The sequence below is a fragment of the Kitasatospora sp. NPDC088783 genome, assembly GCF_044750705.1.
Lineage (GTDB): Bacteria > Actinomycetota > Actinomycetes > Streptomycetales > Streptomycetaceae > Kitasatospora > Kitasatospora fiedleri.
This window is the reverse complement of record NZ_JBIVKJ010000013.1, coordinates 1-57,671: the sequence shown is the minus strand read 5'-3', so window position 1 is coordinate 57,671 and position 57,671 is coordinate 1. Positions and strand designations below refer to the sequence as shown.

Sequence of the window (57,671 nt, the reverse complement as noted above, 5' to 3'; positions counted from 1 at the left end):
TTGAGCGCGCGGACGTAGGCGAGGTCGACGTCCCGCTTGCCCTGGAAGGCGACCGACTCGGGCTCCTTGTAGGCGCCCTTGCAGAGGCGCACCCGGGAGCCCGCGTGGGCGAGGTCGCGGCAGTCGGCCTCGGTGCGGCGCAGGTAGGCCTGGAGGACGACGCCCAGCCAGGGGAAGTCGGCGCGCAGTTCGCGGGCGATGGCCAGGGTGGAGTCGGTGGTGGTGTGGTCCTCCATGTCGAGCGTCACGGTGGTGCCCGCGTCGGCGGCGGCCTGGCAGATGCGGCGGGCGTTCTCCAGGGCGATCTTCTCGCCGTCCACGGGGAGGAACTGGCCGACGGCGGAGAGCTTGACGGAGACCTCGGCGTCCGCGGCGAGGCCGGTCTCCTTGAGGGCGGTCAGCAGGTGCTCGTAGGCGAGGGCGGTGCCGGCGGCCTGGTCGGCGTCCTTGGTGTCCTCGCCGAGGTGGTCGAGGGTGACCTTGCGGCCGCTGGCGACCAGCGCCTCGGTGGCGCTCACGCCCTGGTCGAGCCGGTCGCCGGCGACGAAGCGCTCGACGATCGCGTGGGTGGGCGGGAACTTCTCGACCATGGTGCGCACCTGCGGGGAGCGCGAGGCGGCGAGGAGGGCGGAACGGAGCATCGTGGACTCCCGGCGAAGCGGATCAGCTGGTGGAGAAGGGGGGTGCGGGGCGGCCGGGGTGCGGCCGCCCCGCGGGACACGGGCCCGGTCAGCCCATGTGCGGGTAGCGGTAGTCCGTCGGCGGGACGAACGTCTCCTTGATGGAGCGGCTGGAGGTCCAGCGCATCAGGTTCTGCTTGGCGCCGGCCTTGTCGTTGGTGCCGGAGGCCCGGCCGCCGCCGAAGGGCTGCTGGCCGACGACGGCGCCGGTGGGCTTGTCGTTGATGTAGAAGTTGCCGGCGGCGTTGCGCAGCACGTGCATCGCGTGCTGCACGGCTTCGCGGTCCTGGGCGATGATCGAGCCGGTCAGGCCGTACGCGGACACCGACTCCATCTGCGCGAGCATCTCGTCGTACTGGTCGTCCTGGTAGACGTGCACCGAGAGGATCGGGCCGAAGTACTCGTCCCGGAAGTACTCGGCGGCCGGGTCCTGGCAGACCAGCACGGTCGGGCGGACGAACCAGCCGACCGAGTCGTCGTACGTGCCGCCGGCCAGCACCTCGACCTGCGGGTCGGCCTTGGCGCGGTCGATCGCGGCCTTGTTCTTGGCGAAGGAGCGCTCGTCGATGACCGCGCCCATGAAGTTGCTCAGGTCGGCGACGTCGCCCATGGTGAGCCACTCGACCTCGTCGCGGAAGTCGTCCTTGATCTCGGCCCAGACCGAGGCCGGGACGTACGCGCGGGAGAGCGCCGAGCACTTCTGGCCCTGGTACTCGAAGGCGCCGCGGGTCATCGCGGTCTTCAGCACGGCCTTGTCGGCGGACGGGTGGGCGACCAGGAAGTCCTTGCCGCCGGTCTCGCCGACGATCCGCGGGTAGGTGCGGTAGCCGGAGATGTTCTCGCCGACGGTGCGCCACAGGTGCTGGAAGGTCGGGGTGGAGCCGGTGAAGTGGATGCCGGCCAGCGCGGGGTGCTTGAGGGCGACCTCGGAGACGTCCAGGCCGTCGCCGGTGACCATGTTGATGACGCCCTTGGGCAGGCCGGCGGCCTCCAGCAGCCGCATCAGGTAGTGCGCGGCGAACTGCTGGGTGGGGGACGGCTTCCAGATCACCACGTTGCCCATCAGCGCGGGCGCGGTCGGCAGGTTGCCGGCGATCGCGGTGAAGTTGAACGGGGTGATCGCGTAGACGAAGCCCTCCAGCGGGCGGTGGTCGGTGCGGTTCCACACGCCGTCCGAGGAGATCGGCTGCTCGGCCAGGATCTGCCGGGCGAAGTGCACGTTGAAGCGCAGGAAGTCGACCAGCTCGCAGGGGGTGTCGATCTCCGCCTGCTGGGCGGTCTTCGACTGGCCCAGCATGGTGGCCGCGGCGAGGGTCTCCCGCCACGGGCCGGCCAGCAGGTCCGCGGCGCGCAGGAAGATCGCGGCGCGGGAGTCGAAGGAGAGCGCCTGCCAGGCCGGCGCGGCGGCCAGGGCGGTGTCGATGGCCTCGCGCGCGTCGTCCTGGGTGGCGTTGCGCAGCGTGCCGAGCCGGGCCGCGTGGTGGTGCGGCTGCACGACGTGGATCTCGGAGCCGCCGCCGAGGCGCTGCTCCCCGTTGATCGTCATGGTCAGCTGGATCGGCCCCTGGCCGCCCAGCTCCTTCAGCTTGGCCTCCAGCCGGACCCGCTCGGGGCTGCCGGGGGCGTAGCTGTGGACCGGCTCGTTCACCGGCGCGGGGACCTGGGTCACAGCATCCATGGCGCACGCTCTCCTTCTCGTCATGGGAAGCCGGCGAGGGTCGCACACCGGCCATGGAGGAACGCTATTCCCCGTCCCGGCCCGGGACTGTTGGCCGCGCCGCCAAATTCCCCCGCTCGCCGTTGTCCGCCCGGACGAACACCGTCACACTCCGGTCACGGCGACCGCACCCTGTCCGGCTCACTAAACTCGGACCCCGGATCTTGTCCGCCCCGACGAACGCCCGACGAACGCCCGAGAGACGCCCGAGAGACGCCCGCCGGACGCCCCGACGGACGCGCCCCGACAGGCGCGCCCCGACAGGCGCGCCCCGACAGGCGCGCCCCGACGAACACCGCCCGCTCCGAACCGAGGACCCCGCCGATGACCGGCCTGCCCCTGCGCCAGCTGCTGATGTCGCTCGGCGAACCCCTGGTCGAGCTCCAGGCCGCGCCCGCCGGACTGGACGTCCCGGTCCGGCACGTGGCCATCCTCGACCCGGAGGACCCGCCCACCGCCGCGCCGGGCGAACTCGTGCTGGCCATCGGCGCCCGCGGCCGGGCCGCCCTCCCCGCGCTGCGCGCCGCCGGCCGGGCCCGGGCCGCCGCCGTCGCGGTCAAGCTGGACGGGCCGGGCCAGGCGGACGCGCTGCGCGAGGCCGCCACCGAGGCGGGCGTCGCACTGCTCTCGGTGCGCCGCGAGACCCGCTGGGAGCACCTCGACTCGCTGGCCCGCACCCTGCTGTCCGGCTCCGACGGCCCGGACGGCCCGGAGCCCGGCGGGGCCGCCACCGGCGACCTGTTCTCGCTCGCCCAGACCGTCGCCGTGCTGACCGGCGGCATCGTCTCGATCGAGGACACCTCCAGCCGGGTGCTCGCCTACTCCCGCACCTCCGAGACCGACGAGGTCGACGACCTGCGCCGGCTGTCCATCCTGGGCCGCCAGGGCCCGGAGCCGTACCTGGCCAAGCTGCGCGAGTGGGGCGTCTTCTCGCACCTGCGCGGCTCCGAGGGCGCGATCGAGATCGCCGCCCACCCCGAGCTGGGCATCCGCCGCCGGCTGGCGATCGCGATCCGCTCCGGCGCGCAGCCGCTGGGCACCATCTGGGTGCAGGAGGGCTCCCGCCCGCTGACCGACACCGCCGAGCAGGCGCTGGTCGGCGCCGCCCGGGTCGCGGCCGGCCAACTGGTGCGCCGCCGACGGGAGTTGTCGGCCGACACCCGGCTCACCCAGACCCTGCTGACCGGCCTGCTGGAGGGCTCCACCGGCCCGCAGTCGCTGGCCACCCACCTGGGCCTGGACGTCCGCCGCGCGGCCACCGTGCTGGCCTACGCCCCCGCCGCCACCGACGGCCGGGACGCCGAGCTCTCCCGCGACGAGGTGATCGGCCTGATCTCGGTGCACACCGCCGCCCGCCACCGCGGCGCCCTGCTCGCCCCGGTCGACTCCCGGGTCTACGTCCTGCTGCCCGAACTCCCGCCCGGCGTCCCGCCCGGCACCCTGCGCGACTGGACCCAGGAGACCGTCGACGCGGCCCGCGACCACCTGTCCATCCCGCTGCGGGCCGCGATCGGCCCCACCGTCCCCGGCCTCGCCGACGTCCCGGCCTCCCGGGCCCAGGCCGACCGGATCCTGGACGCGATGGGCCGCGGCGGGGTCGTCCCGGACGTGGCCGCGCTCCAGGACGTCCAGGCCGAGGTGCTGGTCTCCGAGGTGCTGGCCCTGCTCCAGGACCGCCCCGAGCTGCGCGACCCCCGCCTCACCGCCCTCAGCGCGTACGACGGCCGCCACCACACCCGGCTCGCCGAGTCCGTCCTCGCCTACCTCGACGCCCTCGGCGAGGTCCGCACCGCGGCCGACGCCCTGCACATCCACCCCAACACCCTGCGCTACCGGGTGCGGAGGGCCGAGCAGCTCACCGGCCTGGACCTCGCCCAGCCCCAGCAGCGCCTGCTCGCCATGCTCCAACTCCGCCTGCCCGACTGACGGTTCGCCAGACCGGCCGCTCGCCCGACCGGCGATCCGCCCGGCCGGCGGTCCGCCCGGCCGGCGGTCCGCCCGACGCCCGGGGAGTCGGCGCTCCCCGGGCGGGCCTCAGGGCCGACGGGCCGTCACATCCGGTGCCACGGGCCGGTGATCGCCAGCATGATGCCCGGCTCCTGGATGTTCGCGAACAGCGTCCGCCCGTCAGGCGAGAAGGTCACGCCGGTGAACTCGCTGAACTCCGGCTCCTCGGCCGTCCCGAGGTTGAGCTCGTTGCGCGCCAGCGCGTACGTCCGGCCGTCGGCGGTGGTGCCGAACAGGTGCTGGAGGCCGCTGCCGTCCTCGGCGATGATCAGGCCGCCGTGGGGCGAGACGGTGATGTTGTCGGGGCCGTCGAAGTTGCCCCGGTCGGTCCAGACCTCGTCGTTGACGCCGAGGATGACCTTCAGGGTCAGCGTCCGCCGGGTCGGGCTGTAGAACCAGACCTGGCCGTCGTGCTGGAGCGGCGACTCCTCGCGGGCGAAGGAGGAGACGAAGTAGATGCCGCCGTCGCCCCACCACATGCCCTCCAGCTTGCGGGCCCGGGTGATCTCGCCGTCCTCGAACTGCTTGCGGATCGAGGTGGTGCGGGCGTCGCGGTCCTGGACCTTGACCCAGTCGGCGCCGTACGTGGTGCCGGGCTTGGTGGCCCGGGACAGGTCGTCGACCAGCTTGCCGCGCGCGTCGAACGCCTTCAGCGCCTCCAGCACGCCCGCGTCGGCGGCCAGGGTGCGCAGCCGGCCCCTGCCGTGCCGGAAGCCGGCCGGCGGGGTCCAGCGGTAGAACAGGCCGTTCGGCTTGGCCGCGTCCTCGGTCAGGTAGGCGTGGCCGCGCCGCTCGTCGATGACGACGGCCTCGTGCGCGAACCGGCCGAACGCCTTGATCGGCTGCGGGTCCCGGTTGGCGTCCTGGTCGTGCGGGTCGACCTCGAAGACGTAGCCGTGGTCCTTGGTGAAGCCGTTGGTGCCGGCCTTGTCCTCGGTCTCCTCGCAGGTCAGCCAGGTGTTCCACGGGGTGGCGCCACCGGCGCAGTTGGTGGCGGTGCCGGCGATGCCGACCCACTCGCGGACCCGGCGCCCGCCCTGCCCGCGGCCCTTGCCGTGCCCGTGCGCGTCACCGTGCCCGGAGACCTCGACGACGGTGCAGCCGCCCGCCGCGGCCGGGTCGTAGACGTGGCCCGCCAGCAGCGGCACCGGGTGCGGCCAGTTCGCCCGCGGCCCGGCCAGCTCGTGGTTGTTCACCAGCAGGACGGCCCCGCCCCGCCCCTCGAACGCGGCGGTGCCGTCGTGGTTGCTCGGGGTGGACTCGCCGGTGACCAGGGTGGTCTCGCCGGTGCGCGTGACGACCTCGTACGAGAAGCCCTTCGGCAGCGCCAGCACCCCCTTCGGGTCGGACACCAGCGCGCCGTAGCCGACCGCGGTGTGCCCGCCCTTCGCGAGGGCGGCCTCCCCGCCCGCGGGGGCGGCGATCGCCCCGGGCGCGGTGGCCAGCACCTCGGCGCTGCCGGCGATCAGGACGCCGGCCCCGAGCACGGTCGAACGGTTGACGAAGTCCCGACGGGACAGCGGCATGGCGGTCACTCCTGGAGGAGAGGGCGAAGTTCGGTGACCGACAGGCTCCGGGCCGGACGTGAACCGGGCGTGAATCCGACACGGCGTCGATGTGCCGATTTACCGACCACATACCGGCCGATGACCCCGCCTTTACCTTCTCCCCGCCCGTCCCGCCCGTCCCGCCCGTCCCGCCCGCCGATCCCGCCGATTCGGCCCCGTCCGCCTCTCCCGCCTCTCCCGCCTCTCCCGCCCCTCCCGCCGGTCCGGCCCCGCAGGCCCCGCTAGCGCCGCGCCCCGTGCTGGGTCCGCTCGACCCGCCACTGCTCCCACGCCGTCAGCCAGGCGTCCTCGGTGCCCGACGGCAGCTCGGGCGTCCCGCCCGCCCACAGCCGCTCCCAGGCCCGCTGCGCGGGCAGGCTCGGCACCTCGCTGGCGAACGCCGTGTACCGGACGACCTCCTCCACGGCCGCCGCGCCCTCGACCGTCCCGCTCACCCAGTCCGCGTGGTGGGCGAGCCGGCTCAGGTGGTTGACCATCGAGGTGACCGCCTCGTCGGCCTCCTCGCGGGTCTCCGAGGCCAGCCGCATCTGCTGCCGCACCGCCGCCTCCCAGCGCAGCTGCCGGTCCTCGCCGCGCAGGTGGCGCGGCAGCCGGGCCGATCGCCCGGCGCGCAGCTGCGCGACCACCGCCGAGGCCCGCGCGATCGCCTGGACCACCAGGTCCCGGTGCGCCTGGAGGCCCAACTCGGCGGACTCCGGGCCGGGTTCGGGGGAGCGCCGGTCCGCCCGGAGCGCGGCGAGCTGCCGCAGCATCTCGGTCCGGCCCACGATGTACCGCTCGAAGTCGCCGATCCGGCGCAGCTCCACCGACCCCGGCGGGACGCCGCGCCCGGTGACCGTCACCGTCGCCCCGTGCACCCGCAGCCGGCCCGCCCACACCGTGCCGTGGCCGGCACCCGTCCGGGAGTCCTCGTGGACCTGCACCGCGTGCGGCTCGCCGTCCACCGTGATCCACTCGCGCAGCGCCCGCAGCCGCCCGGCGGTGTCGCCCTCGTCCACCCCGAGGTGCTCGTAGACCCGGTCGCGCTCGTCCTCGACCACGTCCTCCAGGTCGGGCAGCGACCCGCTCGGCTCGGCCCCGGGCCGGTACGTCCGCACCGTCACGTACGGCCCCGGCGCGGAGCGCCAGTCCCCGGAGCGGATCTCCACCGCCTCCAGTTCCCCGTTGTAGACCTCGTACTCGGCCAGCACGTCCCACCCGGGCGCCGCCGCCCCGTGCACCCACCCGAACACCGGAAACCCCGCGCCCGCCAACACCTGCCGGCCGTACGCCTCCTGGTCCGAGTACATCGCCTCGATGTCCACGGGCCCGCTCGTGTGCTGCCTCTTCATCCCTCGCCGCACCCCCGGCCGCTCGCCACTCCAACGCCGACTTACCTTACGGCCCGGGGAACCTGTCGAGCCATCAGACGGACGTGGAGGGCTCGCGGAGAACTCGGCGGGGCCCGCCGGGGAGGGACCCCGCCGGAGAAGAGCCCCGCCACCCGCCACCCGCTACCCGGTCTGCCCGCGCAGCGACCGCGCCCGGACCGCCGCCCGCCGGGCCTCCTTGGCGACCTTGCGGTCGAGGTGCAGCTCGCCGACCGCCTCCAGCACCTCCGCCGTCATCGGGTGCGGCACCCGCCAGACCTCGCCGAAGTAGCTGGCGGGGTTGTCGGTGACGGGCAGGTCGGCCACCAGCGCCTGGAGCCGGCCGCCCTCGCCGGCGGTCAGCAGCATGACGGCGGCCATCGAGTCGATCACCCGCCAGAGCGCGACCTCGCGGTCCGCCGCCGCGACGTCCGCGCCGCGGGCGCGCAGCCACTCGCGGGCCAGCCCGCCCAGCTCGGGGTCGTCGACCGCCTCCCGCACCAGCGGGGCCGCGTCCTCGCCGAGCTCGCCGAGGCCGAGCACGCAGTAGTAGCGGCGGACGGGCGACTGCGCGTCGCGTCCGCGCGCGCCGGCCAGCAGTTCGCGGGCGGCGTCGCGCGGGTCGCGGGCGGCCAGCCAGGCCTTGAGCTCGGGTTCGGCGAAGAGCTGCCCGTTCTCGGCGAGGGCGCGCAGGAAGGCCGGGCCGTCCTGGTCGGCGAGGTCGCCGACCAGCGGGGCGTCGTAGCCGTCGGCGAGCAGCCACTCGCGCACCGCGTACTGCCCGAGCGGGGTGAGCCGGACGGTGCCGAAGCGGGCCGCGTCCTCCTCGGTCAGCGGCCGGTCGGTGTCGACCACCTCGGCGGCCTCCGCCGGTGCCCCCGTCTCCCCCTCCTCGAACAGGTCGGGGTCGATCGGCCGGTGCTCGACCAGCCCGAGTTCGGCGAGGTCGCCGAGCATCGGGTCGAGGACGACCATCAGGTCGGTGATCTCGCCGAGCATCTCCTCGTCGGGCTCCTGCCCGTCGGGGACGACCAGCAGCGCGGCGAGCACGCCCAGCGGGACGGTCTCGGCGCCGGGCTCGGCGAACGCGGTGGTCTCGTACAGCACGTGCAGCGCCTCGTCGAGGATCTCGGCGGCCTGCTCCCGGGCGTCCTCGACCTCCGCCAGGGCCTCGCCGTCGTCGTCCGGGCCGCCCTCGACCACCTCGGGGTCGACCGACTCGGCCTCCGCGGCGAGTTCCCGGACCAGTTCGGCGGCCTCGAACCAGAGGCCGAGGACGGCGGCGGGCTCGCCGGCCTCGACGGCCTCCAGGTCGGGGCCGGGGATGGCGACGTGGGTGCCCTCGTCGGTGGTGCCGGTCTCGACCAGGTCGAGGTCGCAGGCCAGGGCCCAGGCCCGCATCGCCTCGACCACGTCGTCCTCGTCCGGGTCCTCGGCGCCGAGCATCCGGGCGGCCCGGACCCGGTCGGCCTCGCCGAGGTCGCCGTGCTCGTCGACCTCGCGGTGCGGGGCGATCCAGCGGGCCAGCGCGACGACCCGGGAGATCAGCGGGACGGCCAGCGCGGCGGCGGCCAGCTCGGCGTCCGGTGGGAGGGCGATCGGCGGGATCAGGACGGCCGTGTCGTCGGGGTCCTCGTCGCCGCTCTGCGCGCCGTACAGGTCGGCGAGGTCGTAGTCGGCGGGCAGCAGCCCTTCGGCCTCGGACGGCTGCTGGTCAGGGGTGTTACGGCTACGTCCGGCCATCGCGCGCGTTCTCCCGGGTGCGTCGCAGGGCACCGCCGTCCGGTGGGCGGCCCGCCCGGGGGGCGGCGGACGCGGGGAGCGGCGGCGCGGGCCGTGCGTGTCGGCCCGTCAACCCAGCGTATCGGCCGCCACGACCGAACGCCTGAGCTGCGCGGGCGTCCGCCCGAACGAGTGGGGCGGTGCGTCCGAACGAGTGCCCGCCGGCACGTATCCTTCGGTGGGCGACGCGCACCACCCCCGCGCGCACGCCCCGGGACCCGGAGCGACGGCGCTCCGCACTCCACGTACCACGTGCACACCCGCACCGTCCGACCCGTGCCGCCACACCCCGGCCCGGCCGTGCCCGACGGTGCCCGGCCACTCCAGGAGACCCCTGCCATGGCGGACCTCTCCCCCGCCGGCCCCGGCCTGAGCACCGCTCAGTACGCCGACCGCCGACTGTCGGAGGCCCTGCTTCCGCTGGAACTCGCGCCCCGCAAGCAGCTCCAGCTCGCCGCGATCAGCCGCTGGAACGCGCTGCGCGGCATCCGCGTCGGCCTGGTGGCCGCCGCCCTGCTGCTGATGCTGATCGGCGCGAACCTCGCCACCCCGCTCTACCCGGTGCTCCAGCAGCGCCTGGGCCTGAGCCCGCTGGACACCACGGTCCTGTTCACCGTCTACGTGTTCGCGCTCGTCCCGGTGCTGGCCGCGGTCGGCCACTGGTCGGACCACCTGGGGCGGCGCGCCCTGATCCTGCCCGCGGTGGCACTGGCCGCCGCCGGGGACGCGGTGTTCGCCACCGCCGGCTCGTTCTGGCAGCTGGCCGCCGGACGGGCCGTCCAGGGCGTCGCGGTCGGGCTGTCCACGGGCGCGGCGGGCGCCGCCCTCGGCGACCTGCTGCCGGACCGGCCCACCCTGGCCGCCAAGCTCACCCTGGCCTGCTCGGCGGGCGGCGTCGCGCTCGGCCCGCTGGTCGGCGCCGCGCTCACCGACGACGCGAAGCCGCTGCTCGGCCCGTTCCTGCCGCACGCGGTCGCGCTGCTGGCGCTGTGCGTGCCGCTCGCCCTGGTGCACCCGCGGATGCCCGGCCCGTTCCGGCCCCCGGCCTCCCCGCCGCGCGTCACCACCCCGGCCCACCTGCGGCCCCGGCGGCTGCGGCTGCCGCGCGCCGGACGCCGCGAGTTCCTGCTGGCCGCCGCCGCGGGCTTCGTCTCCTACGCGGTCTTCGGGGTCTACCTGGCGCTCGCCCCGGCCTTCTCCGCGACCCTGCTGCACACCCGCTCCCCGCTGGCGGGCGCGGCCGTCGCCGCGCTGCTGCTCGGCTCCTCGGCCGCCGCCCAGCTGCTCGTCCCGCCCACCTCCGACCGGGTGGTCGTGGCGGCCGGCCTGACCGGCCTGGCCGCCGGGCTCGGCCTGCTCACCACGGCCGCCGCGACCGGCACCCCGGCGCTGCTGTTCGTCGGCAGCGTGCTGGCCGGCGCCTGCCAGGGCGTGGCGTTCCGCTCCCTGTTCACCGCCGCGGTCGCCGCCCTCGACCCGGCCCGCCGCGGCAGCGAGCTCTCCGCCCTCTGGGTGATCGTCTACCTGGGCTCCTCCGCCCCGATCATCGCCGTCGGCGCCCTCACCCGCGCCTACGGCCTGCTCCCCGCCGTCACCGTCTTCGCCCTCACCGCCGCCACCGCCGCCCTCGCCCTGGCGGGCGCGGTGCTGCGCCGCCGGGGCTGACCGCGGCGGCCCGGGCCGCCCGGGCGTCAGCGCCGCAGCGCGTCGCCCGCAGCGCGGTCGGGTGCGAGGAGCAGGCCCATCGCGGAGTCGGCGATCTCCAGGGCCGTGCCGCCGTCCGCGTCCAGGACGCCGTCGCGCAGGCCGGCGAGCGGGTCCGGGCTCGCGGCAGCGGCAGGCCGGTCGGCGGGGCGGGCGGCGGCGGGGCGGGCGGCGGCGGTGACGGTCGCGACCGGACGGGGGCCGGTCCGCTTCCCGGCCGAGGCGGAGGCGGAGACCGAGGCGGAGGCGGAGACCGACCTCGAAGCCGGCCCCGGAACAGCGGGAGAGGCAGCGGGAGAGGCAGCGGCCTCCGGAGCGGGCAGCACCTCCGGCGCGGCGGAGCCGGTGGCCGCCGGAGCCCCGGTCGCGGCGACCGCCACCGCCGGATCGCCGTCCTTCCCGCCGCCCGCGAGGCCGAGCACGGCCGCGCCGCCCCCGCCGACCAGGGCGAGCGCCCCGGCCGCCGCCCCGGCGATCCGCAGCCGCCTGCGCCGCCGCTGCTCCCGCTCGTGCCGCTCGGCCATCGCGGCCCAGTCCGGCTGCCCGTGCCCGCCACCCGACCCGAAACTCATGGTCCGGCAGTTTAGTTCGGCCCGGGGCCCCGGAATTCCCGGAACGGAACGGAACAGAACGGAACAGAACGGAGAGGGGCGGGGACCGAAGTCCCCGCCCCTCTCCGGTGCCGATTGCCGGTGCCGACCGCTCAGACGTTGAAGCCGAGCGCGCGCAGCTGGTCGCGGCCCTCGTCGGTGATCTTGTCGGGGCCCCACGGCGGCATCCAGACCCAGTTGATCCGCAGGTCCTTGACCAGGCCGTCGGTGGCGGTGCGGGCCTGGTCCTCGATCACGTCGGTGAGCGGGCAGGCCGCGGAGGTCAGCGTCATGTCGACGGTGGCGGTGTCGTCCGCGTCGATGTGCAGGCCGTAGATCAGGCCCAGGTTGACGACGTCGATGCCCAGCTCGGGGTCGACGACGTCCATCAGGGCCTCCATGAGGTCCTCGGTGGAGACCGTCCCGGCGCTGGTGAACGCCCCCGGGGTCTCGGACTCCGCGGCCGCGGCGTCGGCCGCGGGGGCCTCGGCCTCGGTGGTGGTGTCGTTCTCGCTCATGAATCCAGTGTCCTAACGGGCGTCAGTCGGTGAGGGGGGGCTGGCCGCCGAGCGCCTTGGCGGTGGCGTCCTTCCAGGCCATCCAGCTGAGCAGGGCGCACTTGACCCGGGCCGGGTACTTGGAGACCCCGGCGAAGGCGACCGCGTCCTCCAGCACCTCCTCGTCGCCCTCGGACTGGCCCTTGCTCTGCATCAGTTCGAGGAAGGCCTCCTGGATCTGCTGCGCCTCGCCGACCGGCTTGCCGACCACCAGGTCGTTGAGCACGGAGGCGGAGGCCTGGCTGATCGAGCAGCCCTGCGACTCGTAGGAGACGTCGGCGACGACCGCGCCGTCGAGCCGCACCCGCAGGGTGATCTCGTCGCCGCAGGTCGGGTTGACGTGGTGCACCTCGGCGTCGCCGTCCCGCAGCCCCTTGCCGTGGGGGTTGCGGTAGTGGTCCAGGATGATCTCCTGGTACATCGAGTCGAGTTTCATGGCAGCCGCCTCAGCCGAAGAAGTTGCGGACGTGGTGGAGACCGTCGATCAGCGCGTCCACCTCGCCGGGCGTGGAGTACAGGTAGAACGACGCCCTGGTGGTCGCCGGAATTCCGTACCGCAGGCAGACCGGCCGCGCGCAGTGGTGGCCGACCCGGACCGCGATGCCCTGCTCGTCCAGCACCTGGCCGACGTCGTGCGGGTGGATGTCGCCGAGCGTGAAGGAGATCGCCGCGCCGCGGTCGACGGCCGTGCGGGGGCCGATGATCCGCAGGTCGGGCACCTCGTTCAGGCGCTCGATGGCGTACGCGGTGATCGCGTGCTCGTGGGCGGCGATCCGGTCCATGCCGATCTCGGACAGGTAGTCGATGGCCGCGCCGAGCCCGACCGCCTGGGCGATCGGCGGGGTGCCGGCCTCGAACTTGTGCGGGGCGGGCGCGTAGGTGGACGAGCCCATCGTCACGGTCTCGATCATCTCGCCGCCGCCGAGGAACGGCGGGAGGTCCTCCAGCAGCTCCTGGCGCCCCCAGAGCACGCCGATGCCGGTGGGGCCGACCATCTTGTGCCCGGTGAAGGCGACGAAGTCGGCCTCCAGCGCCTGCACGTCCAGCACCATGTGCGGGGCGGCCTGCGAGGCGTCGATGGCGACCAGTGCGCCGACCGACTGCGCCTTGCGGACGATCGCGTCGACCGGGTTGACGGTGCCCAGCAGGTTGGAGACCAGCGTGAAGGAGACGATCTTCGTCTTCTCGGTGATCAGCTCGTCGATGTTCGACAGGTCGAGCCGGCCGTCGTCGGTGAGCGAGAACCACTTCAGCTTCGCGCCGGTGCGCTGCGCGAGCAGCTGCCACGGCACGATGTTGGAGTGGTGCTCCATCTCGGTGATCACGATCTCCGAGTCGGCGTCGACCTTGTACGGCTCGTCGGCCCAACCCAGCATGTTGGCCACGAGGTTGAGCGACTCGGAGGCGTTCTTGGTGAAGATCACCTCGTTGCGGCTGGGCGCGTTGACGAAGGCCGCGACCTTGTCCCGGGCGCCCTCGTACAGCGCGGTGGCCTCCTCGGCCAGCACGTGCACGCCGCGGTGGACGTTGGCGTTGTGCTGCTCGTAGTAGGCGTTCAGCGCCTCCAGCACCTGGCGCGGCTTCTGCGAGGTCGCCGCGTTGTCCAGGTAGACCAGGGGCCGGCCGTCGTGCAGCTGCCGGGACAGGATCGGGAAGTCCTTGCGGATCGCGTCCGTGTCGAGGAGTCCGGTCAGATGGGAATGGGTCACTCTGAAGCGCCGCCCTTCACGTAGCTCTCGTAGCCCTCTTCCTCCAGCTTGTCGGCGAGCTCGGCGCCGCCGGACTCGACGATCCTGCCGCCTGCGAAGACGTGCACGTGGTCGGGCTTGATGTAGCGCAGGATGCGGGTGTAGTGGGTGACCAGCAGGGTGCCGACCTCGCCGGTCGAGCGGACCCGGTTGATGCCCTCGGAGACGACCCGCAGCGCGTCGACGTCCAGACCGGAGTCGGTCTCGTCGAGGATGGCGATCTTCGGCTTGAGCAGCTCCAGCTGGAGGATCTCGTGGCGCTTCTTCTCGCCGCCGGAGAAGCCCTCGTTGACGTTGCGCTCGGCGAACGCCTGGTCCATGTGCAGGGCGGCCATCGCCTCCTTGACCTCCTTGACCCACAGCCGCAGCTTGGGGGCCTCGCCGCGGACGGCGGTGGCGGCGGTGCGCAGGAAGTTGGAGACCGAGACGCCGGGGACCTCGACCGGGTACTGCATGGCCAGGAAGACGCCGGCCCGGGCGCGCTCGTCGACGGACATCTCCAGCACGTCCTCGCCGTCCAGCAGCACCTGGCCGCCGGTGACGGTGTACTTGGGGTGGCCGGCCAGCGAGTAGGCCAGGGTCGACTTGCCGGAGCCGTTCGGACCCATGATCGCGTGGGTCTCGCCCTGCTTGACCGTCAGGTCGACGCCCTTGAGGATCTCGCGGGGACCGCCCTCGGCCTCGACGGTGACGTGCAGGTCGCGGATTTCAAGCGTTGCCATGGGTACTCAGTTCTCCTGGTTGACGGAGACGAGCACATCGTCCCCTTCGATCTTTACGGGGTAGACGGCGACCGGCCTGGTCGCGGGCAGCCCGGACGGCTTGCCGGTGCGCAGGTCGAAGCTGGAGCCGTGCAGCCAGCACTCGATCATGCAGTCCTCGACCTCGCCCTCGGACAGCGAGACGTTGGCGTGCGAGCAGGTGTCGTTGATCGCGAACACGCCCTCGTCGGTGCGGACGACCGCCACCGGGACGCCGTTCAGCTCGACCTTCTTGGGCACGTCCTCCTGCAGGACGCTCAGCGCGCAGGCCCGGACGTAGCTCATGCCACGGCCGCTTCCAGCTCGGCCTCGATCTTCTCCAGCAGCCGGTCCTGGATCTCGGCGACGCCGATCTGCTGGACCAGCTCGGCGAAGAAGCCGCGCACCACCAGGCGGCGGGCCTCGTCGGCCGGGATGCCGCGGGACTGCAGGTAGAACAGCTGCTCGTCGTCGAAGCGGCCGGTCGCGGAGGCGTGGCCGGCGCCGACGATCTCGCCGGTCTCGATCTCCAGGTTCGGCACCGAGTCGACCCGGGCGCCGTCGGTGAGCACCAGGTTGCGGTTGAGCTCGTAGGTGTCGGTGCCCAGCGCGGCGGCCCGGATCAGCACGTCGCCGATCCACACCGCGTGCGCGTCCTGGCCCTGGAGCGCGCCCTTGTAGGCGACGTTGGAGCGGCAGTGCGGGGTGTCGTGGTCGACGACCAGGCGGTGCTCCAGGTGCTGCCCGGCGTCCGCGAAGTACAGGCCGAACAGCTCGGCCTCGCCGCCGGGGGCGGCGTAGTTGACCCGCGGGTGCAGGCGCACCACGTCGCCGCCGAAGGTGACGACCACCGACTTGAACGAGGCGTCCCGGCCGACCAGCGCGTTCTGCTGGGCGACGTGCACCGCGTCGCGGTCCCAGTCCTGGACCGAGACGAAGGTCAGCTTGGCGCCGTCGCCGACCAGCAGGTCGACGTTGGCGGCCCGGGTGCCGGTGCCGGTGTGGTTGAGCACCACGACGGCCTCGGCGAACGGCTTGACCTCGACCACCAGGTGGGCGAAGCGGACGCCGCCCTCGCCGTGCACGTCGATCCGGACTGGCTCGGTGAGCGCGGTCTCCTTCGGGACGGTCACCACCAGGGCCTGCTCGAAGGCGCTGAACGCCTGCGCGGCGACCCGGTCCACCGGGGTGCCGGCCCTGCCGACCCGGGCGTCGTCCCGGCCGACCAGCTCGGAGGTGACGCCCTCCGGCAGGCCCAGCTCGATCTTGTCCTCGCCGGCGGCCGCCTCGGCGGCCTTGCCGTCGTGCAGCCCGCCGAGGCGGTGCAGCGGGGTGAACCGCCAGTCCTCCTCGCGGCCGGTGGGCACCGGGAAGTCGTTGACGTCGAAGGACGGCTTGACCGCGACCCGGGCGTCGATCGGCTGCCGGACGGTGTCGCGCCCGGTGCCCGGGCCGGCGAGCTGCGCGCCGGCGCCGGCGGTTCCGACCTCGATCGAGCCGGCGGTGGTGGAGCCGGGGGTGTTCTGCTCAGCCATGGCTGTTCGTGTTGCTCTCTTTCGGGAATGGTCGACGGACGGGCGGGGGCTGACGGCGCGTCAGCCGACCGCGCCCTCCATCTGCAGCTCGATCAGCCGGTTCAGCTCCAGCGCGTACTCCATCGGCAGCTCGCGGGCGATCGGCTCGACGAAGCCGCGGACGATCATCGCCATCGCCTCGAATTCGGTCATGCCCCGGCTCATCAGGTAGAACAGCTGGTCCTCGGAGACCTTGGAGACGGTCGCCTCGTGGCCCATCGACACGTCGTCCTCGCGGACGTCCACGTACGGGTAGGTGTCCGAGCGGGAGACGGTGTCCACCAGCAGCGCGTCGCACAGCACGTTGGACTTGGCGCCCTTGGAGCCCTCGCCGATCTCGATCAGGCCGCGGTAGGAGGTCCGGCCGCCGCCGCGCGCCACCGACTTGGAGACGATGTTGGAGGAGGTGTTCGGCGCCATGTGGACCATCTTCGCGCCGGCGTCCTGGTGCTGGCCCTCGCCCGCGAAGGCGATCGACAGCGTCTCGCCCTTGGCGTGCTCGCCCATCAGGTAGACGGCCGGGTACTTCATGGTGACCTTGGAGCCGATGTTGCCGTCGATCCACTCCATGGTCGCGCCCTCGTACGCCACGGCGCGCTTGGTGACCAGGTTGTAGACGTTGTTCGACCAGTTCTGGATGGTCGTGTAGCGGCAGCGGCCGCCCTTCTTGACGATGATCTCGACCACCGCGGAGTGCAGCGAGTCCGAGGAGTAGATCGGCGCGGTGCAGCCCTCGACGTAGTGGACGTAGGCGTCCTCGTCGACGATGATCAGCGTCCGCTCGAACTGGCCCATGTTCTCGGTGTTGATCCGGAAGTAGGCCTGGAGCGGGATGTCCACGTGCACGCCCTTCGGCACGTAGATGAACGAGCCGCCGGACCACACCGCGGTGTTCAGCGCGGCGAACTTGTTGTCGCCGGCCGGGATGACGGTGCCGAAGTACTCCTTGAAGAGCTCCGGGTGCTGCTTGAGCGCGGTGTCGGTGTCCAGGAAGATGACGCCCTGCTCCTCCAGGTCCTCGCGGATCTGGTGGTAGACGACCTCGGACTCGTACTGGGCGGCCACGCCGGCGACCAGGCGCTGCTTCTCCGCCTCCGGGATGCCCAGCTTGTCGTAGGTGGCCTTGATGTCGGCGGGCAGGTCCTCCCAGGACTCGGCCTGCTTCTCGGTGGAGCGCACGAAGTACTTGATGTTGTCGAAGTCGATGCCCGACAGGTCGGAGCCCCAGGTCGGCATGGGCTTCTTGCCGAACAGCTTGAGGCCCTTGAGGCGGAGGTCGAGCATCCACTCGGTCTCGTTCTTCTTCGCCGAGATGTCGCGGACCACGTCCTCGCTCAGGCCGCGCTTGGCGGCGGCGCCGGCGGTGTCCGAGTCGGCCCAGCCGTACTCGTACGTGCCCAGGCCTTCGAGCTCGGGGTGTGCGATGTCAGTCATGCGAGGTTCCTCCGCGCGGACGAGCCGTTCTCGATGGGGGACGTACCGGCAGTCGGCGCGGCACCGGGCGTCCGGGGGGACGACGGTGCGGCACCGGATGCCGGCACATACGTGGTGCAGACCCCGTCGCCGTGGGCGATGGTGGCCAGCCGTTGCACATGGGTACCCAGAAGCTGCGAGAAGACCTCGGTCTCCGCCTCGCAGAGCTGCGGGAACTGCTCGGCGATGTGCGCGACCGGGCAGTGGTGCTGGCAGAGCTGGGCGCCCGCCGGTGCGGCGGGCGCAGCGGCGGCGGGCGGAACGCGCCGCACCGTGGCAGCGTACCCGTCGGCACTGAGCGCCTCGGCCAGTGCCTCGGCGCGCTGTTCGGCGCCGGCCTGGTCGAGGGCGTCCTGGTACTTGAGGCCCTGCTTGGCGAGCCGGGCCCGGGCGAAGGCGGCGACCGCCTCCTCGCCCGCGCTGCCGCCGCCGGCCGCGTCCGAGATCCAGCGCAGCGCGTCGGCGGCGAGCTGGTCGTACGCCTGGTAGAAGGCGCTGCGGCCGCTGTCGGTCAGGGCGAACACCTTGGCCGGGCGGCCGCGGCCGCGACTGCCGTGGACCCGCTGCTCGCGGGACTCCACCAGCCCGGCGGCGGCCAGGCCGTCCAGGTGGCGGCGGACCGCGGCGGAGGTCAGGCCGAGGCGGCCGGCCAGGTCGGCGGCCGAGGAGGGCCCGTGGTCCAGGATCGAACGGGCGACCCGGTCCCGGGTCGCCCGGTGGCCCTCGGCGAGGGCCTCCGACGCCGCCGCGGGCACGGCGCAGCCGGGAGCCTCGGGCTCCCGGTGCTGGGCGTCGTGCTCGCGGATGTTTTTCACAACACGATTGTTGCTTAATTCGTCCGGCGGAAACAAGCCGTGACCCACGCCTCACCGGTGTCGTCCATCACGAAAGGCAAGCCTTACCTGAAAGGGGCCGTGAGCTGCTCCTAGACTCGCCGCTATGCATGCAGACCCCGCCGTCGAGGTGACCGGACTGGTCAAGCGGTACGGCGACAAGACCGCCGTGGACGGGCTGAGCCTGGCCATCGCCCGCGGTACCGTCACGGCGGTGCTGGGCCCCAACGGGGCCGGCAAGACCACCACGATCGAGACCTGCGAGGGCTACCGCCGCCCCGACGCGGGCACCGTCCGGGTGCTGGGGCTGGACCCGGTGGCGCAGGCCGGGCGGCTCAAGCCGCGGATCGGCGTGATGCTCCAAACGGGGGGCGTGTACGCCGGGGCGCGCGCCCTCGAAATGCTCCGGCACACCGCCGCGCTGTACGCGGACCCGCTGCCCGTCGGCCCGCTCGCCGAGCGCCTGGGCCTGGACTCCTGCGGCCGCACCCCCTACCGCCGGCTCTCCGGCGGCCAGCAGCAGCGCCTGGCCCTGGCGATGGCCGTGGTCGGCCGCCCCGAGCTGGTCTTCCTGGACGAGCCCACCGCCGGCCTCGACCCGCAGGCCCGGCGCGCCACCTGGGAGCTGGTCACCGAGCTGCGCGCGTCCGGCGTCACCGTCGTCCTCACCACCCACCGGATGGACGAGGCCGAGCAGCTCGCCGACGACGTCGCGATCGTCGACCGCGGCCGGGTGATCGCCCAGGGCTCCCCCGACGAGCTGCGCGGCACCGACGCCCGGCTGCGCTTCGACGGCCCGCCCGGCCTCGACCTGGCCGCGCTGCGCAAGGTGCTGCCCGACCGCGCCGCCGTCACCGAACCCGCCCCCGGCTCCTACCGGGTCGAGGCCGAACTCGACGCCGCCCTGCTCGCCGCCGTCACCGGCTGGTGCGCCGCGGCCGGGGTGATGCCCGACAAGCTCGCGGTCCAGCGCCGCAGCCTCGAAGACGTCTTCCTCGACCTGACCGGACGTGACCTGCGATGACCGCCACCGACCTCACCCCCCGCCCGGGCGCCGCCCCGGTCGGCCGGATGCTGCTCGCGCAGACCGCCCTGGAGACCAGGATGCTGCTGCGCAACGGCGAGCAGCTGCTGCTCACCGTGGTCATCCCGACCGTGCTGCTGGTGCTGTTCTCCGCGGTCGACGTGGTCGCCGTGGACGGCCCGGGCCGGCGGGTCGACTTCCTGGCCCCGGGCCTGCTGGCGCTGGCGGTGATGTCCACCGCGTTCACCGGGCAGGCCATCGCCACCGGCTTCGAGCGCCGCTACGGCGTGCTCAAGCGGCTGGGCGCCACCCCGCTGCCGCGCTGGGCGCTGCTGGCCGCGAAGACCGGCTGCGTGCTGGTCACCGAGCTGCTCCAGGTGCTGCTGCTGTCCGCGATCGCGCTGGCGCTGGGCTGGTCCCCGCACGGGAACCCGCTGGCGGTGCTGCTCCTGCTGGTGCTGGGCACCGCCGCGTTCTCCGGCCTGGGCCTGCTGATGGCGGGCACCCTGCGGGCCGAGGCCACGCTGGCCGGCGCCAACCTGGTGTTCGTCCTGCTGCTGCTGGCCGGCGGCGTGGTCGTCCCGCTGTCGAGGTTCCCGGACGCGGTGCGCCCGGTGCTGGAGCTGCTGCCGATCTCGGCGCTCTCCGACGGCCTGCGCTCGGTCCTCCAGCTCGGCGGCGGCGTGCCCTGGTCCGACCTCGGCGTGCTGGCCGGCTGGTCGGTGCTGGGCCTGGCCGCCGCGGCCCGGTTCTTCCGCTGGGAGTGACGTCCGCCACCGGCCGCCGGGAGTGACGCGCGGCACCGTTCTCCCGGGGCCGGGGCGCCGCGTAAGCCCGCCTACGATGGTCCGGTGACCAACCCGCTCTCCCTCCTCGCCGACCGCTGGCACCCGACCACCCGGACCGTCCGCCGGGCGGCGCTGACCGCACTGGTGATGAGCGTGGTGATCGTGGTGACCGGCGGCGCCGTCCGGCTGACCGCCTCCGGCCTGGGCTGCACCACCTGGCCGCGCTGCACCGCCGAGAGCCTGACGCCGACGCCCGAGATGGGCATCAACGGCGTCATCGAGTTCGCCAACCGGATGCTCACCTACGTGCTGTGCGCGGCGGTCGGCTGGTTCATCCTGGCGGCCCGCTGCGCCAAGCCGTGGCGGCGCCCGCTGACCCGGCTCGGCTGGGCGCAGTTCTGGATGGTGATGAGCAACTCGGTGCTGGGCGGCATCACCGTCCTCACCGGCCTGAACCCGTACATCGTGGCGGCGCACATGGTGGCCGCGATGGGCCTGGTCTGGGTCGCGGTGCTGTCCTGGGAGCGCGCCGGGGAGGGCGACGGCCGGCCGCGCGCCCTGGTCGCCGAGCCGATCCGGCTGCTGGCCCGGGTCCTGGTGGCGGTGATCGGCCTGCTGGTGCTGGCCGGCACGCTGGTCACCGGGGCTGGCCACCACCCGGGGGCCTCCGCCAAGGACGGCAAGCCGGTGTACCGCATCCCGGTCGACTACGACCGCCTGGTCCAGGCCCACGCCGACCTGGTGTTCCTCTCGGTGGGCCTGACGCTGGCCGCGCTGCTGGTGTTCGCCGCGGTCAAGGCCCCGCCGGCCGCCCGGGCCCGGGTGCGGGAGCTGTTCGTCCTGCTGCTGCTCCAGGGCGTGCTCGGCTTCGTGCAGTACTTCACGGACGCGCCGGAGCTGATGGTCGGCCTGCACATGCTGGGCGCCGCGCTGATCTGGGCCGCCGCGCTGCGCGTCCCGCTGGCGCTGCGCAGCCGGGCCGGCGTGCCCGCGCAGGCCGGCGCACCGGCCGCCGAACTGGTCGGCTGACCCGCGTCACCACCCGTCCCGGCGCGGGACCTCCGCCCGCACGGGACGGACGCGGCCCGGCCTCGCAGCGGGCGCCGGGCGAGCGACCGCGGGTCGACCGCACCGTGACGACCGTGACGACCGGGATGCCGCGACGGCCGGAGCGGGCCGGCCCCGCCGAACGCGCAGGAGCGCGGACGGCTGTCCGCGCTCCTGTGGAAACTCCCCGTCCCGGACGGACGGCCCCGGCCGGTCAGACCTGGATGCCCGCCATCCGCTTCCACTCGTACGGGCCGGTCCGCACCTTGAGGCCCAGCTCGCCGTCGAACTCGTCGTGCAGGGTGAGCCCGGCGAGCTCGGCGGCCCGCAGGCCGATCGCGTAGCTCGGCGCGACCTGGTCGCCCCAGGTGCCGTCGGCGCCGACCAGGACGATCCGGGTGGCGATGGAGCCGACGTACTCGACGACGCCCTCGGCGCTGCCGCCGTGCTGCGCGGCGAAGCTGCTGAGGTGCTTGGCAATGCGCTTGGCGCGGCGCTCGGCGCGGGCGTCCGGCGCGGTGGTGGTGGCGGTCTCCGCGGTGGTCATGCCCGCATGCTACCGACCGGTAGCGCAGCTGGCGACGGCAGCGCGCTGTGCCGGCGGCCACACGTCCGCCACGGGCAGCGCGCCGGCCCCCGCGTAGGCCCGGGCGAACTCGGCCGCCTCCGGGCCGGGCCGGGCGATCCGGCGGATCCGCTCCAGCCGCAGCCGCAGCGCGAACTCGCGCTGTTCGGGCGGCAGCCCGGCGGGCAGGTGGAGCAGGTCGAGCAGCCGGTCGGAGAACTCCTGGGTGCGCCAGGCCGCCGCCAGCCGGCGCTCCTGGTAGCCCTCCAAGGCCGCCCCGCCGCCCTCGCCGTCGCCGCCCTCGGCGCGCAGCTCCGCCAGCAGCGCCCCGGCCAGGTCGGCGGCGTCGGCGACCGCCGAGTTGAGGCCCTTGGCGCCGGACGGGGTGACGGTGTGCGCGGCGTCCCCGGCCAGCAGCAGCCGCCCGTGCCGCATCCGGCGGGCGACCCGGCCGCGCATCCGCAGCACCCCGGTCTCCAGCAGCTCCCCGGGCCGCGGGTCGCCGCCGCCGAGGCCGAGGCGCCGGGCCAGCTCGGCCCGGATCCGGTCCGGCGGCCACCCCTCGACCCGCTCCCCCGCGGGCACCTCCAGGTAGAACCGCCCGACATCGGCGGTGCGCGGCATCATCCCGGCGTACCCGTCCGCGTGCACCGCGTACCGCACCGCCGCCACCGGCCGGTCGATCCGGGCCAGCACCGTGAGCCAGTCGTACGGGTAGCGCCGCTCCGGGCCCGCCGCGCCGTCCGGGAAGGCGGCGGCGACCACGCCGCGCGCGCCGTCGCAGCCGACCGCGTACCGGGCCCGCAGCTCGCCGCCGGCGGTGCGCAGCACCGGGTGCCCGGCGCGGTCCGGCGCCACCGCCAGGACCGGCGAGCCGAAGGCGATCGTGCCGCCGTCGCGCTCGTAGGCGGCGATCAGGTCGCGCACCAGCAGCTGCTGCGGGTACACCCAGTGCCGCACCCCGCCGGAGAGCGCGCCGTAGTCGACCACCACCCGCTCGCCCAGGCAGCTGATCTCGCACCGGCCGTGCCGCTCGCCCTCCGCGGCCAGCCGGTCGGCCAGGCCGAGCGCGCGCAGGTACTCGACCACCCGGTGCTCCAGCACCCCGGCCCGGGCGGTGGCCTCCAGCTCGGCCCGGGACAGCCGCTCGTGCACCGCCGCGTCCACCCCGGCCCGGCGCAGCGCGTGCGCGAGGACCAGCCCGGCGGGCCCGGCGCCGACGATCGCGACGGTGGTGGTGCGGGGCGTCATCGGCGGCCTCCAGCTGCTCCCCGCGCGCCCGGTGCGCCCGGCGGTCGCCTGGCAACCTAACACTGACGCGGCGTCAGCCCGCCGCCGGGCGGCGGTGCCCGGGCGCGGGTGAATACTGTCCGGGTGAACGATTTCCGTGGCTGGCCGGCCGAGGCGCTGGAGTTCTACGAGCACCTGGAGGCCGACAACTCGAAGACCTTCTGGGCCGCGCACCGCGCGGTGTACGACGAGGTCGTGCGGGCCCCGATGGAGGCGCTGCTGGCCCGGCTGGAGCCGGAGTTCGGGCCGGGGAGGATCTTCCGGCCGCACCGGGACGTCCGGTTCTCGGCCGACAGGTCCCCGTACAAGACGCACATCGGCGGGTACCTGGAGTCCGGCGGCTACGTGCAGCTGTCCGCCGACGGGCTGGCCTGCGGGCTGGGCTACTACCGGCTGGCGAGCGACCAGTTGGCGCGCTACCGGGCCGCGGTGGCCGAGGACGTGCCGGGGGCCGAGCTGGAGCGGGTGGTGGCCGGCGTCCGGGCGGCCGGGCCGCAGGTGGTCGGGCGGGACAGCCTGAAGACCGCGCCGCGCGGCACCGCCAAGGACCACCCGCGGATCGAACTGCTGCGCCACAAGGGCCTGGTCGCCTGGCAGGAGTGGGAGCCCGCGGCCTGGCTGGGCACCGCGCGGGCGTACGACCGGATCACCGGCTTCCTGCACGCGGCGGCGCCGCTGCACGCCTGGCTGGAGAACCACGTCGGCCCCAGCGAGCTGCCGCCGCGCTGAGGCCGAGGGGGTGTGCGGGGGGCGTCAGCCCACGAAGGGGTCGATCGCCACGACCAGGAACAGCAGGGTCAGGTAGGTGATCGACCAGTGGAACAGCCGCATCTCCTTGAGCTTGGCGCCCACGATGCCGGCCTTCGCGCGCGACTGGAGGGCGTAGGCCTCCTTCATCCACAGCGCGCCGAGGACGGCGGCGGTGGTCGGGTACAGCCAGCTGGTGTGCGCGGCGGGCCACAGCAGCAGCGAGGTCGCCACCATCACCCAGGAGTAGGCGACGACCTGCTTGGCGACGCCGATGTTGCCGCGGATCACCGGCAGCATCGGCACGCCGGCCTTGGCGTAGTCGTCGCGGACCTTCATCATCAGCACCCAGGTGTGCGGCGGCGTCCAGAAGAACACCACCAGGAACAGCACCACGGCCGCCCAGGACAGCGAGTCCGTCACCGAGGACCAGCCGACCAGCACCGGCATGCAGCCGGCGATGCCGCCCCAGACCACGTTCTGCGAGGTGCGCCGCTTGAGGCCCAGGGTGTAGACGAACACGTAGAACAGCAGGGCGCCCAGGGCGAGCGCCGAGGAGAGCCAGTTGACCAGCAGGCCGAGCCAGAGGGTGGAGACCGCCGCCAGCACGACGCCGAAGACCAGCGCCTCGCGCGGGGAGACCATGCCGGTGACGATCGGGCGCCGCTCGGTGCGCGACATCACCGCGTCGATGTCGCGGTCGATGTACATGTTGAGCGCGTTGGCGCCGCCCGCCGACAGGTAACCGCCGACCACCACCGCGAGCACCCGCCACAGGTTGGGCACCCCGCCCTGGGCCAGGAACATCACCGGGACCGTGGAGATCAGCAGCAGTTCGATGATCCGGGGTTTGGTGAGGGCCACGAAGGCCCCGACGCGGGCCCCGAACGGCCGGGGCGCGGTCCTCGTCCCTACCACCACCCCAGCGGGGCGGGATTCGACGGCGGTCACGGACACCTCAACAGTCGATGAACTTCCACAGGCGACCCGGAGACCCGCAGGGTGCCCGCCGTCCGCTCTGCGCGTACCACGCAACCATAGACGTTCCATATCTCCCGATCCGCCCCGGGGTCCCCCGGCGAGCCGCGTCCGCTCCCGTCTTGCCCCTCGGACGGGCAAACCCTCCCTGGAGGGGTGAAGGTAGGACAGACGAGTTGACGGCCCGGCAGGGGGAATGCGACGCCTCGGACCCACGTTGCCCGGCACAGAGGGTGAGGTGCCCCGCTAACGGTAGGCTCGCACAGAGAAGCGGGATCAACCCTCCGTGATCGGCACCAGCCACAGCGGCGTGGCCGACCGGTCCCCTTCACGGGGTCACACTTCACAGAATCCGGAAGGAGCCCTGAGTCAGGGTGAGCACCACGCGGAACGTTTTTGAGTGGAGCGAGTTGGACCAGCGGGCCGTCGACACGGCCCGGGTCCTGGCCATGGACGCCGTGCAGAAGGTGGGGAACGGACACCCCGGCACCGCCATGTCCCTGGCCCCCGCCGCCTATCTGATCTTCCAGCGCTTCCTGCGCCACGACCCGACCGACCCGGCCTGGGTCGGCCGCGACCGCTTCGTGCTCTCCCCCGGGCACACCTCCCTCACGCTGTACACCCAGCTGTTCCTGTCCGGCTACGGGCTGTCGCTGGACGACCTGAAGTCCTTCCGGGTCGCCGGCAGCCGTACCCCCGGCCACCCGGAGCACGGCCACACCGCCGGCGTCGAGACCACCACCGGCCCGCTCGGCCAGGGCATCGGCAACGCGGTCGGCATGGCGATGGCGGCCCGCTACGAGCGCGGCCTGTTCGACCCGGAGGCCGCGGCCGGCGCCTCGCCGTTCGACCACACCGTCTGGGCGATCGTCTCCGACGGCGACCTGGAGGAGGGCATCTCGGCCGAGGCGTCCTCGCTGGCCGGCCACCAGAAGCTGGGCAACCTGGTCGCGCTCTACGACGACAACCACATCTCGATCGAGGGCGACACCGAGACCGCCTTCTCCGAGGACGTGCTGGCCCGCTACGAGGCGTACGGCTGGCACGTCCAGCGGGTCGCCCCGAAGGCCGACGGCGACATCGACGTGCCCGCCCTGGCCAAGGCCCTGGAGGCCGCCCGGGCCGAGACCGGCAAGCCGTCGATCGTCGCGATGCGCACCATCATCGCCTGGCCCGCGCCGAACGCCCAGAACACCGGCAAGGCGCACGGCTCGGCCCTCGGCGACGCCGAGATCGCCGCCACCAAGAAGGTGCTGGGCTTCGACCCGGACAAGACCTTCGAGGTCACCGACGAGGTGCTCGCCCACACCCGCGAGGTGGTCGGCCGCGGCCAGCACGCCCGCGCCGCGTGGGAGGGCCGGCTCGCCGACTGGCGCGCCGCGCAGCCCGAGCGCGCCGCCGAGTTCGACCGGATCCAGTCCGGCGAGCTGCCCGACGGCTGGGAGAAGGCCGTCCCGGTCTTCCCGGCCGGCAAGGACGTCGCCACCCGCAAGGCCTCCGGCGACACCCTGAAGGCGCTCGGCAAGATCGTCCCCGAGCTGTGGGGCGGCTCCGCCGACCTCGCCGAGTCGAACCTGACCACCATCGACGAGGAGTCGTCCTTCCTCCCGGAGGGCAACCCGCTCAAGAGCGCCTCGCCGTACGGCCGGACGATCCACTTCGGCATCCGCGAGCACGCCATGGGCTCGATCATGAACGGCATCGCGCTGCACGGCCGCACCCGGATCTACGGCGGCACCTTCCTGGTGTTCTCCGACTACATGCGCCCCGCGGTCCGGCTCGCCGCCCTGATGAAGCTGCCGGTCACCTACGTCTGGACGCACGACTCGATCGGCCTCGGCGAGGACGGCCCGACCCACCAGCCGATCGAGCACCTGGCCGCGCTGCGCGCCATCCCCGGCCTGGCCGTGGTCCGCCCGGCGGACGCCAACGAGACCGCCGTGGTGTGGCGCACCCTGCTGGAGCGGCAGACCAGCCGCCCCGGCCCGGTCGGCCTGGCGCTGACCCGGCAGGGCGTGCCGACCTACGACCGCGAGGTGTTCGGCTCCGCCGAGGGCGCGGCCAAGGGCGGCTACGTGCTGGCCGAGGCCGCCGGCGGCGTGCCGAAGGTCATCCTGATCGGCACCGGCTCCGAGGTGCAGATCGCCGTGGCGGCCCGCGAGGTGCTGGAGGCCGAGGGCGTCCCGACCCGGGTGGTCTCGCTGCCCTCGGTGGAGTGGTTCCGCGAGCAGGACCAGTCCTACCAGGACAGCGTGCTGCCGCCCGACGTCAAGGCCCGGGTCTCGGTCGAGGCGGGCATCGCCCAGGGCTGGCGCGAGCTGGTCGGCGACGCCGGCCGGATCGTCAGCCTGGAGCACTTCGGCGCCTCCGCCGACTACAAGGTGCTGTACGAGGAGTTCGGCCTCACCGCCGAAGCGGTCACCACCGCCGCCCGTGCCTCGCTGCGCACGGTCGAAGCCGTCTCGCGCTGACGCGCTGATCCGCCCGGCCCGGGGTATCCGCACTGCCCCGGGCCGGCGCCCCGGACTCCCCACGCACGCCCGAAGAGAAGAGAAGAGGGACTGAGCACCATGACCGACGCATTGAACCGCCTCAGCGAAGCAGGCGTGGCGATCTGGCTCGACGACCTGAGCCGCGAGCGCCTGAACTCCGGCAACCTGGCCGAGCTGGTGCAGGAGAAGCACGTCGTCGGCGTCACCACCAACCCGACCATCTTCCAGAAGGCCATCGGCGGCGGCAGCGCCGCCTACGACGGCCAGCTGACCGACCTCGCGGTGCGCGGCGTCACCACCGAAGAGGCCGTCCGCATGATCACCACCTCGGACGTGCGGGACGCCGCCGACGTGCTGCGCCCGGTCTACGACGCCTCCAACGGCCGCGACGGCCGGGTCTCCATCGAGGTCGACCCGCGCCTGGCGCACCGCACCGACGCCACGGTGGCCGAGGCCAAGCAGCTCTGGTGGCTGGTCGACCGCCCGAACGTGCTGATCAAGATCCCCGCCACCATGGGCGGCCTGCCCGCGATCAGCCAGGTGCTCGCCCGGGGCATCAGCGTCAACGTCACGCTGATCTTCTCGCTGGAGCGCTACAAGGCCGTCATCGACGCCCACCTGACCGGCCTGGAGCAGGCCAAGGCCGCCGGCCTGGACCTCTCGCAGATCGAGTCGGTCGCCTCGTTCTTCGTCTCCCGGGTCGACACCGAGATCGACAAGCGGCTGGACGGCGTCGGCACCGCCGAGGCCAAGGAGCTGCGCTCCAAGGCCGCGCTGGCCAACGCCCGCCTCGCCTACCAGGCGTACGAGGAGGTCTACGGCTCGGTCGACGGCGGCAAGCCCGCCTCGGCCCGCTGGGCGGCCCTGGAGGCGGCCGGCGCCAAGCCGCAGCGCCCGCTGTGGGCCTCCACCGGCGTCAAGGACCCGAACCTGCCGGACACCCTGTACGTGACCGAGCTGGTCGCCCCGGGCACCGTCAACACCATGCCCGAGGCCACCCTGGACGCCACCGACGACCACGGCGAGGTCACCGGCGACACCATCACCCCGAACTACGCCGACGCCAAGGCCGTGCTCGACGCGATCGCCGCCGCGGGCGTGGACTACGACGACGTGGTCCAGGTGCTGGAGGACGAGGGCGTGCAGAAGTTCGAGGCGTCCTGGACCGAGCTGCTCGACACCGTCAGCGCGGCGCTCGCCGCGCACGACAAGAAGAACTGACCCCTGCTCACGAACTGACGCAACGGAAAGCGGAGCACACCACAGTGAGCAACACCCAGCCGTACCCGGATGTGGAGGGCACGGAGCCGGCCGCGGGCGACACCCCGGACCGGCCCGTCAACCCGCTGCGCGACCCCGCCGACCGGCGGCTGCCGAGGATCGCCGGCCCGTCCGGCCTGGTGATCTTCGGGGTCACCGGCGACCTCTCGCGCAAGAAGCTGATGCCGGCGGTCTACGACCTCGCCAACCGCGGTCTGCTGCCGCCGGGCTTCTCGCTCGTCGGCTTCGCCCGCCGCGAGTGGGAGGACGAGGACTTCGCCAACGAGGTGCACGACGCCGTCAAGGAGCACGCCCGCACGCCCTTCCGCGAGGAGGTCTGGGAGCAGCTCGCCAAGGGCATGCGCTTCGTCCAGGGCGACTTCGGCGACGACGACGCCTTCGACACCCTGCGCCGCACGATCGAGGACCTCGACCGGGCGCAGGGCACCGGCGGCAACTTCGCGTTCTACCTGTCGGTGCCGCCGAAGTTCTTCCCGACCGTGGTCCAGCAGCTCAAGAAGCACGGCCTGACCGACCCGGCGCCGGGCTCCTGGCGCCGGGCGGTGATCGAGAAGCCGTTCGGCCACGACCTGGCCAGCGCCCAGGAGTTGAACCGGATCGTCCACGAGGTCTTCCCCCGTGACGAGGTCTTCCGGATCGACCACTACCTGGGCAAGGAGACCGTCCAGAACATCCTGGCGCTGCGCTTCGCCAACCAGATGTTCGAGCCGATCTGGAACCGGTCGTACGTCGACCACGTGCAGATCACCATGGCCGAGGACATCGGCATCGGCGGCCGGGCCGGCTACTACGACGGCATCGGCTCCGCCCGCGACGTCATCCAGAACCACCTGCTCCAGCTGATGGCGCTGACCGCCATCGAGGAGCCGGCGTCCTTCCACCCGAAGGCGCTGGTCGCCGAGAAGCTGAAGGTGCTCAGCGCCGTCAAGCTCCCCGCCGACCTGGGCGCGCACACCGTGCGCGGCCAGTACGCGGCCGGCTGGCAGGGCGGCGAGGAGGTGCTCGGCTACCTGGACGAGGACGGCATCGACCCCGAGTCCAAGACCGACACCTTCGCCGCCATCAAGCTGGAGATCAACAACCGCCGCTGGGCGGGCGTCCCGTTCTACCTGCGCACCGGCAAGCGGCTGGGCCGCCGGGTCACCGAGATCGCGGTGGTCTTCCAGCGGGCCCCGTACCTGCCGTTCGACTCCTACGCCACCGAGGAGCTCGGCCAGAACGCCCTGGTGATCCGGGTCCAGCCGGACGAGGGCGTCACCGTGCGGTTCGGTTCGAAGGTCCCCGGCACCGCGCTGGAGGTCCGCGACGTCACGATGGACTTCGCCTACGGCGAGTCCTTCACCGAGTCCAGCCCGGAGGCGTACGAGCGCCTCATCCTGGACGTCCTGCTCGGCGACGCGAACCTCTTCCCGCGGCACCAGGAGGTCGAGCTGTCCTGGCAGATCCTCGACCCGATCGAGCAGTACTGGGAAGCCAACGGCAAGCCCGCGCAGTACCCGGCCGGCACCTGGGGCCCGGTCGAGGCGGACGAGATGCTCGCACGAGACGGCAGGAGCTGGCGCCGGCCATGAAGATCGACCTGACGGACACCACGTCCAGCAAGATCAACGCAGCCCTGATGAACGCCCGGCGGGAGAGCGGCTCGACCGCCGCCGGCATGGTGCTGACCCTGGTGATCGTGACGGACGAGGGCAGCGCGTACGACGCGCTCAAGGCCGCCAACGACGCCTCCCGCGAGCACCCCTCGCGCATCCTGGCCGTCATCAAGCGGGCCGGGCGCTCGCCCCGCGCCCGGGCCGAGACCCGGCTCGACGCGGAGATCCTGGTCGGCACCGACGCGGGCAGCGGCGAGACCGTCATCCTGCGCATGCACGGCGAACTCGCCGCGCACGCCCAGTCCGTGGTGCTGCCGCTGCTGCTGCCGGACGCCCCCGTGGTGGTCTGGTGGCCGGACAACGCGCCGCTCAACCCGGCCCAGGACCCGCTCGGCGCGCTCGCCCAGCGGCGGATCACCGACGCGGTGACCGCCGAGTCCCCGGTCGGCCAGCTCGCCCAGCGGGCGGCCGGCTACACCCCCGGCGACACCGACCTCGCCTGGACCAGGATCACCGGCTGGCGCTCCATGCTGGCCGCCGCCCTGGACCAGCGCGACGTCACGATCACCGGCGCGGTGGTCGAGGGCGAGTCCTACAACCCCAGCGTCGAACTGCTCGGCCTGTGGCTGAACAACCGGCTGCGCGTCCCGGTCGAGCGGGTCGTCACCGGCGGCCCCGGCATCACCGCGGTGCGGCTGCACACCGAGGACGGCGACATCACGCTCGACCGCCCCGACGGCCTGCTCGGCACGCTCTGCATGCCCGGCGCGCCCGACCGGATGGTCGCCCTCAAGCGCCGCGACACCGCCGAGCTGATCGCCGAGGAACTGCGCCGCCTCGACCCCGACGACATCTACGCCACCGCCGTCCGCACCCCGGTCGACCGGCTGCGCGAGCGGATCGCCGGAGTCGAGCACGCGGGCCCCGGCGGCACCGTGGAGGCCGCGGCCCCCGCGGCCGCGGAACCGGACGCCAAGGTCGTCGAGGCCGCCGTCGCCGCCCCGGCCCGGGTCAGCGCCAAGCTGCCCGGCAAGGCCGCCCCGGCCAAGAAGGCGGCCCCCGCCAAGAAGGCCGCGACGGCCAAGAAGGCCGCGACGGCCGAGAAGACCGCCCCGCGCAAGCGGAGCGGCCAGTGAGCACCGACCGGGTCCTGGTCCACCGGGACGCGGCGCTGCTCGCCCAGGCCGCCGCCGCCCGGCTGCTCACCGCCGCGGCCGACGCCCAGGCCGCCCGCGGCACTGCGCACCTGGTGCTCACCGGCGGCCGCAACGGCAACGCCCTGCTGGCCGCGCTCGCCGCCCACCCGGCGCGCGACGCGGTCGACTGGGCGCACGTCGACCTGTGGTGGGGCGACGAGCGCTACCTCCCGGCCGGCGACCCGGAGCGCAACGCCGTCCAGGCCGCCGCGTTCCTGGACGCCGTCCGGCCGCTCGGCGCCCGGGTGCACGAGATGCCCCCGGCCGACGGCACCACCACCGCCGAGCGGGCCGCCGAGCGCTACGCCGCCGAACTGGCCGCGGCCGCCGCCCCCGGCGAGCGGCTGCCGCTGTTCGACGTCCTGCTGCTGGGCGTCGGCCCGGACGCGCACGTCGCCTCGCTCTTCCCCGGCCACCCCGGCACCGAACGGAGCGACGGCACGGTCATCGCCGTCCACGACTCCCCCAAGCCCCCGCCCACCCGCCTCTCCCTCACGCTCCCCGCCCTGCACCACGCCCGCCAGGTGTGGCTGCTGGCCGCCGGCGAGGACAAGGCCGACGCGGTCGCCCTGGCCCGCACCGCCCCCGACGCCACCACGGCCCCGGCCGGCGCGGTCACCGGCACCGAGCGGACCCTGTGGCTCCTCGACGAGAAGGCGGCGGGAAAGCTCGCCTGACGCACCGGCGCGAAAAGGAGCCGCCCACCCGGAGGACTCTCCGGGTGGGCGGCTCTTCTCGTACTGCCGTGCGCTCAGATCTCGCCGCGCAGCTTGGCCAGCGCCTCGGCGAGGATCGCCTCGCCGTCGGCGTCGGTGCGGCGCTCGCGGACGTAGGCGAGGTGGGTCTTGTAGGGCTCGTTGCGGGCCGGGGCGGGCGGGTTGTGCTCGTCCTGGCCGGCGGGGAAGCCGCAGCGCGGGCAGTCCCATGTGTCCGGGATCGCCGCCTCGGCGGCGAAGCTGGGGCGGGTCTCGTGCTTGTTGGCGCACCAGAAGGAGATGCGGTTGCGCGGGGCGGATTCACCGCGCTCCGCCTCGCCCATCGGGCCGGCGCCGACTCGGCTGCCTCGGATCGCGTTGCCACTTGCCACGGTCTGACTCCCTGCGTGCTGGTGCCGTCCGGCCGCGGCTGGGCGGACGGTGGCGAAGTCGTCCTAGTGTAAGCGCGAGTTAAGCCGGCGCCACCATCGCCCGCCGACTTCCTGTCAGTTGTTCTTGAGCAGCAGCCCGAGCACCACGATGCACGCGAACCACGAGATCCCGAGGATCACGGTGATGCGGTCGAGGTTGCGCTCGGCCACCGCGGAGCCGCCACCGGTCGAGGCCGCGCCGCCACCGAACATGTCGGACAGGCCGCCGCCCTTGCCCTTGTGCAGCAGCACCAGCAGGATCAGCAGCACGCTGAGGACGATCAGAGCAATCTCGAACCCGAGAACCACGACGGACCAACTCTCTCGAATCTTCGGCGAAGGGGCCGGGCCCGCTCCTCGCGGTCCGGCCCCAAAGCCTACGTTGCTGCAGTGGCGTTAGCCTACTGCCTGCTCACGGTAGCGCACGATCTTGACGAACTCGTCGGCGTCCAGGGAGGCGCCGCCGATCAGGCCGCCGTCGACGTCGGGCTTGGCCATCAGGCCGGCCGCCGACGAGGACTTCACCGAACCGCCGTACAGCACGCGGACCTTGCCGGCCAGCTCGGCGCCGTACAGCTCGGCGAGCCGGGCCCGGATCGCGCCGCAGACCTCCTGCGCGTCCTCGGGGGTGGCCACCTCGCCGGTGCCGATCGCCCAGACCGGCTCGTAGGCGACGACGACGCTCTCGGCGTCCGAGGCCGGGACGCCGTCGAGGGCGCCGTCGAGCTGGGCCAGGGTGTACGCGACGTGGGTGCCGGCCTTGCGGATCTCCAGCGGCTCGCCGATGCACAGGATCGGGGTGATCCCGTTGCGGTAGGCGGCCTTCACCTTGGCGTTGACGATCTCCTCGTTCTCGCCGTGGTACTGGCGGCGCTCGGAGTGCCCGATCACCGCGTAGGCGACCTTGAGCTTGGCCAGCATCGGGCCGGAGACCTCGCCGGTGTAGGCCCCGCCGTCGTGCTGCGAGATGTCCTGCGAGCCGTACTTGAGCTTCAGCTTGTCGCCGTCGACCAGGGTCTGCACCGAGCGCAGGTCGGTGAACGGGACCAGGACGGCGACCTCGACGGCCTCGTAGTCCTTGTCGGCCAGCGAGAACGCCAGCTTCTGGGTGTGCTGGATGGCCTCGAGGTGGTCGAGGTTCATCTTCCAGTTGCCCGCCATCAGCGGGAGACGCTCAGTCATGTCTTTCTCAGTCCTCCAGGGCGGCGAGACCGGGAAGGGTCTTGCCCTCCAGGTACTCGAGGCTCGCGCCACCGCCGGTCGAGATGTGTCCGAACTTCGCCTCGTCGAACCCCAGGGTGCGCACCGCCGCCGCCGAGTCGCCGCCGCCGACCACGGTGAACGCGTCGGAGTCGAGCAGCGCCTGGGCGACCGCCCGGGTGCCGTCGGCGAACGCCGGGTGCTCGAAGACGCCCATCGGGCCGTTCCAGAACACGGTCTTCGCGTCGGCGATCTTCTCCGCGAACAGCTGGGCGGTCCTCGGGCCGATGTCCAGGCCGAGCGCGCCGTCCGGGATCGCGTCCACGTCGACCACCGCGTAGTCCTCGACCGGGGCGCCGGTCTTGACGTCCGGGAAGCTGCCGGAGACCGCGGTGTCCAGCGGGACCACGAACTCGACGCCCTGCTCGGCGCCGCGCTTCAGGTAGTCCTGGACGACCGGGATCTGGTCCTCCTGGAGCAGCGAGGCGCCCACGCCGTGGCCCTGGGCCGCGATGAAGGTGTACATCATGCCGCCGCCGATCAGGATCCGGTCGGCCTTGCCGAGCAGGTTCTCGATCACGCCGACCTTGTCGGAGACCTTCGAGCCGCCGAGCACCACCACGTACGGGCGGGCGACGTCCTCGGTGAGGCGCTTGAGGACGCCCACCTCGGTGGCGATCAGGTCGCCGACCGCGTGCGGCAGCCGGGCCGGGAGGTCGTAGACGGAGGCGTGCTTGCGGTGCACCGCGCCGAAGCCGTCGCCGACGTACAGGTCCGCGAGGGCGGCCAGCTCGTCGGCGAACGCGCCGCGCTCGGCGTCGTCCTTGGCGGTCTCGCCGGCGTTGAAGCGCAGGTTCTCCAGCAGCGTGACCTCGCCGTCGCCGAGGGCGGCGACGGTGGCCTTCGCGCTGTCCCCGACGGTGTCGGTGGCGAACGCCACCGGACGGCCGAGGATCTCGCCGAGGCGGACCGCCACCGGCGCGAGGGAGAACTTCGGGTCCGGCTCGCCCTTGGGACGGCCCAGGTGCGAGGCGACCACCACGCGCGCGCCGCGCTCGACGAGCTTGGCGATGGTCGGCGCGACGGCGCGGATCCGGCCGTCGTCGGTGATGGTGTCACCGGACAGCGGCACGTTGAGGTCGGCGCGGACGAACACCCGCTTGCCGGAGACCTCCAGGTCTTCGATCGTCTTCACGGTCTTGCTCCTCAGGGGGTGGAACGGTGCGCAGACGGCGACACGACGGCGGGCCACCGGTATCGGGGAGTGGGACGGACGAGGGTGGGCGCAGCGGCAGGGCCCGGTCGGCGGTGACAGCCGTCCGGGCCCTGCCCCTCACGTCACGTCGACTACCGCCGGGGTCAGAGCTGGTCGCCGACCAGGGAGACCAGGTTGACCAGGCGGTTCGAGTAGCCGAACTCGTTGTCGTACCAGCCGAGCACCTTGACCTGGTTGCCCTGCGCCATGGTCAGCTGCGAGTCGAAGATGCAGGAGTGCGGGTCGTTCACGATGTCCGAGGAGACGATCGGGTCCTCGGTGTACGCCAGGTAGCCCTTGAGCGGGCCCTCCTGCGCGGCCTTCTGGAAGGCGGCGTTGACCTCGTCCTTGGTGACCTCGCGCTCCAGGGTGACCACCAGGTCGGTGATGGAGCCGGTCGGGACCGGGACGCGCAGCGAGGTGCCGTCCAGCTTGCCCTTGAGCTCCGGCAGGACCAGGGCGGTGGCCTTGGCGGCACCGGTCGAGGTCGGGATGATGTTCTGCGAGGCGGCGCGGGCGCGGCGCAGGTCCTTGTGCGGGAAGTCCAGGGTGACCTGGTCGTTGGTGAAGGCGTGCACGGTGGTCATCAGGCCCTTGACGATGCCGAAGTTCTCGTGCAGGACCTTCGCCATCGGCGCCACGCAGTTGGTGGTGCAGGAGGCGTTGGAGATGATGTCGTGCGCGGCCGCGTCGTACTTGTCGTCGTTGACGCCCAGCACGATGGTGATGTCCTCGTCGGTGGCGGGCGCCGAGATGATGACCTTCTTCGCACCGGCGGCGAGGTGCTTCTTCGCAGCCTCGGCCTTGGTGAAGATGCCGGTGGACTCGACGACGATGTCGGCGCCCAGCTCGGCCCAGGGAAGGTTGGCGGGGTCGCGCTCGGCGGTGACCTTGAAGGTGTGACCGTCGGCGGTGATGCTGTCCTCGGTGTGCGAGACCTCGCCGGGGAAGGTACCGAGAGTGGTGTCGTACTTGAGCAGGTGAGCCAGCGTCTTGGTGTCGGTCAGGTCGTTGACACCGACGATCTCGATGTCAGCGCCCTGGGACTTGACCGCACGGAAGAAGTTGCGGCCGATGCGGCCGAACCCGTTGATGCCTACCCGGATCGTCACGAACCGATCTCCTCTTAGGTACGCCGGGCCGGAGCCCGACGGGGGTGAAATTTGGGTTGTCCCCGACCACTGCTGACCCTACCTCGCCCAAGTGTCGCAAGGCACATCGCCTCACCGGTAGGGCGCGGCGGCCCGGACGTGCGCAGGGGGCGTGCGCGACGGGCGGCGGCGGGTGCCGCTGCCTGCCGCGCACGCCCCCTGCGGTGCGCCTCGGGACGGTTGACGGGCCGTCAGTTCAGGGCCATCTCCTCGGTCAGGTTGGCCTCGGTGTTCGGCAGGCCGAGTTCGGCGGCCCGCTTGTCGGCCATCGCCAGCAGCCGGCGGATCCGCCCGGCCACCGCGTCCTTGGTCAGCGGCGGGTCGGCGAGCGCGCCGAGCTCCTCCAGCGAGGCCTGCTTGTGCTGCATGCGCAGCGCGCCGGCCGCGGCCAGGTGCTCGGGCACCTCCTCGCCGAGGATCTCCAGGGCGCGCTGCACCCGGGCGCCCGCGGCGACCGCGGCCCGGGCCGAGCGGCGCAGGTTGGCGTCGTCGAAGTTGGCCAGCCGGTTGGCGGTGGCCCGCACCTCGCGGCGCATCCGGCGCTCCTCCCAGGCCAGCACCGACTCGTGCGCGCCGAGCCGGGTGAGCAGCGCGCCGATCGCGTCGCCGTCGCGGATCACCACCCGGTCGACGCCGCGCACCTCGCGGGCCTTGGCCGGGATGCCGAGCCGGCGGGCCGCGCCGACCAGGGCGAGCGCCGCCTCCGAGCCGGGGCAGGTGATCTCCAGGGAGGAGGAGCGGCCGGGCTCGGTCAGCGAGCCGTGGGCGAGGAAAGCGCCGCGCCAGGCGGCCTCCGCGTCGCAGGTCGCCCCGGAGACCACCGCCGGGGGCAGGCCCCGGATCGGCCGCCCTCGTCCGTCCACCAGCCCGGTCTGCCGGGCCAGCAGCTCGCCGTCCTTCACCACCCGCACCACGTACCGGCTGCCGCGTCGCAGCCCGCCGGGGGCCATCACCACCAGATCCGAGGAGTGTCCGAAGATCTCCAGGAGGTCCTTGCGCAGCCGCCGGGCCGCAATGCCGGTGTCCAGCTCCGCCTCGATCACGATGCGGCCGCTCACAATGTGCAGTCCGCCCGCAAAACGCAGGATCGCCGAGACCTCCGCCTTGCGGCAGCAGGCACGGGTGACGGGAAGCCGGGAGATCTCGTCTTTCACCGCTGCCGTCATCGCCATGGGCCGATCCTTCCATGAGTCCGGAAAATCCGGTCGTACGCGGCGGCCAAGAGCTCCGCGTCGTGTCGCGGCGTCCCGTCGTCGCGGGCCACCGAGTCGAGCACCAGGGCGGCGCCCATCCGCTCGGCGGCCTGTTCCAGGCCGGCCAGGTCGGCCACGCCGAAGGCGCCGCCGCTGACCGCCCGCTCGTCCACCAGGATCGCATCCACCGCCAGGCCGGGGGCGTGGTCGGCGATCACCTCCAGGTGGCGCTGCGGGGTGAAGCCCTCGGTCTCGCCGGGCTGCGGGGCGAGGTTGAGGGTGAGCAGGCGGCGGGCCCGGGTCTCGGTGAGCGCCTTGGCCAGCTCGGGGACCAGCAGGTGCGGCAGCACGCTGGTGAACCAGGAGCCGGGGCCGAGCACCACCCAGTCCGCCTCCAGGACGGCCTGCACGGCCTCCGGGACGGCCGGCGGCCCGTCCGGCAGCAGCCGGATCGACTGCACGGTGCCGGGCGTGACCGCCACCGCGGCCTGGCCGCGGACCGCGGACACCTCGCCGGGCCGCAGCGGGTCGTGGCCGCGGACCTGCGCCTCGATGTCCAGCGGGACGGCCGACATCGGCAGCACCCGGCCCTGCACGTTCAGCAGCCGGCCGACCCAGTTCAGCGCCTCCACCGGGTCGCCAAGCTTCTCCCACAGCGCCACGATCAGCAGGTTGCCCACCGCGTGGCCGCCGAGCTCGCCGGTGCCGGCGAAGCGCTGCTGGATCACCTCGGACCAGGTCCGGCCCCACTCGTCGTCGCCGCAGAGCGCGGCCAGCGCCTTGCGCAGGTCGCCGGGCGGCAGCACCCCCAGCTCGGTGCGCAGCCGGCCGCTGGAGCCGCCGTCGTCGGCGACGGTGACCACGGCGGTCAGTTCGGTGGTGAGCCGGCGCAGCGCGGACAGCGACGCGGACAGACCCTGGCCGCCCCCCAGCGCGGCGATCTTCGGCACGCCGGGGCGCGGCTGGACGGCCCGCTCGGCCGGTCTGGTCCGGAGCTGCAGCCGCGCTGGCAGGTATCCCGTCACGCCGACCCCATGTTCCTGTCTCGTGCTCGGCCGGGGCGGCGGTGCGGGGGTTCCCCGGCCGCCTACTCCCGGCCCATGTCCCGGTGGACCAGCACCGTCTCGACCCCGTCCGCGATCAGACGCTTGGTCAGCTGCTCGGACATCGCCACGCTGCGGTGCTTGCCTCCGGTGCAGCCTACGGCAAGCGTCATGTAGCGCTTCCCCTCCCGGCGGTAGCCCTCGGTGACGATCCGCAGCAGCTCGGTGTACCCGTCCACGAACTGCTGGGCCCCGGGCTGCTGGAAGACGTACTCCGCCACCTCCGGGTCCGTGCCGGTGCGGGCCCGCAGCTCGGGCACCCAGTGCGGGTTGGGCAGGAAGCGGCAGTCCACCACCAGGTCGGCGTCGACCGGCAGGCCGTACTTGAAGCCGAAGGACATCACGGTGGCGCGCAGCTCCGGCTCGTCCTGGCCGGCGAACTGGGCGTCCATCTTGGCGCGCAGCTGGTGCACGTTGAGGTTGGAGGTGTCGACCACCAGGTCGGCCTCGCCGCGCAGCTCGCGCAGCAGCTCGCGCTCCTGGGCGATGCCGTCGACGATCCGGCCGTCGGCCTGGAGCGGGTGCGGGCGGCGGACCGACTCGAAGCGGCGCACCAGCGCGTCGTCGGAGGAGTCCAGGAAGACCACGCGCAGCCGCACGCCGCGCTTCTCCAGCTCCTCCAGCGAGGTCAGCAGGTCGTCGAAGAAGGTCCGGCCGCGGACGTCGACCACGACGCCGATCCGCGGCACCGCGCCCTGCGAGCGGGCCCCGAGGTCGACCATGGTGGGGATCAGCGCGGGCGGCAGGTTGTCGACCACGAACCAGCCGAGGTCCTCCAGGCACTTCGCGGCGGTGGAACGACCCGCCCCCGACATGCCCGAGATGATCACCAGCTCGGGGGTGGTCTCCCCCCCGTTGGACACTGTCACGTCTCTTCCCCGCTTCTCGGTACTGCTGTGGCCGTGCTGTCTTCGATGATCTCGCCGGTCGCGGTGTTGACCGCGAATGCGGCGGGTGTACGGGAGGCCAAGGCTGCGGCAACAGTCTCGGCGGTGCGGCGCCCGACCCCGGGGACCTCGCACAGTTCGTCGACGGTCGCCGCCCGCAGCTTCTTCAGCGAACCGAAGTGCTTGAGCAGGGCCCGGCGGCGAGTCTCGCCCAGCCCGGGGACCGAGTCCAGCTCCCCCGCCGTGAGCCGCTTGGCGCGCTTGGCCCGCTGGTAGGTGATGGCGAAGCGGTGCGCCTCGTCGCGGACCCGCTGGAGCAGGTACAGGCCCTCGCTGGAGCGCGGCAGCACCACCGGGTCGTCCTGGCCGGGCAGCCACACCTCCTCCAGCCGCTTGGCCAGCCCGCACACCGCGACGTCGTCGATGCCCAGCTCGTCCAACGCCCGGACGGCGGCGGCGACCTGGGGCTGCCCGCCGTCGACCACCAGCAGCTGCGGCGGGTAGGCGAAGCGCTTGGGGCGGCCGTTCTCGTCGAGCGGCGAACCGTCCTCCTCCGGGGCCTCCTCGGGCACCGCCCACTCGCCGGTGCGCTCGCGCTCCTGGAGGTAGCGGCGGAAGCGGCGGGTGATCACCTCGTGCATCGAGCGGACGTCGTCCTGGCCCTCGAAGCCCTTGATCTGGAACCGGCGGTACTCGCTCTTGCGGGCCAGGCCGTCCTCGAACACCACCATGGACGCCACCACGTCCTCGCCCTGGAGGTGCGAGATGTCGAAGCACTCGATGCGCAGCGGCACCGAGTCCAGCTCCAGCGCCTCGGCGATCTCCTGGAGGGCGCGGCTGCGGGTGGTGAGGTCGGAGGCGCGCTTGGTCTTGTGCAGCGCCAGCGCCTGCTGGGCGTTGCGCTGCACGGTCTCCATCAGGTCCTTCTTGTCGCCGCGCTGCGGGACCCGCAGGTCGACCTGGGCGCCGCGCAGGCCGGTGAGCCACTCGTGCACGGCCTCCTCGGGCAGCGCGGGGACGAGCACCTCGCGCGGGACCTGCTCGCTGCCCTCGCCGTACAGCTGCTGGAGGGCGTGCTCGACCAGGCCCGCGGTGTCGACGTCCTCGACCCTGTCGGTGACCCAGCCGCGCTGGCCGCGCACCCGGCCGCCGCGGACGTGGAAGATCTGCACGGCGGCCTCGAGTTCGTCCTCGGCCAGGGCCAGCAGGTCGGCGTCGGTGCCGTCGCCGAGCACCACCGCGTTCTTCTCCATGGCGCGTTGCAGCGCGGCCAGGTCGTCGCGCAGCCGGGCGGCCTTCTCGTACTCCATCTCGGCGGCGGCCTGCTGCATCTGCTGTTCCAGCCGGCGCAGGTGACCGCCCGTCCGGCCGGCCATGAAGTCGCAGAACTCCTCGGCGAGTTCGCGGTGCTCGGCGGCGCTCACCCGGCCCACGCAGGGCGCCGCGCACTTGCCGATGTAGCCGAGCAGGCAGGGGCGGCCGACCTGCTGGGCGCGCTTGAAGACGCCGTTGGAGCACGTCCGCACCGGGAAGACCCGCAGCAGCAGGTCGACCGTCTCGCGGATCGCCCAGGCGTGCCCGTACGGGCCGAAGTAGCGCACGCCCTTCTTGTGCGCCCCGCGCATCACCTGGACCCGGGGGAACTCCTCGTTCAGGGTGACGGCGAGCTCCGGGTAGCTCTTGTCGTCCCGGTACTTGACGTTGAACCGCGGGTCGAACTCCTTGATCCAGGAGTACTCCAGCTGGAGCGCCTCGACCTCGGTGGACACCACCGTCCACTCCACGGACGCCGCGGTGGTCACCATCGTCGCGGTGCGCGGGTGCAGGTTCGCCACGTCCTGGAAGTACGAGGAGAGCCGCTGGCGCAGGCTCTTCGCCTTCCCCACGTAGATGACCCGGCCGTGCGCGTCACGGAACTTGTACACCCCGGGCGAGAGCGGGATCGCCCCCGGCGCCGGTCGGTAGGTGGACGGGTCTGCCATGCCCCTACCGTACCGACTGGCGCGGACACTCCGCGGCGTCCGGCGGGGTTCGTCAGCTCTTGGTGACCTGGAGGTTCCCGTTCTGCACCGCGACCCGGTAGGCGGGCAGCGGCGCGGGGGCCGGGCCGTCCTGCACCGCGCCGTCGGAGATCCCGAACCGGCTGCCGTGGCACAGGCACTGGATCTGCTCCTTGACGACGCCGTTGACCAGGCAGCCGGCGTGGGTGCACTTGGCGCTGAACGCCTTGTACTCCCCGGCGGTCGGCTGGGTCACCACGACGCCCTGCTCCCGGTACACCTTCCCGCCGCCGACCGGGACGTCCGCGGCCGCGCCGAGGTCGACCGGGACGGCGGACGCGCCCTTGCCGTCGCCCTGGGCGGCGGAGGAGCACCCGGCCGCGGTGGCCCCGGCGAGCGCGACGGCCGCGCAGCACAGGACGGTCCGGCGGGAGGCGGTGGGCTCGGGCATCGGGACTCCTCGGTGCGGGAAGGGGCGCCGAGCAACGTAGCACGCGCGCAGCGGACCGCCCGGGGAGCGGCCTGCGCTCCCCGGGCGGTCCTCGCTCGCCCCCGGTGCTACTTCCTGCGCCGCTTGGCGGCGGGCGCCGCGTCCGAGACGCCCGGCAGGATGTCGCGCAGGAACTTGCCGGTGTGGCTGGCGGTGGAGGCCGCGACCTCCTCCGGGGTGCCCTCGATGACCACGCTGCCGCCGCCGGAGCCGCCCTCGGGGCCCATGTCGACCAGCCAGTCGGCGGTCTTGATGACGTCGAGGTTGTGCTCGATGACGATGACGGTGTTGCCCTTCTCGACCAGCCCCTCCAGGACCTTGATCAGCTTGCTGATGTCCTCGAAGTGCAGGCCGGTGGTGGGCTCGTCCAGGACGTAGACCGTCCGCCCGGTGGAGCGCTTCTGCAGCTCGGCGGAGAGCTTGACCCGCTGGGCCTCGCCGCCGGAGAGGGTGGTGGCGGGCTGGCCGAGCCGGACGTAGCCGAGGCCGACCTCCTTGAGCGTCCTGAGGTGGCGGGCGATCGCGGGGACGGCCTCGAAGAAGTCGAGCCCCTCCTCGATCGGCATGTTCAGCACCTCGGCGATGGACTTGCCCTTGTAGTGGACCTCCAGCGTCTCCCGGTTGTAGCGGTCGCCGTGGCAGACCTCGCAGGGGACGTAGACGTCCGGCAGGAAGTTCATCTCGATCTTGATGGTGCCGTCGCCGGAGCAGTTCTCGCAGCGGCCGCCCTTGACGTTGAACGAGAACCGGCCGGGCAGGTAGCCGCGGACCTTGGCCTCCTGGGTCTCCGCGAACAGCTTGCGCACGTGGTCGAAGACGCCGGTGTAGGTGGCCGGGTTGGAGCGCGGGGTCCGGCCGATCGGGGACTGGTCGACGTGCACCACCTTGTCGACCAGGTCGGTGCCGGTGATCCGGGTGTGCCGGCCGGGGACGCTGCGGGCGCCGTTCAGCTCGCGGGCCAGGTGCGCGTACAGGATGTCGTTGACCAGCGTGGACTTGCCGGAGCCGGAGACGCCGGTGACGGCGGTGAAGGTGCCCAGCGGGAAGGCGACCGTGACGTCCTTGAGGTTGTGCTCGCGGGCGCCGTGCACCACCAGCTGGCGCTTCTTGTCGCGCGGGCGGCGGGTCTCCGGGATCGGGATGGCGCGCTTGCCCGACAGGTACTGGCCGGTCAGCGACTCCTCGTTGGCCAGCAGCTCCTTCAGCGAGCCGGAGTGCACCACCTTGCCGCCGTGCTCGCCGGCGCCGGGGCCGATGTCGACGATCCAGTCGGCGGTCTTGATGGTGTCCTCGTCGTGCTCGACGACGATCAGCGTGTTGCCGATGTCGCGCAGCCGGACCAGGGTCTCGATCAGCCGGTGGTTGTCGCGCTGGTGCAGGCCGATGGACGGCTCGTCCAGCACGTACAGCACGCCGACCAGGCCGGAGCCGATCTGGGTGGCCAGCCGGATGCGCTGGGCCTCGCCGCCGGAGAGGGTGCCGGCGGCGCGGTTGAGCGAGAGGTAGTCGAGGCCGACGTCCACCAGGAAGCGCAGCCGCTCCAGCACCTCCTTGAGCACCCGCTCGGCGATCTGCTTGTCCCGGCGGTCCAGCCGCAGCGCGCCCAGGAAGTCCGCGCAGTCGCTGATCGACATCGCGGAGACCTCGGCGATGGACTTCTCCATCACCGTCACGGCCAGCACCACCGGCTTGAGCCGGGTGCCCTTGCAGGTCGGGCAGGGCACCTCGCGCATGTAGCCCTCGAAGCGCTCGCGCCCGGCGTCGCTCTCCGACTCGGAGTGCCGGCGGGTCACGAACGGGACGACGCCCTCGAAGGCGGTGGTGTAGGAGCGCTCGCGGCCGTAGCGGTTGCGGTAGCGGACCTCGACCTGGGTCTTGTGGCCGTACAGCAGCGCCTTGCGGGCCCGGACCGGCAGCCCGGCCCACGGGATGTCGGTGCGGAAGCCGAGCTCGCCGGCCAGCGCGTTGACCAGCCGCTGGAAGTACTCCTTGGTGGCGCCCTGCGACCAGGGGTGGATGGCGCCCTCGTCCAGCGACTTCTCCTCGTCGGGGACGAGCAGCTCCGGGTCGACCTCCATCCGGTTGCCCAGGCCGGAGCAGTCCGGGCAGGCGCCGAACGGGGAGTTGAAGGAGAAGGAGCGCGGCTCCAGCTCCTCGAAGGAGACGTCGTCGTACGGGCAGTAGAGGTGCTCCGAGAACATCTTCTCGCGCTCGGGGTCGTCCTCCGCCAGGTCGACGAAGTCGAGCACCACCATGCCGCCGGCCAGCTTGAGCGCGGTCTCCACCGAGTCGGTGAGCCGGCGCTTGGCGCCCGCCTTCACCGTGAGGCGGTCGATGACCACCTCGATGGTGTGCTTCTCCTGCTTCTTGAGCACCGGCGGCTCGGTCAGCTGGACGGTCTGCCCGTCCACCCGGGCCCGGGCGTAGCCCTTGGACTGCAGGTCGGCGAAGAGGTCGACGAACTCGCCCTTGCGCTCCCGGACCACCGGGCTGAGCACCTGGAACCGGGTGCCCTCGGGCAGCTCCAGCACCTTGTCGACGATGGCCTGCGGCGACTGCCGAGCGATCGGGCGCCCGCAGTGCGGGCAGTGCGGCTTGCCGATCCGGGCGAACAGCAGGCGCAGGTAGTCGTACACCTCGGTGATGGTGCCGACGGTGGAACGGGGGTTGCGGCTGGTGGACTTCTGGTCGATCGAGACGGCCGGGGAGAGGCCCTCGATGAAGTCCACGTCCGGCTTGTCCATCTGCCCGAGGAACTGCCGGGCGTACGAGGACAGCGACTCGACGTAGCGCCGCTGGCCCTCGGCGAAGATCGTGTCGAAGGCGAGGGAGGACTTGCCGGACCCGGAGAGGCCCGTGAAGACGATGAGGGAGTCCCTGGGCAGGTCGAGCGAGACGTTCTTGAGGTTGTGCTCACGTGCACCACGGACGACGAGGCGGTCTGCCACTGCTACTGGCGCCTTTCTCCGGGTCGAAGGGAGGAGGGGGATGTGCTTCTTCGTGCTTCTTCCAGGATGCGCCCGCCAGCGTACTGGCTCATTCGTTCGAATCTGAGCCGGTCGGCCGGAGCCACCCGGACGGGTGAACGGCACCCGCGCTCGACGGTAGCGTCAACGACTGACAACCGGACCGGGCAACGCCCCGGGCCCGCACCGCACCGCCTCGACCCGTTTTCCCGACCGTCGAAAGGCCATGCCCGATGAGCGACGCCACCACCGCGGCCACCACCGCCGCGGCCGCCGCAGCCGAGCGGCTGCGGGCCACCGCGGAGAGCACCGACCTGCTGCTGCACACCCTCGCCGAGCTGGAGCCCGCGGCGGTGTTCGAACCCTCCGCCCTGTCCGGCTGGACCCGCGGGCACCTGCTGACCCACCTCGCCCGCAACGCGGACTCCCTGGTCAACCTGCTCACCGGCGCCCGCACCGGGCGGCAGGTCCCGCAGTACGCCACCCCGCAGACGCGGGACGCCGACATCGAGGCCGGGGCCGGACGCCCGCTGGCCGAGCAGGTCGCCGACCTCCGGGAGAGCCAGCGGCGCTTCCAGGACTTCGCCGCCGGGCTGGAGCCCGAGCACTGGGCCGCCCCGATCACCCACCGCGACGGCACCGTCTTCCCGGCCTGGCAGGTGCCGGGGAAGCGGCTGATCGAGCTGGAGTACCACCACGTCGACCTGAACGCCGGCTACACCCCGGCACACTGGCCCGAGCCGTTCGCCGTCGCCGAGTTCCAGCGGCTGGGCGCGCGCCTCGCCGCGCGGGACGACCTGCCCGACCTGCTGCTGGTCGCCGAGGACGCCGGGCTCCGGGTCCGGCTCGGCGGCGGCGGTGACAGCAGCGACGGCACCGGCGCCGGCGACGGCGGGGCGCCCGGGCTGGTCGCCGAGGGCCCGGTGCGGGCGCTCACCGGCTGGCTGTCCGGCCGCTCGGACGGGGACGGCCTCCAGGTCCACCGCGGCGACGAGGGCCTGGTCGACCCCCGCGGCGCACTGCCCGCGCTCCCCCCGATGGGATGATGGGCTGCGAGTGGACGGAATTGACGGAATCGGCGGAACAGCCCGGCGGCGAGCGAGGAGCGGCGTGATGACGTACCACGGAGCGGTGAAGGTCGGCGGGGCACCGGACGTCCGGGAGCTGGCCCACCTGATCATCACCAAGGTCGCGGTCGGACCGCACGACAACAACGCGTACCTGCTGCGCTGCCGGGCCACCGACGAGCAGCTGCTGATCGACGCCGCCGCCGACGCGCCGGTGCTGCTGGAGACCGTCGGCCCCCGGCTGGCCGCGGTGGTCACCACCCACCGGCACCGCGACCACTGGGGCGCGCTGGCCGAGGTGGTCGCCGTCACCGGGGCCCGCACCATGGCCGGGCGGATCGACGCCGAGGGCATCGACGTGCCCACCGACCTCCCGCTGGAGGACGGCTCGGTGGTCCGCTTCGGGCAGATCGAGCTGACCGTCCGCCACCTGGTGGGCCACACCCCCGGCGCGATCGTGCTGCTCTACGACGACCCGCAGGGCCACCCCCACCTGTTCACCGGCGACTGCCTGTTCCCGGGCGGCGTGGGCAACACCTGGGGCGACCCGGCCGCCTTCGACTCGCTCTTCCGGGACGTCAACGAGAAGGTCTTCGACCGGCTCCCGGACGAGACCTGGGTCTACCCGGGCCACGGCGACGACACCACCCTGGGCGCCGAGCGCCCGCACCTGCCGGAGTGGCGCGAGCGCGGCTGGTGAGCACGACGGCCCGGGGCCCCGCCGCAGCAGTGCGGCGGGGCCCCGGGCGGGCACGACCGGATCAGGGCCGCGGGCCGGATCAGGCGTCGATCTTCGCGGGCTCCTCGGCCCGCTCGGCCCGCTGCTGCTTCCGCGCGGCGACCAGGCTGGTCACGGTGGTGACCGCCAGGGTCAGCACGATGAAGCCCAGCGAGACCGGGATGCTGATCTCCGGGACGTGCACGCCGCTCTCGTGCAGCGCGTGCAGCACCAGCTTGACGCCGATGAAGCCGAGGATCACCGACAGGCCGTAGGAGAGGTGGACCAGCTTCTTCAGCAGGCCGCCGATCAGGAAGTACAGCTGGCGCAGGCCCATCAGCGCGAAGGCGTTGGCCGTGAAGACGATGTACGGGTCCTGGGTGAGGCCGAAGATGGCCGGGATCGAGTCCAGGGCGAACAGCACGTCGGTGGTGCCGATCGCCAGCATCACGATCAGCATCGGGGTCATCAGCCGGCGGCCGTTCTCCCGGATCAGCAGCTTGGTGCCGTGGTAGCGGTCGGTGGACGGGAAGCGTCGCTCGATCGACTTGAGCAGGCGGTTCTCCTCGAACTCCTCCTCGTCCTCGTCGGCCCGGGCCTCCTTGATCAGCTTCCAGGCCGTCCAGACCAGGAAGGCGCCGAAGAGGTAGAACACCCAGGAGAAGTTCGACACCACCGCCGCGCCGCCGGCGATGAAGACCGCCCGCAGCACCAGGGCGATGATCACGCCGAACATCAGCACCCGCTGCTGGTAGATCCTGGGCACCGCGAACTTGCCCATGATCAGGATGAACACGAACAGGTTGTCGACGCTGAGCGACTTCTCGGTGATGTAGCCGGCGAAGAACTCGCCGGACGGCTTCCCGCCGCCGTACCACCAGAGGAAGCCGCCGAACAGCCCGGCCAGGGCCACCCAGACCGCCGTCCAGATGCCGGCCTCCCTCACGGAGACCTCGTGCGGCTTGCGGCCGCCGATGAAGAAGTCGGCCACGATCAGGGCGATCAGCACCGCGATGGTGCCGGCCCACAGGCCCGCGGATACGTCCATGTCTGCTCCTCCGGCAGATAGGCGAACACTCGTCACTGCCGGAGGTCTCTTCCGCCGCGCGGCCCGCTCCCGGCGGGTACCGCACGGCCAGCGCCCCGGGGCGCCGCGATGGGCGCCCGTGATGACGGGGTCGCTGAACGGGGAATACTCCCCTCCGCTCCCAGAAGGTTAACAGGAAGCCCAAGGAAAGGTAAAGAAGGTAAAGAAGCCCCGCTGTCGAAGGGTCAGAGGAACGGCTCGATGAAGGGCAGCATGTCCCGGAAGGTGCGGCCGCTGGCCGGGGCGCCGATGGCGGTCATCCTCCAGCCGCTCTCGCCGTCCCGCTCGACCTTGGCCATGATCTGCCCGGTGTGCGGGCCGCCGCCGGTCAGCTCGTAGCGGGCCAGCTCCTTGCCGGTGGTCTCGTCGACCAGCCGGCAGTGCGCGTTCTGCACCTCCATGAAGTTCTGGCCGCTGTACGAGCTGACGGTGAAGACGATCTGGGTGACCCGCTGGGGCACCTTGGTCAGGTCGACCAGGATGCTCTCGTCGTCGCCGCCCGCCCCGACCCCGCCGACCAGGTTGTCGCCGGTGTGCCGGACCGAGCCCTCGTTGCTGACCAGGTGGGAGAAGAACACCACGTCGCTCATCGCCTTGCCGTCGTACAGCAGGGCGGACGCGTCGAGGTCGATCTCCTTGGGGCGGCGGCTGAAGAAGCCGCGCTTGCCGGGGGCGGACTTCCACCCGAGGCCCATCCGGACCACGGACAGGGTCTCGCCGGTGGACTTCAACAGGCTCACGCTCTGGCCCTTGGCCAGGTTCACGGACACGCTGCCGACCTCTGCTTCCTCCGGGCCCCGCCCGGCGTCCTGTCGCACCTCCGGCCGTACCCGGAACATCCCGGCCCCGGGCAGACCGCGCCCCACCCTACGCCGACGCACCGCCGTTGCACCGCCGGTGCGGCGCCGAAGGGTCGGGCTGTGGCCAAACTACGACACAACGGCACCCGCCGGACGGGGAATCGCCCCCGTCCGACCGCGGGTGACGCCGGATCAGGCCATTCCCGCCTCGCGCATCTGGCGCAGCTCGCGCTTGAGCTCCTTGACCTCGTCGCGCAGCCGGGCCGCCACCTCGAACTGCAGCTCGGCCGCGGCGGTGTGCATCCGGTCGGTCATGCCCTGGATCAGCTCGGCGAGTTCGGCCGCGGGCAGGCTCTTCGCGGGCTTGCGCTCGATGCCCAGCGCCGGGACCGGCGCCTTGCCCTTGCCCTGCTGCCGGTAGCCGGTGGCGAGCAGCTCCTCGGTGTCGACGTCCTCCCCGGCCATGGTGGAGAGCAGGTCGCCGATCTTCTTCCGCAGCGGCTGCGGGTCGATCCCGTGCTCCTCGTTGTACGCCTGCTGGACGGCGCGCCGGCGGTTGGTCTCGCTGATCGCCAGCTCCATCGCCGGGGTGATCTTGTCGGCGTACATGTGCACCTGGCCGGAGACGTTGCGCGCGGCGCGGCCGATGGTCTGGATCAGCGAGGTGCCGGAGCGCAGGAAGCCCTCCTTGTCCGCGTCCAGGATCGCGACCAGCGAGACCTCGGGCAGGTCGAGTCCCTCGCGGAGCAGGTTGATGCCGACCAGCACGTCGTACTCGCCGGCCCGCAGCTCGCGCAGCAGCTCGATCCGGCGCAGCGTGTCGACGTCGCTGTGCAGGTAGCGGACCCGGATGTCGAGGCCGAGGAAGTAGTCGGTGAGGTCCTCGGCCATCTTCTTGGTGAGCGTGGTGACCAGGACGCGCTCGTCCTTCTCCACCCGCTGCCGGATCTCGTGCACCAGGTCGTCGATCTGGCCCTCGGTCGGCTTGACGATCACCTCGGGGTCGATCAGGCCGGTCGGGCGGATGATCTGCTCGACCTGGCCGTCGCCGCGGGCCAGCTCGTACTTGCCCGGGGTGGCCGACAGGTAGACGGTCTGGCCGATCCGCTGCTGGAACTCCTCCCACTTCAGCGGCCGGTTGTCCATCGCCGAGGGCAGCCGGAAGCCGTGCTCGACCAGGGTGCGCTTGCGCGAGGCGTCGCCCTCGTACATCGCGCCGATCTGCGGGACGGTGACGTGCGACTCGTCGATGACCAGGAGGAAGTCCTCCGGGAAGTAGTCGAGCAGCGTGTTCGGCGGGGAGCCGGGCTCGCGGCCGTCGAAGTGCATCGAGTAGTTCTCCACGCCCGAGCAGGTGCCGATCTGGCGGAGCATCTCGATGTCGTAGGTGGTGCGCATCCGCAGCCGCTGGGCCTCCAGCAGCTTGCCCTGCTTCTCCATCCGGGCCAGCGTCTGCTCCAGCTCGGCCTCGATGCCGCCGATCGCCCGCTCCATCCGCTCCGGGCCGGCCACGTAGTGCGAGGCGGGGAAGACGTAGACCGAGTCGTCCTGGCTGATCACCTCGCCGGTCAGCGGGTGCAGCGTGTACAGCGCCTCGATCTCGTCGCCGAACATCTCGATCCGGACGGCGAGCTCCTCGTAGACCGGGAAGATCTCGACCGTGTCGCCGCGGACCCGGAAGGTGCCGCGGGTGAACGCCAGGTCGTTGCGGGTGTACTGGATGTCGACGAAGCGGCGCAGCAGGGCGTCCCGGTCGACCTCCTCGCCGACCTTCAGGCGGACCATCCGGTCGACGTACTCCTGCGGGGTGCCGAGGCCGTAGATGCAGGAGACGGACGCGACCACGATCACGTCCCGCCGGGTGAGCAGGCTGTTGGTGGCGGAGTGGCGCAGCCGCTCGACCTCCTCGTTGATCGAGGAGTCCTTCTCGATGTAGGTGTCCGTCTGCGGGACGTACGCCTCGGGCTGGTAGTAGTCGTAGTACGAGACGAAGTACTCGACCGCGTTGTTCGGCAGCAGCTCGCGGAACTCGTTCGCCAGCTGGGCGGCCAGCGTCTTGTTCGGCGCCATCACCAGGGTGGGGCGCTGCAGCTTCTCGATCATCCAGGCGGTGGTGGCCGACTTGCCGGTGCCGGTCGCGCCGAGCAGGACGACGTCCTTCTCGCCGGCGCGGACGCGGCGCTCCAGCTCGGCGATGGCCGCCGGCTGGTCACCGTTGGGTTGGTAGGGGCTGACGACCTCGAAGGGCGCCACGGACCGCTCGATACTCGTGATGGGACGCACGCCCTCCACGGTACGACCGGCCACCGACAACGCGGTGGTTACTTCGCGGAGTCCCGGGCCAGCGCGACCAGCCGGGAGACCGCCCGCAGGTACTTCTTGCGGTAGCCGCCGCGCAGCATCTCCTCGGTGAACACCCGGTCGAACGGCACGCCCGAGGCGGTGACCGGCAGCTCCCGGTCGTACATCCGGTCGGCCAGCACCACCAGCCGCAGCGCGGTCGCCTGGTCGTCCACCTGCCGCACCCCGCGCAGGAACACCGCGCCCACCTCGTCCAGCAGCGCGCCGTACCGGCTGGGGTGCACCTCCTTCAGGTGCTCCAGCAGCGCGTCGAAGTCGTCCAGCGACGCGCCCGGGGTGCGGGCCGCGCGGGCGGTCACCTCGGCGTCGGTGTACGGCGGCGGGGCGTCGGGCAGCCCGCGGTGCCGGTAGTCCTGGCCGTCGATCCGCACCGGGCGGAAGTGCGCGGACAGGCCCTGGATCTCCCGCATGAAGTCGGCGGCGGCGAACCGGCCCTCGCCGAGCTTCTCCGGCAGCGTGTTCGAGGTCGCGCACAGCTTGACGCCGTTCTCCACCAGCCGGCCCAGCAGGGTCGAGACCAGCACGGTGTCGCCCGGGTCGTCCAGTTCGAACTCGTCGATGCAGAGCAGCCGGTGCGAGCTGAGCGTCCGCACCGCGCCCTGGAAGGTCAGCGCGCCCACCAGGTTGGTCAGCTCCACGAACGTCCCGAACGCCTTCGGGCCGGGCACCGCGTGCCAGAGCGAGGCCAGCAGGTGCGTCTTCCCCACGCCGTACCCGCCGTCCAGGTAGATCCCGGCCGGCCCGGTGGGCGCGGGGGCGGCACGGCGGAACCAGCCGCGCTTCGGCGGCTCGGCGGCGCTGTTCAGCCCGGCGGCGAAGGACTCCAGGATCTGGACGGCCTCGTACTGGCTCGGCTGCGAGGAGTCCGGCAGGTAGCTGCCGAAGCTCACCCCGGCGAAGCGCGGCGGCGGCACCATCTCGGCGACCAGCCGCTCGGCCGGCACCACCGGGCGCCGGTCGGTCAGGGCTATCGCGGTGTGAATATCGGACTCCGAGGCAGCAGACACGGAACAACAGGGTACTCGCGCCACGAGAACCGCTGCGCGACAGGGCGAAGGCAGGGGCGCGGGGAACTGCGCGGCCGACCGAGCACGCACCGCGAGATCGCGACGCGGGACGGGAGCCTGCACCGTGCCGCGACCTCGCTGACGCGCTCCTCCCGCAGCGCGCAGTTCCCCGCGCCCCTGTTGCGCGCTCTCCGGCCGAACGCCTCCGGCTGAGAGACTCGGGGCATGAGGCAACTGATCGGCGACACCCCCGGCCCTCCCGGCAGCCCCGAGTGGCTGGCGCAGGCGTACGCGTACCCGGCGGAGGGGGCGTGGCTGCGGGCGAACATGGTCACCTCGCTGGACGGCGCGGCCCGGCTGGACGGCCTCTCGGAGGGGCTGTCCGGCGAGGCGGACAAGCGGATCTTCGGGGTGCTGCGGGCGCTGTGCGACGTGGTGCTGGTGGGGGCCGAGACGGTGCGGGCGGAGGGCTACCGGCCGGCCCGGGCCCGGGCCGGCTTCGCGGCGCGGCGGGCCGCCGCGGGCCAGCTGCCGGCGCCGGTGATCGCGGTGGTGTCGCGGAGCCTGGAGCTGGACCTGTCGGCGCCGCTGTTCACCGAGCCGCTGGTGCCCACGGTGGTGGTCACCACCGTCGACGCGCCGGCCGACCGGCTGGCCGAGGTCGCCGCCGCAGCCGATGTGATCACCGCAGGAACGGGCTCGGTGGACCTCCCCCGGGCGGTGGCCGCGCTCACGGAGCGTGGCTGGCGCCGCCAGCTCACGGAGGGCGGGCCCCGCCTGCTCGGTCAGCTCGCGGCGGACGGCCTGCTGGACGAGTTGTGCCTGTCGGTGGCGCCCCTGGTGACGGCGGGTGATTCACCGAGGATCGTGAACGGGCCGGGAATCCCGGACGTCCGACCGATGCGGCTGGTGTCATTGATCGAGGAGAAAGGTTTCCTCTTCACCCGCTATCTGCGGCCGACCGATCCGGACCGCTCCCCGAGCGTCCCAGCCCGCACCCGAGCCACATCCTGACCGATGTGGATCATGTGATCCGTGTGGCGCGTGTGCAGCGTGAGGAATCCTTCCTCCGGGCACTATGAAGGAGGGGAGCAGGGAGCCGGACCCGGGGGCCCGCACCAGCGAAGGGACTCACGTGTTCAAGACCGTACTGATGATCGAAAAGGCGCTCTCCGACGCCGACGTGGAGCTGGTCACCACGCTCCACGGCGAGGAGAAGGTCTCCTTCGTCGTCCTGATGCAACCCCGCGGCAAGCAGGACGAGCTGCTGCGTGCCCTGGACGACGTGGCCCTCGGCCATCTGGACAAGGCGGTGCACGAACGCGACGAGGGCGAGGAGGAGACGCCGACCCTCGCGGGCGAATCCCTCGAACACAGCCTGCGCCACCTGCGGCGCGCCGGGGCGGAGGCGGTCGGCGAGGTGGTCGAGGCGCACCCGCTGGTGCGGCTGCGCGAGGTGGTGGAGGAGAACCGGGCCGACGAGGTGCTGGTGCTGACCTCGCCGCACTTCGTCGAGGAGTTCTTCCACCGGGACTGGGCCTCCCGCGCCCGGCACGAGGTGGGCGTCCCGGTGCTCAAACTGTTCGCCAGCGAAGCCTGACCGCCCTCCCGGTTAGGGCAGAATCGTCCCGTAGTCCCGTAGACGTTCCACGGAGCTACGGGACGATCCCACCTCCTCACGCCCGTACGGAGCCAGCCTTGAACGACGCCGCCCACGACCTGCACGCCCCGCACTTCATCGGCATCGGCGGCGCCGGCATGTCCGGCCTGGCGAAGATCCTCGCGGTGCGCGGCGCGACCGTCTCGGGGTCCGACGCGAAGGAGTCGGAGACCGTGCGGGCGCTGCGCGAGCTGGGCGCGACGGTGTTCGTCGGGCACGCGGCGGAGCACCTCCCGGCCGGGACCAGCAGCGTGGTGGTCTCCAGTGCGATCCGCGCCGACAACCCGGAGCTGGTGGCCGCGCGGGAGCGCGGCGTCCCGGTGGTGCACCGCTCGGACGCGCTGGCGGCGCTGATGGGCGGTCGCCGGGCGCTCGCGGTGGCGGGCACCCACGGCAAGACCACCACCACCTCGATGCTGGCGGTCAGCCTGGGCGAGCTGGGCCTGGAGCCCTCGTACGCGATCGGCGGCGACCTGGACGCGCCGGGGTCGAACGCGCACCACGGGGCGGGCGAGATCTTCGTCGCGGAGGCGGACGAGAGCGACCGCAGCTTCCACAAGTACGCGCCCGAGGTGGCGATCGTGCTGAACGTGGAGCTGGACCACCACGCCAACTACGCGTCGATCGAGGAGATCTACGAGTCCTTCGAGACCTTCGTCGGCCGGATCCAGCCCGGCGGCACCCTGGTGGTCTCCGCCGACCACGCGGGCGCCCGCGAGCTGACCCGCCGGGTGGCCGGGCGGGACGGGCTGAACGTGGTGACGGTCGGCGCCGCCGAGGACGCCGACCTGCGGGTGCTGAAGGTCGAGGCGCGCGGCATGACCAGCGAGGTGACGGTCGAGCTGGACGGCGAGCCGCTGACCTTCACCGTCTCGGTGCCCGGCCGGCACTACGCGCACAACGCGGTCGCGGCGCTGGCCGCGGGCATCGCGCTGGGCGTCCCGGCCGACGGGCTGGCGAAGGCGCTGGGCGCGTACACCGGGGTGCGGCGGCGGCTCCAGCTCAAGGGCGAGGCGCGCGGCGTGCAGGTGATCGACTCCTACGCGCACCACCCCACCGAGATGGCCGCCGACCTGGAGGCGATCCGGGAGGCGGCGGGCACGGGCCGGGTGCTGGTGGTCTTCCAGCCGCACCTGTTCTCCCGCACCCAGCAGCTCGCCGAGGAGATGGGCGGGGCGCTGGCGCTGGCCGACGCCTCGGTGGTGCTGGACATCTACCCGGCCCGCGAGGACCCGATCCCCGGCGTCACCGCCGAGCTGATCATCGACGCGGCCCGCCGGGCCGGCGCCGACGTCCGGGCCGAGCACGACTTCGCCGCCGCCCCCGCGCTGCTGGCCGCGCTGGCCGCCCCCGGCGACCTGGTGCTGACCATGGGCGCGGGCGACGTCACCAACCTGGGCCCGGAAATTCTGGCCGCCCTGGCCGACGTTGCACCTGCTGTCTGACGTCCCCGTCCGAGCTGGAGAGTGCCGTGAGCTACGAGGTCCAGAAGTCCGACGCCGAGTGGCGCGCCGAGCTGACTCCGGAGGAGTACCACGTGCTCCGCGAGGCCGGCACCGAGCGGCCGTTCGTCGGCGAGTACACCGACACCCGGACGGTCGGCGTGTACAGCTGCCGGGCGTGCGGCGCGGAGCTGTTCAGCAGCGAGACCAAGTTCGACAGCCACTGCGGGTGGCCGTCGTACTACTCGCCGCTGGCCGGTGACTCGGTGGAGTACCTGGAGGACAGCAGCCTCGGCATGCGCCGGGTCGAGGTGCGCTGCAAGAAGTGCGGCAGCCACCTGGGGCACGTCTTCGAGGGCGAGGGGTACGACACCCCGACCGACCAGCGGTACTGCATCAACTCGATCTCGCTGCGGTTCGAGCCCGCCGAGTAGGCTCCGCGCCCGCCCGCCCGCGTGGAAGACTGGATCTTCTTCCGAACGGTCTTGGACGTGGGTGGGGCGGGCGTGGCACGGCGGCGGTCTTCCGGGGTGTGGTCGGTACTGGCTGAGGCGCAGCGCGAGCAGCATCGCCGCGCGGAGGCCCAGCGCAAGGCGGCCGCCGCCCGGCAGCGCGAGAGCGAACGGGCGCAGCGAGAGGCGCAGCGGGCGGCCGCCCGGGGTGAGCGCGAGGCGGTGAAGGCGTACCAGCAGGGGCGGGAGTCGGACGCCGCCCGGCGCAGCGCCGAACTGGACGGGCGGGTCGCCGAGTTGCGCGGGGTGCTGGCGGCCGGGCTGGCCGGCCCCGGCTTCGTGCTGGCCGGGGGCGGGCGTCCCGCGGTGCCGCCGTTCGACCCCGGTCCGCTGGGCGTGCCGGTGCCGATGCCCGACCAGGATTGGTACCTGGTGCCGCCCCCGTCCGGCCCGCAGGCGTACCAGCCGGGGGCGCGCCGGCAGTGGGAGGAGCAGTCCGCGCAGGCCCGGGCCAGGTTCGAGTACGACTGGCAGGCCGCCTGGGCCGCCGAACAGCACCGGCAGCGCCAACTCGCCGACTACCGCGCCCAGTACGACGCCTGGGCGGCCGAGCGGCACCGGCTGCTGGCCGGGCGGTCCGCCCAGGCCGGCGAGCTGACGGCGCGGCTGCGGGCGGGCGAGCCGGCGGCGGTCGCCGAGTACTTCGAGGCGGTGGTCGACTGGCGCGAGGACTGGCCGGACGGCTTCCCCGCCGACGGCGAGACCTCCTGGGACGCCTCGACCCGGCGGTTGGTGGTGCGCTGGGAGCTGCCGCCGTACGAGGTGGTGCCGAGCGTCGGCCGGTACCGCTACGTCCGCTCCGAGGACCGCGAGGACGAGGTCGCCCGGCCCGCCGGGCAGCGCCGGGAGCTCTACCGCGAGGTGCTGGCGCAGTGCGCGCTGCGGGTGCTGGCCGAGGTGTTCCGGGCCGACACCGACGGCCTGCTCGCCTCGGTGGGCCTGAACGGCGTGGTGGTCGCCCCCGATCCGGCGACCGGGCAGCAGGGCGAGCGCTGCCTGCTGACCGTGGAGGCCGACCGCGCCGCTTTCGAGGCGCTGGCCCTGGACCGGGTCGCCCCGCTGGACTGCCTGGTCGACGCGCTCGGCGGCCGGATCTCCGCCCGGCCGGAGAAGGGCGAGGCCGTCCCGGAGCTCCCCACCGCCTTCGCCGCGGCCGGCGAGGAGCCCGACCTGTTCGCCATGGACCCGCTGGAGTTCGAGCGGCTGATCGCCGAGCTGTTCCGCCGCCGGGGCCTGCGCACCAGCACCACCGCGCGCAGCGGCGACGAGGGCGTGGACGTGCTGGCCGAGGACCCGGACCCGATCACCGGCGGGAAGATCGTCATCCAGGCCAAGCGCTACCGGCACACCGTCTCGCCGGGCGCGGTGCGCGACCTGGAGTCCACCATGCGCCACCAGGGCGCCAACCGGGGCATCCTGGTGACCACTTCGGGCTTCGGCCCGGGCTCCCGCAAGCACGCCGAGAACAAACCGCTCACCCTGGTGGACGGCCCGCTGCTGCTCGCGCTGCTCCGCGAGCACGGCCTCCCCGGCCGGCTGGGCCCGGCCCCCGCGGCCCCCGCCGTCGCCGTGCCGCGCACCGCCGCCCCCGCCGCCGAACTGGTGCCGGGCCAGAACCTGGTGCTGCCCGACGGCGAGCTGCGGGTGGTGTTCCGGGCCGGCGGCGCGGAGGCCGACCTGACGCTGCTGCTGCTCGACGCGGACGGCAAGGTCCGGCACGACGGGGACTTCGTCTTCTACCACCAACCGGAGGCGGAGGGCGGCGCCGTGACGCTCCGTCCGGACGAGCGCAGCGCCACCGTCCGGACCGGGCGGCTCCCGGCGGCGGTGCGGCGGGTGGCGGTCTCGGTCAACCTGGACGCGGACGGCGACGGCAGCTGCGCGGACCTGGTCGACCCGGTGGTGGAGCTCTCCTCCGGCGACGGCAGCTGGCTGTTCCGGCCGCCGGCCGACCCGGCGGTCTCCGCGATGCTGGTCGCCGAGGTGTACCGGCACCCGGCCGACGGCTGGAAGCTGCGCGCGGTCGGCCAGGGCTGGTCGGACGGCCTGGCCGGCCTGGCCCGCGACCACGGCGTGGACGTCGCCTAGTAGTGCTTCGTTAGGTTCTGGTTCTGCGTCTGGTTCTTGTGCGGGGTAGGGGGCGGTTGCAGGTGGCGCAGGTGCCGGTCCAGCCCTTGAGCAGGTCCTGGAGGAGGTCCAGGGCCTGGTAGAGGGTCAGTCCGGCGCCGGTGCTTTTGGGTCGAGCCGCCTGAGGGTGAGGAATGCCTGGGCGGCGGTGACGAGGGTGACGTGGTGGTGCCAGCCGCGCCAGGTGCGTCCCT

At 73.0% G+C, this 57,671-nt stretch carries 50 protein-coding genes (1 of these 50 running past the window's edge); 18 read left to right on the top strand and 32 right to left on the bottom strand.

The genetic code is table 11. The annotated features are described in order from the left end of the window. Nucleotides 1-641: the 5' portion of a proline dehydrogenase family protein gene (locus ACIP60_RS29500; RefSeq protein ID WP_400689911.1), read on the bottom strand. 289 nt of this gene lie to the left of the window's left edge; only the first 641 of its 930 coding nucleotides appear in the window; it begins with the start codon at nt 639-641; its stop codon lies off the left edge, out of view. An 88-nt stretch (nt 642-729) separates the two neighbouring features. After that, the gene (pruA, locus tag ACIP60_RS29495) at nt 730-2,358 is read right to left on the bottom strand and encodes an L-glutamate gamma-semialdehyde dehydrogenase (protein WP_400689908.1); all 1,629 of its coding nucleotides are present in this window, start codon (nt 2,356-2,358) and stop codon (nt 730-732) included. A 363-nt stretch (nt 2,359-2,721) separates the two neighbouring features. Between pruA and ACIP60_RS29490 the strand changes: the two genes are divergently transcribed. Continuing rightward, nucleotides 2,722-4,323: a PucR family transcriptional regulator gene (locus ACIP60_RS29490; protein WP_400689905.1), complete on the top strand. Its 1,602-nt coding sequence runs from the start codon at nt 2,722-2,724 to the stop codon at nt 4,321-4,323. 125 nt (nt 4,324-4,448) lie between these two features. Here the strand turns inward: ACIP60_RS29490 and ACIP60_RS29485 are convergent, their stop codons facing one another. The 3 genes from ACIP60_RS29485 to ACIP60_RS29475 form a co-directional block, all read right to left on the bottom strand. Then, nucleotides 4,449-5,930 (bottom strand): alkaline phosphatase PhoX, encoded by a 1,482-nt coding sequence (locus ACIP60_RS29485; RefSeq protein WP_400689902.1) that lies wholly within the window; start codon nt 5,928-5,930, stop codon nt 4,449-4,451. Nucleotides 5,931-6,193: 263 nt separating this feature from the next. Further along, a complete protein-coding gene (locus ACIP60_RS29480; protein WP_400689899.1) occupies nt 6,194-7,303 on the bottom strand; it encodes a hypothetical protein in 1,110 nt (369 codons plus the stop codon). Between the two features lie 162 nt (nt 7,304-7,465). After that, entirely contained in the window at nt 7,466-9,064 is a 1,599-nt protein-coding gene (locus tag ACIP60_RS29475) for a hypothetical protein (protein WP_400689896.1), read from the bottom strand. 378 nt (nt 9,065-9,442) lie between these two features. Between ACIP60_RS29475 and ACIP60_RS29470 the strand changes: the two genes are divergently transcribed. Beyond that, entirely contained in the window at nt 9,443-10,768 is a 1,326-nt protein-coding gene (locus ACIP60_RS29470) for an MFS transporter (RefSeq protein WP_400689894.1), read from the top strand. A 26-nt stretch (nt 10,769-10,794) separates the two neighbouring features. Here the strand turns inward: ACIP60_RS29470 and ACIP60_RS29465 are convergent, their stop codons facing one another. The 9 genes from ACIP60_RS29465 to ACIP60_RS29425 form a co-directional block, all read right to left on the bottom strand. Continuing rightward, complete coding sequence (locus ACIP60_RS29465; RefSeq protein ID WP_400689891.1) at nt 10,795-11,379, bottom strand: hypothetical protein; 585 nt, start codon at nt 11,377-11,379, stop codon at nt 10,795-10,797. Between the two features lie 131 nt (nt 11,380-11,510). Continuing rightward, nucleotides 11,511-11,798, bottom strand: coding sequence for a metal-sulfur cluster assembly factor (locus ACIP60_RS29460; protein WP_051817190.1), 288 nt, complete (start codon nt 11,796-11,798; stop codon nt 11,511-11,513). 139 nt (nt 11,799-11,937) lie between these two features. Continuing rightward, nucleotides 11,938-12,390 (bottom strand): Fe-S cluster assembly sulfur transfer protein SufU, encoded by a 453-nt coding sequence (gene sufU, locus ACIP60_RS29455; protein WP_100840242.1) that lies wholly within the window; start codon nt 12,388-12,390, stop codon nt 11,938-11,940. A gap of 10 nt (nt 12,391-12,400) precedes the next feature. Beyond that, a complete protein-coding gene (locus ACIP60_RS29450) occupies nt 12,401-13,663 on the bottom strand; it encodes a cysteine desulfurase (RefSeq protein ID WP_100840243.1) in 1,263 nt (420 codons plus the stop codon). Continuing rightward, nucleotides 13,660-14,424 (bottom strand): Fe-S cluster assembly ATPase SufC, encoded by a 765-nt coding sequence (gene sufC, locus ACIP60_RS29445; RefSeq protein ID WP_400689886.1) that lies wholly within the window; start codon nt 14,422-14,424, stop codon nt 13,660-13,662. Before sufC ends, ACIP60_RS29450 begins: the two co-directional genes overlap by 4 nt. A gap of 6 nt (nt 14,425-14,430) precedes the next feature. Continuing rightward, the gene (locus tag ACIP60_RS29440; RefSeq protein ID WP_111552928.1) at nt 14,431-14,748 is read right to left on the bottom strand and encodes a non-heme iron oxygenase ferredoxin subunit; all 318 of its coding nucleotides are present in this window, start codon (nt 14,746-14,748) and stop codon (nt 14,431-14,433) included. Then, the gene (gene sufD, locus ACIP60_RS29435; protein WP_400689883.1) at nt 14,745-15,977 is read right to left on the bottom strand and encodes a Fe-S cluster assembly protein SufD; all 1,233 of its coding nucleotides are present in this window, start codon (nt 15,975-15,977) and stop codon (nt 14,745-14,747) included. The genes ACIP60_RS29440 and sufD overlap by 4 nt, the downstream gene beginning before the upstream one ends. A 60-nt stretch (nt 15,978-16,037) precedes the next feature. Continuing rightward, nucleotides 16,038-17,450 carry a Fe-S cluster assembly protein SufB gene (gene sufB / locus ACIP60_RS29430; protein WP_100840246.1) on the bottom strand — a complete coding sequence of 471 codons (1,413 nt, stop codon included), beginning with the start codon at nt 17,448-17,450 and terminating at the stop codon, nt 16,038-16,040. Next, a complete protein-coding gene (locus tag ACIP60_RS29425; RefSeq protein ID WP_400689878.1) occupies nt 17,447-18,304 on the bottom strand; it encodes a helix-turn-helix transcriptional regulator in 858 nt (285 codons plus the stop codon). Before ACIP60_RS29425 ends, sufB begins: the two co-directional genes overlap by 4 nt. Before the next feature lie 124 nt (nt 18,305-18,428). Between ACIP60_RS29425 and ACIP60_RS29420 the strand changes: the two genes are divergently transcribed. The 3 genes from ACIP60_RS29420 (at nt 18,429) to ACIP60_RS29410 (ending at nt 21,163) form a co-directional block, all read left to right on the top strand. Further along, entirely contained in the window at nt 18,429-19,346 is a 918-nt protein-coding gene (locus ACIP60_RS29420; protein WP_400689875.1) for an ABC transporter ATP-binding protein, read from the top strand. Continuing rightward, on the top strand, nt 19,343-20,113 hold the full coding sequence (locus tag ACIP60_RS29415; protein ID WP_400689872.1) for an ABC transporter permease: 771 nt from the start codon (nt 19,343-19,345) through the stop codon (nt 20,111-20,113). The genes ACIP60_RS29420 and ACIP60_RS29415 overlap by 4 nt, the downstream gene beginning before the upstream one ends. Nucleotides 20,114-20,197: 84 nt before the next feature. Further along, nucleotides 20,198-21,163 (top strand): heme A synthase, encoded by a 966-nt coding sequence (locus ACIP60_RS29410; RefSeq protein ID WP_400689869.1) that lies wholly within the window; start codon nt 20,198-20,200, stop codon nt 21,161-21,163. Nucleotides 21,164-21,395: 232 nt separating this feature from the next. Here the strand turns inward: ACIP60_RS29410 and ACIP60_RS29405 are convergent, their stop codons facing one another. Further along, the gene (locus tag ACIP60_RS29405) at nt 21,396-21,728 is read right to left on the bottom strand and encodes a hypothetical protein (protein WP_282202815.1); all 333 of its coding nucleotides are present in this window, start codon (nt 21,726-21,728) and stop codon (nt 21,396-21,398) included. Nucleotides 21,729-21,737: 9 nt separating this feature from the next. Next, nucleotides 21,738-22,997 carry an FAD-dependent monooxygenase gene (locus ACIP60_RS29400; RefSeq protein ID WP_400689865.1) on the bottom strand — a complete coding sequence of 420 codons (1,260 nt, stop codon included), beginning with the start codon at nt 22,995-22,997 and terminating at the stop codon, nt 21,738-21,740. Between the two features lie 123 nt (nt 22,998-23,120). On the opposite strand from ACIP60_RS29400, the gene ACIP60_RS29395 reads away from it, so the two are divergent. Then, nucleotides 23,121-23,765, top strand: coding sequence for a DUF2461 domain-containing protein (locus ACIP60_RS29395; protein WP_400689863.1), 645 nt, complete (start codon nt 23,121-23,123; stop codon nt 23,763-23,765). Between the two features lie 24 nt (nt 23,766-23,789). Here the strand turns inward: ACIP60_RS29395 and ACIP60_RS29390 are convergent, their stop codons facing one another. Continuing rightward, nucleotides 23,790-24,734 (bottom strand): heme o synthase, encoded by a 945-nt coding sequence (locus ACIP60_RS29390; protein ID WP_400689860.1) that lies wholly within the window; start codon nt 24,732-24,734, stop codon nt 23,790-23,792. A gap of 401 nt (nt 24,735-25,135) precedes the next feature. On the opposite strand from ACIP60_RS29390, the gene tkt reads away from it, so the two are divergent. The 5 genes from tkt (at nt 25,136) to pgl (ending at nt 32,002) form a co-directional block, all read left to right on the top strand. Continuing rightward, nucleotides 25,136-27,232, top strand: coding sequence for a transketolase (tkt, locus tag ACIP60_RS29385; protein ID WP_400689858.1), 2,097 nt, complete (start codon nt 25,136-25,138; stop codon nt 27,230-27,232). 99 nt (nt 27,233-27,331) lie between these two features. Further along, nucleotides 27,332-28,474, top strand: a complete 1,143-nt coding sequence (gene tal, locus ACIP60_RS29380; RefSeq protein ID WP_400689855.1) for a transaldolase — start codon at nt 27,332-27,334, stop codon at nt 28,472-28,474. A 71-nt stretch (nt 28,475-28,545) separates the two neighbouring features. Further along, the gene (zwf, locus tag ACIP60_RS29375) at nt 28,546-30,105 is read left to right on the top strand and encodes a glucose-6-phosphate dehydrogenase (RefSeq protein ID WP_282206612.1); all 1,560 of its coding nucleotides are present in this window, start codon (nt 28,546-28,548) and stop codon (nt 30,103-30,105) included. Then, the gene (gene opcA / locus ACIP60_RS29370; protein WP_400689852.1) at nt 30,102-31,265 is read left to right on the top strand and encodes a glucose-6-phosphate dehydrogenase assembly protein OpcA; all 1,164 of its coding nucleotides are present in this window, start codon (nt 30,102-30,104) and stop codon (nt 31,263-31,265) included. Before zwf ends, opcA begins: the two co-directional genes overlap by 4 nt. Beyond that, a complete protein-coding gene (gene pgl / locus ACIP60_RS29365) occupies nt 31,262-32,002 on the top strand; it encodes a 6-phosphogluconolactonase (protein ID WP_400689849.1) in 741 nt (246 codons plus the stop codon). The genes opcA and pgl overlap by 4 nt, the downstream gene beginning before the upstream one ends. Before the next feature lie 74 nt (nt 32,003-32,076). Here the strand turns inward: pgl and ACIP60_RS29360 are convergent, their stop codons facing one another. The 11 genes from ACIP60_RS29360 to uvrA all read right to left on the bottom strand — a co-directional run bounded on the left by ACIP60_RS29360 (nt 32,077) and on the right by uvrA (nt 44,678). Further along, nucleotides 32,077-32,364: an RNA polymerase-binding protein RbpA gene (locus ACIP60_RS29360; RefSeq protein ID WP_014138616.1), complete on the bottom strand. Its 288-nt coding sequence runs from the start codon at nt 32,362-32,364 to the stop codon at nt 32,077-32,079. 162 nt (nt 32,365-32,526) lie between these two features. Continuing rightward, on the bottom strand, nt 32,527-32,760 hold the full coding sequence (secG, locus tag ACIP60_RS29355; protein ID WP_100840258.1) for a preprotein translocase subunit SecG: 234 nt from the start codon (nt 32,758-32,760) through the stop codon (nt 32,527-32,529). Nucleotides 32,761-32,847: 87 nt separating this feature from the next. Then, on the bottom strand, nt 32,848-33,633 hold the full coding sequence (tpiA, locus tag ACIP60_RS29350) for a triose-phosphate isomerase (RefSeq protein WP_400689846.1): 786 nt from the start codon (nt 33,631-33,633) through the stop codon (nt 32,848-32,850). 7 nt (nt 33,634-33,640) lie between these two features. Beyond that, a complete protein-coding gene (locus ACIP60_RS29345) occupies nt 33,641-34,846 on the bottom strand; it encodes a phosphoglycerate kinase (protein ID WP_400689843.1) in 1,206 nt (401 codons plus the stop codon). Between the two features lie 164 nt (nt 34,847-35,010). After that, on the bottom strand, nt 35,011-36,018 hold the full coding sequence (gap, locus tag ACIP60_RS29340) for a type I glyceraldehyde-3-phosphate dehydrogenase (protein ID WP_100840261.1): 1,008 nt from the start codon (nt 36,016-36,018) through the stop codon (nt 35,011-35,013). Between the two features lie 230 nt (nt 36,019-36,248). Beyond that, nucleotides 36,249-37,229, bottom strand: coding sequence for a DNA-binding protein WhiA (gene whiA, locus ACIP60_RS29335; protein WP_014138611.1), 981 nt, complete (start codon nt 37,227-37,229; stop codon nt 36,249-36,251). Next, nucleotides 37,220-38,251, bottom strand: coding sequence for a uridine diphosphate-N-acetylglucosamine-binding protein YvcK (yvcK, locus tag ACIP60_RS29330; protein WP_100840701.1), 1,032 nt, complete (start codon nt 38,249-38,251; stop codon nt 37,220-37,222). The genes whiA and yvcK overlap by 10 nt, the downstream gene beginning before the upstream one ends. An 86-nt stretch (nt 38,252-38,337) precedes the next feature. After that, the gene (gene rapZ / locus ACIP60_RS29325) at nt 38,338-39,216 is read right to left on the bottom strand and encodes an RNase adapter RapZ (protein ID WP_100840262.1); all 879 of its coding nucleotides are present in this window, start codon (nt 39,214-39,216) and stop codon (nt 38,338-38,340) included. A gap of 2 nt (nt 39,217-39,218) precedes the next feature. After that, nucleotides 39,219-41,222, bottom strand: a complete 2,004-nt coding sequence (gene uvrC, locus ACIP60_RS29320) for an excinuclease ABC subunit UvrC (protein ID WP_400689837.1) — start codon at nt 41,220-41,222, stop codon at nt 39,219-39,221. Between the two features lie 52 nt (nt 41,223-41,274). Further along, nucleotides 41,275-41,691, bottom strand: coding sequence for a Rieske (2Fe-2S) protein (locus ACIP60_RS29315; RefSeq protein ID WP_400689835.1), 417 nt, complete (start codon nt 41,689-41,691; stop codon nt 41,275-41,277). A gap of 107 nt (nt 41,692-41,798) precedes the next feature. After that, nucleotides 41,799-44,678, bottom strand: coding sequence for an excinuclease ABC subunit UvrA (uvrA, locus tag ACIP60_RS29310; RefSeq protein WP_400689832.1), 2,880 nt, complete (start codon nt 44,676-44,678; stop codon nt 41,799-41,801). Nucleotides 44,679-44,929: 251 nt separating this feature from the next. Here uvrA and ACIP60_RS29305 point away from each other — a divergent pair, with 251 nt between their 5' ends. Continuing rightward, nucleotides 44,930-45,742, top strand: coding sequence for a maleylpyruvate isomerase family mycothiol-dependent enzyme (locus tag ACIP60_RS29305; RefSeq protein WP_400689829.1), 813 nt, complete (start codon nt 44,930-44,932; stop codon nt 45,740-45,742). A gap of 67 nt (nt 45,743-45,809) precedes the next feature. After that, complete coding sequence (locus ACIP60_RS29300; protein ID WP_400689826.1) at nt 45,810-46,463, top strand: MBL fold metallo-hydrolase; 654 nt, start codon at nt 45,810-45,812, stop codon at nt 46,461-46,463. A gap of 79 nt (nt 46,464-46,542) precedes the next feature. On the opposite strand, the gene ACIP60_RS29295 is transcribed toward ACIP60_RS29300, so the two are convergent. From ACIP60_RS29295 to zapE, 4 genes are all read right to left on the bottom strand, one after another. Next, a complete protein-coding gene (locus tag ACIP60_RS29295) occupies nt 46,543-47,529 on the bottom strand; it encodes a TerC family protein (RefSeq protein ID WP_400689823.1) in 987 nt (328 codons plus the stop codon). 224 nt (nt 47,530-47,753) lie between these two features. After that, on the bottom strand, nt 47,754-48,338 hold the full coding sequence (locus tag ACIP60_RS29290) for a TerD family protein (RefSeq protein WP_400689820.1): 585 nt from the start codon (nt 48,336-48,338) through the stop codon (nt 47,754-47,756). A gap of 222 nt (nt 48,339-48,560) precedes the next feature. Further along, entirely contained in the window at nt 48,561-50,651 is a 2,091-nt protein-coding gene (gene uvrB, locus ACIP60_RS29285; protein ID WP_400689817.1) for an excinuclease ABC subunit UvrB, read from the bottom strand. Nucleotides 50,652-50,689: 38 nt separating this feature from the next. Beyond that, nucleotides 50,690-51,646, bottom strand: a complete 957-nt coding sequence (zapE, locus tag ACIP60_RS29280) for a cell division protein ZapE (protein ID WP_400690232.1) — start codon at nt 51,644-51,646, stop codon at nt 50,690-50,692. Between the two features lie 315 nt (nt 51,647-51,961). On the opposite strand from zapE, the gene ACIP60_RS29275 reads away from it, so the two are divergent. The 5 genes from ACIP60_RS29275 to ACIP60_RS29255 all read left to right on the top strand — a co-directional run bounded on the left by ACIP60_RS29275 (nt 51,962) and on the right by ACIP60_RS29255 (nt 57,438). After that, nucleotides 51,962-52,750 carry a pyrimidine reductase family protein gene (locus tag ACIP60_RS29275; RefSeq protein WP_400689814.1) on the top strand — a complete coding sequence of 263 codons (789 nt, stop codon included), beginning with the start codon at nt 51,962-51,964 and terminating at the stop codon, nt 52,748-52,750. Between the two features lie 121 nt (nt 52,751-52,871). Continuing rightward, entirely contained in the window at nt 52,872-53,336 is a 465-nt protein-coding gene (locus tag ACIP60_RS29270; protein WP_100840273.1) for an indole-3-glycerol phosphate synthase, read from the top strand. 98 nt (nt 53,337-53,434) lie between these two features. Beyond that, complete coding sequence (gene murC / locus ACIP60_RS29265) at nt 53,435-54,841, top strand: UDP-N-acetylmuramate--L-alanine ligase (RefSeq protein ID WP_400689810.1); 1,407 nt, start codon at nt 53,435-53,437, stop codon at nt 54,839-54,841. Between the two features lie 26 nt (nt 54,842-54,867). After that, nucleotides 54,868-55,272 (top strand): peptide-methionine (R)-S-oxide reductase MsrB, encoded by a 405-nt coding sequence (gene msrB / locus ACIP60_RS29260; protein WP_400689807.1) that lies wholly within the window; start codon nt 54,868-54,870, stop codon nt 55,270-55,272. Between the two features lie 96 nt (nt 55,273-55,368). Further along, nucleotides 55,369-57,438, top strand: coding sequence for a restriction endonuclease (locus ACIP60_RS29255; protein ID WP_400689804.1), 2,070 nt, complete (start codon nt 55,369-55,371; stop codon nt 57,436-57,438). Nucleotides 57,439-57,671 lie beyond the last annotated feature (233 nt).

Coding starts and splice junctions, on each gene's coding strand:
- ACIP60_RS29460 (WP_051817190.1), bottom strand. CDS start 11,798: ATGGAGGCCCTGATGGACGTCGTCGACCCCGAGCTGGGCATCGACGTC.
- ACIP60_RS29470 (WP_400689894.1), top strand. CDS start 9,443: ATGGCGGACCTCTCCCCCGCCGGCCCCGGCCTGAGCACCGCTCAGTAC.
- sufB (WP_100840246.1), bottom strand. CDS start 17,450: ATGACTGACATCGCACACCCCGAGCTCGAAGGCCTGGGCACGTACGAG.
- zapE (WP_400690232.1), bottom strand. CDS start 51,646: ATGGTGCCGCCGCCGCGCTTCGCCGGGGTGAGCTTCGGCAGCTACCTG.
- tpiA (WP_400689846.1), bottom strand. CDS start 33,633: ATGACTGAGCGTCTCCCGCTGATGGCGGGCAACTGGAAGATGAACCTC.
- ACIP60_RS29400 (WP_400689865.1), bottom strand. CDS start 22,997: ATGACGCCCCGCACCACCACCGTCGCGATCGTCGGCGCCGGGCCCGCC.
- ACIP60_RS29420 (WP_400689875.1), top strand. CDS start 18,429: ATGCATGCAGACCCCGCCGTCGAGGTGACCGGACTGGTCAAGCGGTAC.
- ACIP60_RS29485 (WP_400689902.1), bottom strand. CDS start 5,930: ATGCCGCTGTCCCGTCGGGACTTCGTCAACCGTTCGACCGTGCTCGGG.
- uvrC (WP_400689837.1), bottom strand. CDS start 41,222: ATGGCAGACCCGTCCACCTACCGACCGGCGCCGGGGGCGATCCCGCTC.
- ACIP60_RS29490 (WP_400689905.1), top strand. CDS start 2,722: ATGACCGGCCTGCCCCTGCGCCAGCTGCTGATGTCGCTCGGCGAACCC.
- opcA (WP_400689852.1), top strand. CDS start 30,102: ATGAAGATCGACCTGACGGACACCACGTCCAGCAAGATCAACGCAGCC.
- ACIP60_RS29480 (WP_400689899.1), bottom strand. CDS start 7,303: ATGAAGAGGCAGCACACGAGCGGGCCCGTGGACATCGAGGCGATGTAC.
- ACIP60_RS29405 (WP_282202815.1), bottom strand. CDS start 21,728: ATGACCACCGCGGAGACCGCCACCACCACCGCGCCGGACGCCCGCGCC.
- ACIP60_RS29360 (WP_014138616.1), bottom strand. CDS start 32,364: ATGGGCGAGGCGGAGCGCGGTGAATCCGCCCCGCGCAACCGCATCTCC.
- ACIP60_RS29305 (WP_400689829.1), top strand. CDS start 44,930: ATGAGCGACGCCACCACCGCGGCCACCACCGCCGCGGCCGCCGCAGCC.
- sufU (WP_100840242.1), bottom strand. CDS start 12,390: ATGAAACTCGACTCGATGTACCAGGAGATCATCCTGGACCACTACCGC.
- tal (WP_400689855.1), top strand. CDS start 27,332: ATGACCGACGCATTGAACCGCCTCAGCGAAGCAGGCGTGGCGATCTGG.
- ACIP60_RS29465 (WP_400689891.1), bottom strand. CDS start 11,379: ATGAGTTTCGGGTCGGGTGGCGGGCACGGGCAGCCGGACTGGGCCGCG.
- ACIP60_RS29315 (WP_400689835.1), bottom strand. CDS start 41,691: ATGCCCGAGCCCACCGCCTCCCGCCGGACCGTCCTGTGCTGCGCGGCC.
- ACIP60_RS29475 (WP_400689896.1), bottom strand. CDS start 9,064: ATGGCCGGACGTAGCCGTAACACCCCTGACCAGCAGCCGTCCGAGGCC.
- ACIP60_RS29295 (WP_400689823.1), bottom strand. CDS start 47,529: ATGGACGTATCCGCGGGCCTGTGGGCCGGCACCATCGCGGTGCTGATC.
- ACIP60_RS29300 (WP_400689826.1), top strand. CDS start 45,810: ATGACGTACCACGGAGCGGTGAAGGTCGGCGGGGCACCGGACGTCCGG.
- pruA (WP_400689908.1), bottom strand. CDS start 2,358: ATGGATGCTGTGACCCAGGTCCCCGCGCCGGTGAACGAGCCGGTCCAC.
- sufD (WP_400689883.1), bottom strand. CDS start 15,977: ATGGCTGAGCAGAACACCCCCGGCTCCACCACCGCCGGCTCGATCGAG.
- sufC (WP_400689886.1), bottom strand. CDS start 14,424: ATGGCAACGCTTGAAATCCGCGACCTGCACGTCACCGTCGAGGCCGAG.
- whiA (WP_014138611.1), bottom strand. CDS start 37,229: ATGGCGATGACGGCAGCGGTGAAAGACGAGATCTCCCGGCTTCCCGTC.
- ACIP60_RS29440 (WP_111552928.1), bottom strand. CDS start 14,748: ATGAGCTACGTCCGGGCCTGCGCGCTGAGCGTCCTGCAGGAGGACGTG.
- ACIP60_RS29415 (WP_400689872.1), top strand. CDS start 19,343: ATGACCGCCACCGACCTCACCCCCCGCCCGGGCGCCGCCCCGGTCGGC.
- ACIP60_RS29275 (WP_400689814.1), top strand. CDS start 51,962: ATGAGGCAACTGATCGGCGACACCCCCGGCCCTCCCGGCAGCCCCGAG.